This window comes from Pseudomonas sp. TH37 (assembly GCF_016650735.1).
In the GTDB taxonomy this organism is placed as follows: Bacteria; Pseudomonadota; Gammaproteobacteria; order Pseudomonadales; family Pseudomonadaceae; genus Aquipseudomonas; species Aquipseudomonas farris.
Map to the genome: position 1 here is coordinate 288,358 of NZ_JAEKFD010000001.1, position 56,435 is coordinate 344,792.

54 protein-coding genes and 1 riboswitch (1 of these 55 running past the window's edge) are annotated in these 56,435 nt (G+C 59.0%); of the genes, 14 read left to right on the plus strand and 40 right to left on the minus strand.

The features are described from left to right. Window positions 1-345 carry the 3' portion of a TetR/AcrR family transcriptional regulator gene (locus JFU11_RS01370; RefSeq protein WP_123720767.1) on the plus strand. 195 nt of this gene lie to the left of the window's left edge, so 345 of the gene's 540 nt are visible here — the last part of the coding sequence; its start codon lies off the left edge, out of view; the stop codon is at window positions 343-345. Between the two features lie 175 nt (window positions 346-520). Beyond that, window positions 521-3,991 (plus strand): PAS domain-containing hybrid sensor histidine kinase/response regulator, encoded by a 3,471-nt coding sequence (locus tag JFU11_RS01375; RefSeq protein WP_201059468.1) that lies wholly within the window; start codon window positions 521-523, stop codon window positions 3,989-3,991. Window positions 3,992-4,108: 117 nt separating this feature from the next. Here the strand turns inward: JFU11_RS01375 and rmuC are convergent, their stop codons facing one another. Both rmuC and JFU11_RS01385 read right to left on the minus strand, forming a co-directional pair. Then, a complete protein-coding gene (gene rmuC, locus JFU11_RS01380) occupies window positions 4,109-5,473 on the minus strand; it encodes a DNA recombination protein RmuC (protein WP_187326434.1) in 1,365 nt (454 codons plus the stop codon). Window positions 5,474-5,648: 175 nt separating this feature from the next. Continuing rightward, a complete protein-coding gene (locus JFU11_RS01385; RefSeq protein WP_201121214.1) occupies window positions 5,649-5,972 on the minus strand; it encodes a sel1 repeat family protein in 324 nt (107 codons plus the stop codon). A gap of 1,003 nt (window positions 5,973-6,975) precedes the next feature. On the opposite strand from JFU11_RS01385, the gene JFU11_RS01390 reads away from it, so the two are divergent. The 3 genes from JFU11_RS01390 to JFU11_RS01400 all read left to right on the plus strand — a co-directional run bounded on the left by JFU11_RS01390 (window position 6,976) and on the right by JFU11_RS01400 (window position 9,373). Then, window positions 6,976-7,200: a hypothetical protein gene (locus JFU11_RS01390; protein WP_007898912.1), complete on the plus strand. Its 225-nt coding sequence runs from the start codon at window positions 6,976-6,978 to the stop codon at window positions 7,198-7,200. A 275-nt stretch (window positions 7,201-7,475) separates the two neighbouring features. After that, the gene (locus tag JFU11_RS01395) at window positions 7,476-7,958 is read left to right on the plus strand and encodes a hypothetical protein (protein ID WP_038979731.1); all 483 of its coding nucleotides are present in this window, start codon (window positions 7,476-7,478) and stop codon (window positions 7,956-7,958) included. A gap of 146 nt (window positions 7,959-8,104) precedes the next feature. Then, a complete protein-coding gene (locus tag JFU11_RS01400) occupies window positions 8,105-9,373 on the plus strand; it encodes an outer membrane protein transport protein (protein ID WP_201059473.1) in 1,269 nt (422 codons plus the stop codon). 89 nt (window positions 9,374-9,462) lie between these two features. Here JFU11_RS01400 and JFU11_RS01405 read toward each other — a convergent pair whose 3' ends face one another. The 14 genes from JFU11_RS01405 to cobO all read right to left on the minus strand — a co-directional run bounded on the left by JFU11_RS01405 (window position 9,463) and on the right by cobO (window position 20,959). Then, complete coding sequence (locus tag JFU11_RS01405; RefSeq protein ID WP_201087334.1) at window positions 9,463-10,014, minus strand: redoxin domain-containing protein; 552 nt, start codon at window positions 10,012-10,014, stop codon at window positions 9,463-9,465. Between the two features lie 56 nt (window positions 10,015-10,070). After that, complete coding sequence (locus tag JFU11_RS28255) at window positions 10,071-10,193, minus strand: hypothetical protein (RefSeq protein WP_007898919.1); 123 nt, start codon at window positions 10,191-10,193, stop codon at window positions 10,071-10,073. After that, window positions 10,190-11,398 carry an MFS transporter gene (locus JFU11_RS01410; protein ID WP_123720761.1) on the minus strand — a complete coding sequence of 403 codons (1,209 nt, stop codon included), beginning with the start codon at window positions 11,396-11,398 and terminating at the stop codon, window positions 10,190-10,192. Before JFU11_RS01410 ends, JFU11_RS28255 begins: the two co-directional genes overlap by 4 nt. Before the next feature lie 52 nt (window positions 11,399-11,450). Further along, on the minus strand, window positions 11,451-11,855 hold the full coding sequence (locus JFU11_RS01415; protein WP_095051845.1) for a MarR family transcriptional regulator: 405 nt from the start codon (window positions 11,853-11,855) through the stop codon (window positions 11,451-11,453). A 78-nt stretch (window positions 11,856-11,933) separates the two neighbouring features. Beyond that, window positions 11,934-12,668 (minus strand): adenosylcobinamide-GDP ribazoletransferase, encoded by a 735-nt coding sequence (locus JFU11_RS01420; protein ID WP_201059477.1) that lies wholly within the window; start codon window positions 12,666-12,668, stop codon window positions 11,934-11,936. A 1-nt stretch (window position 12,669) separates the two neighbouring features. Next, complete coding sequence (gene cobC, locus JFU11_RS01425) at window positions 12,670-13,245, minus strand: alpha-ribazole phosphatase family protein (protein ID WP_201059479.1); 576 nt, start codon at window positions 13,243-13,245, stop codon at window positions 12,670-12,672. Continuing rightward, a complete protein-coding gene (gene cobT, locus JFU11_RS01430) occupies window positions 13,242-14,297 on the minus strand; it encodes a nicotinate-nucleotide--dimethylbenzimidazole phosphoribosyltransferase (RefSeq protein WP_201059481.1) in 1,056 nt (351 codons plus the stop codon). Before cobT ends, cobC begins: the two co-directional genes overlap by 4 nt. After that, on the minus strand, window positions 14,294-14,815 hold the full coding sequence (cobU, locus tag JFU11_RS01435; protein WP_201059483.1) for a bifunctional adenosylcobinamide kinase/adenosylcobinamide-phosphate guanylyltransferase: 522 nt from the start codon (window positions 14,813-14,815) through the stop codon (window positions 14,294-14,296). The genes cobT and cobU overlap by 4 nt, the downstream gene beginning before the upstream one ends. Before the next feature lie 147 nt (window positions 14,816-14,962). After that, window positions 14,963-16,426 (minus strand): cobyric acid synthase, encoded by a 1,464-nt coding sequence (locus JFU11_RS01440; protein WP_201121230.1) that lies wholly within the window; start codon window positions 16,424-16,426, stop codon window positions 14,963-14,965. A gap of 5 nt (window positions 16,427-16,431) precedes the next feature. Beyond that, on the minus strand, window positions 16,432-17,424 hold the full coding sequence (gene cobD, locus JFU11_RS01445; protein WP_201059487.1) for a threonine-phosphate decarboxylase CobD: 993 nt from the start codon (window positions 17,422-17,424) through the stop codon (window positions 16,432-16,434). Beyond that, the gene (gene cbiB / locus JFU11_RS01450; RefSeq protein ID WP_201059489.1) at window positions 17,417-18,325 is read right to left on the minus strand and encodes an adenosylcobinamide-phosphate synthase CbiB; all 909 of its coding nucleotides are present in this window, start codon (window positions 18,323-18,325) and stop codon (window positions 17,417-17,419) included. The genes cobD and cbiB overlap by 8 nt, the downstream gene beginning before the upstream one ends. Then, the gene (gene bluB / locus JFU11_RS01455; protein ID WP_201059492.1) at window positions 18,322-18,972 is read right to left on the minus strand and encodes a 5,6-dimethylbenzimidazole synthase; all 651 of its coding nucleotides are present in this window, start codon (window positions 18,970-18,972) and stop codon (window positions 18,322-18,324) included. The genes cbiB and bluB overlap by 4 nt, the downstream gene beginning before the upstream one ends. Beyond that, on the minus strand, window positions 18,969-20,351 hold the full coding sequence (locus JFU11_RS01460) for a cobyrinate a,c-diamide synthase (RefSeq protein WP_201059494.1): 1,383 nt from the start codon (window positions 20,349-20,351) through the stop codon (window positions 18,969-18,971). The genes bluB and JFU11_RS01460 overlap by 4 nt, the downstream gene beginning before the upstream one ends. Next, window positions 20,348-20,959, minus strand: coding sequence for a cob(I)yrinic acid a,c-diamide adenosyltransferase (cobO, locus tag JFU11_RS01465; protein ID WP_052967210.1), 612 nt, complete (start codon window positions 20,957-20,959; stop codon window positions 20,348-20,350). The genes JFU11_RS01460 and cobO overlap by 4 nt, the downstream gene beginning before the upstream one ends. An 80-nt stretch (window positions 20,960-21,039) precedes the next feature. Continuing rightward, window positions 21,040-21,284: riboswitch (cobalamin riboswitch) on the minus strand. Window positions 21,285-21,438: 154 nt separating this feature from the next. Here cobO and JFU11_RS01470 point away from each other — a divergent pair. Further along, window positions 21,439-22,035 (plus strand): hypothetical protein, encoded by a 597-nt coding sequence (locus tag JFU11_RS01470; RefSeq protein ID WP_201059496.1) that lies wholly within the window; start codon window positions 21,439-21,441, stop codon window positions 22,033-22,035. 68 nt (window positions 22,036-22,103) lie between these two features. After that, on the plus strand, window positions 22,104-23,417 hold the full coding sequence (locus JFU11_RS01475) for a sorbosone dehydrogenase family protein (RefSeq protein WP_201059498.1): 1,314 nt from the start codon (window positions 22,104-22,106) through the stop codon (window positions 23,415-23,417). Between the two features lie 102 nt (window positions 23,418-23,519). Here the strand turns inward: JFU11_RS01475 and JFU11_RS01480 are convergent, their stop codons facing one another. From JFU11_RS01480 to JFU11_RS01500, 5 genes are all read right to left on the minus strand, one after another. Next, the gene (locus tag JFU11_RS01480; RefSeq protein WP_123720753.1) at window positions 23,520-24,056 is read right to left on the minus strand and encodes a C40 family peptidase; all 537 of its coding nucleotides are present in this window, start codon (window positions 24,054-24,056) and stop codon (window positions 23,520-23,522) included. Window positions 24,057-24,221: 165 nt separating this feature from the next. After that, a complete protein-coding gene (locus JFU11_RS01485) occupies window positions 24,222-24,872 on the minus strand; it encodes a C40 family peptidase (protein ID WP_201121215.1) in 651 nt (216 codons plus the stop codon). Window positions 24,873-25,099: 227 nt separating this feature from the next. Then, window positions 25,100-25,804, minus strand: coding sequence for a DnaA regulatory inactivator Hda (hda, locus tag JFU11_RS01490; protein ID WP_007898944.1), 705 nt, complete (start codon window positions 25,802-25,804; stop codon window positions 25,100-25,102). Window positions 25,805-26,032: 228 nt separating this feature from the next. Further along, window positions 26,033-27,106, minus strand: a complete 1,074-nt coding sequence (locus JFU11_RS01495) for an AI-2E family transporter (protein WP_123720751.1) — start codon at window positions 27,104-27,106, stop codon at window positions 26,033-26,035. A 30-nt stretch (window positions 27,107-27,136) separates the two neighbouring features. Further along, window positions 27,137-28,195 (minus strand): DUF2066 domain-containing protein, encoded by a 1,059-nt coding sequence (locus JFU11_RS01500; protein ID WP_201059502.1) that lies wholly within the window; start codon window positions 28,193-28,195, stop codon window positions 27,137-27,139. A gap of 387 nt (window positions 28,196-28,582) precedes the next feature. On the opposite strand from JFU11_RS01500, the gene purM reads away from it, so the two are divergent. From purM to JFU11_RS01515, 3 genes are read left to right on the plus strand one after another with little or no spacing between them, the layout of a single operon-like run. Continuing rightward, window positions 28,583-29,641, plus strand: a complete 1,059-nt coding sequence (purM, locus tag JFU11_RS01505; RefSeq protein WP_008013877.1) for a phosphoribosylformylglycinamidine cyclo-ligase — start codon at window positions 28,583-28,585, stop codon at window positions 29,639-29,641. Beyond that, window positions 29,641-30,291: a phosphoribosylglycinamide formyltransferase gene (gene purN, locus JFU11_RS01510; RefSeq protein ID WP_018925121.1), complete on the plus strand. Its 651-nt coding sequence runs from the start codon at window positions 29,641-29,643 to the stop codon at window positions 30,289-30,291. The genes purM and purN overlap by 1 nt, the downstream gene beginning before the upstream one ends. A gap of 8 nt (window positions 30,292-30,299) precedes the next feature. After that, a complete protein-coding gene (locus JFU11_RS01515) occupies window positions 30,300-31,013 on the plus strand; it encodes a DUF3108 domain-containing protein (protein ID WP_038979701.1) in 714 nt (237 codons plus the stop codon). A 72-nt stretch (window positions 31,014-31,085) separates the two neighbouring features. On the opposite strand, the gene JFU11_RS01520 is transcribed toward JFU11_RS01515, so the two are convergent. Next, the gene (locus JFU11_RS01520) at window positions 31,086-31,550 is read right to left on the minus strand and encodes a DUF3859 domain-containing protein (protein WP_123720749.1); all 465 of its coding nucleotides are present in this window, start codon (window positions 31,548-31,550) and stop codon (window positions 31,086-31,088) included. 254 nt (window positions 31,551-31,804) lie between these two features. Further along, window positions 31,805-32,815 (minus strand): amidohydrolase family protein, encoded by a 1,011-nt coding sequence (locus JFU11_RS01525; protein WP_201059505.1) that lies wholly within the window; start codon window positions 32,813-32,815, stop codon window positions 31,805-31,807. A gap of 164 nt (window positions 32,816-32,979) precedes the next feature. Between JFU11_RS01525 and JFU11_RS01530 the strand changes: the two genes are divergently transcribed. Together JFU11_RS01530 and JFU11_RS01535 are read left to right on the plus strand one after the other, a co-directional pair. Next, on the plus strand, window positions 32,980-33,396 hold the full coding sequence (locus tag JFU11_RS01530; protein ID WP_123720747.1) for an OsmC family protein: 417 nt from the start codon (window positions 32,980-32,982) through the stop codon (window positions 33,394-33,396). Between the two features lie 61 nt (window positions 33,397-33,457). Next, window positions 33,458-34,345, plus strand: coding sequence for a pirin family protein (locus JFU11_RS01535; protein ID WP_201059507.1), 888 nt, complete (start codon window positions 33,458-33,460; stop codon window positions 34,343-34,345). 143 nt (window positions 34,346-34,488) lie between these two features. Here JFU11_RS01535 and htpG read toward each other — a convergent pair whose 3' ends face one another. From htpG to JFU11_RS01550, 3 genes are all read right to left on the minus strand, one after another. Continuing rightward, complete coding sequence (htpG, locus tag JFU11_RS01540) at window positions 34,489-36,393, minus strand: molecular chaperone HtpG (RefSeq protein ID WP_123721239.1); 1,905 nt, start codon at window positions 36,391-36,393, stop codon at window positions 34,489-34,491. Between the two features lie 80 nt (window positions 36,394-36,473). Next, window positions 36,474-36,926, minus strand: a complete 453-nt coding sequence (locus JFU11_RS01545) for a PaaI family thioesterase (protein ID WP_030131718.1) — start codon at window positions 36,924-36,926, stop codon at window positions 36,474-36,476. After that, window positions 36,923-37,399: a PaaI family thioesterase gene (locus JFU11_RS01550; RefSeq protein WP_201059509.1), complete on the minus strand. Its 477-nt coding sequence runs from the start codon at window positions 37,397-37,399 to the stop codon at window positions 36,923-36,925. Before JFU11_RS01550 ends, JFU11_RS01545 begins: the two co-directional genes overlap by 4 nt. A gap of 157 nt (window positions 37,400-37,556) precedes the next feature. Between JFU11_RS01550 and JFU11_RS01555 the strand changes: the two genes are divergently transcribed. Continuing rightward, on the plus strand, window positions 37,557-37,802 hold the full coding sequence (locus tag JFU11_RS01555) for a hypothetical protein (protein ID WP_123720744.1): 246 nt from the start codon (window positions 37,557-37,559) through the stop codon (window positions 37,800-37,802). Between the two features lie 77 nt (window positions 37,803-37,879). Here the strand turns inward: JFU11_RS01555 and JFU11_RS01560 are convergent, their stop codons facing one another. From JFU11_RS01560 to sdhC, 12 genes are all read right to left on the minus strand, one after another. Beyond that, window positions 37,880-38,281 carry an MAPEG family protein gene (locus JFU11_RS01560; protein ID WP_123360159.1) on the minus strand — a complete coding sequence of 134 codons (402 nt, stop codon included), beginning with the start codon at window positions 38,279-38,281 and terminating at the stop codon, window positions 37,880-37,882. Continuing rightward, a complete protein-coding gene (locus JFU11_RS01565) occupies window positions 38,281-39,018 on the minus strand; it encodes a DUF599 family protein (protein WP_048394339.1) in 738 nt (245 codons plus the stop codon). Before JFU11_RS01565 ends, JFU11_RS01560 begins: the two co-directional genes overlap by 1 nt. 160 nt (window positions 39,019-39,178) lie before the next feature. After that, window positions 39,179-40,492 (minus strand): branched-chain amino acid transport system II carrier protein, encoded by a 1,314-nt coding sequence (gene brnQ, locus JFU11_RS01570; RefSeq protein ID WP_123720742.1) that lies wholly within the window; start codon window positions 40,490-40,492, stop codon window positions 39,179-39,181. Between the two features lie 421 nt (window positions 40,493-40,913). After that, window positions 40,914-41,795, minus strand: a complete 882-nt coding sequence (gene sucD / locus JFU11_RS01575) for a succinate--CoA ligase subunit alpha (protein ID WP_007898976.1) — start codon at window positions 41,793-41,795, stop codon at window positions 40,914-40,916. After that, a complete protein-coding gene (gene sucC, locus JFU11_RS01580) occupies window positions 41,795-42,961 on the minus strand; it encodes an ADP-forming succinate--CoA ligase subunit beta (RefSeq protein ID WP_007898980.1) in 1,167 nt (388 codons plus the stop codon). Before sucC ends, sucD begins: the two co-directional genes overlap by 1 nt. Before the next feature lie 179 nt (window positions 42,962-43,140). After that, the gene (lpdA, locus tag JFU11_RS01585) at window positions 43,141-44,577 is read right to left on the minus strand and encodes a dihydrolipoyl dehydrogenase (protein ID WP_123720741.1); all 1,437 of its coding nucleotides are present in this window, start codon (window positions 44,575-44,577) and stop codon (window positions 43,141-43,143) included. Between the two features lie 110 nt (window positions 44,578-44,687). Further along, window positions 44,688-45,908 (minus strand): 2-oxoglutarate dehydrogenase complex dihydrolipoyllysine-residue succinyltransferase, encoded by a 1,221-nt coding sequence (odhB, locus tag JFU11_RS01590; RefSeq protein WP_010456848.1) that lies wholly within the window; start codon window positions 45,906-45,908, stop codon window positions 44,688-44,690. Between the two features lie 42 nt (window positions 45,909-45,950). Further along, window positions 45,951-48,782 (minus strand): 2-oxoglutarate dehydrogenase E1 component, encoded by a 2,832-nt coding sequence (locus JFU11_RS01595; RefSeq protein WP_007898987.1) that lies wholly within the window; start codon window positions 48,780-48,782, stop codon window positions 45,951-45,953. A 262-nt stretch (window positions 48,783-49,044) separates the two neighbouring features. Beyond that, a complete protein-coding gene (locus tag JFU11_RS01600; protein ID WP_007898989.1) occupies window positions 49,045-49,749 on the minus strand; it encodes a succinate dehydrogenase iron-sulfur subunit in 705 nt (234 codons plus the stop codon). An 11-nt stretch (window positions 49,750-49,760) separates the two neighbouring features. Next, window positions 49,761-51,533 (minus strand): succinate dehydrogenase flavoprotein subunit, encoded by a 1,773-nt coding sequence (gene sdhA, locus JFU11_RS01605; protein ID WP_123720740.1) that lies wholly within the window; start codon window positions 51,531-51,533, stop codon window positions 49,761-49,763. 3 nt (window positions 51,534-51,536) lie between these two features. After that, window positions 51,537-51,905, minus strand: coding sequence for a succinate dehydrogenase, hydrophobic membrane anchor protein (gene sdhD, locus JFU11_RS01610; RefSeq protein ID WP_008071469.1), 369 nt, complete (start codon window positions 51,903-51,905; stop codon window positions 51,537-51,539). Then, entirely contained in the window at window positions 51,899-52,273 is a 375-nt protein-coding gene (gene sdhC, locus JFU11_RS01615) for a succinate dehydrogenase, cytochrome b556 subunit (protein ID WP_015096190.1), read from the minus strand. Before sdhC ends, sdhD begins: the two co-directional genes overlap by 7 nt. A gap of 363 nt (window positions 52,274-52,636) precedes the next feature. Here sdhC and gltA point away from each other — a divergent pair, with 363 nt between their 5' ends. Next, complete coding sequence (gene gltA, locus JFU11_RS01620) at window positions 52,637-53,926, plus strand: citrate synthase (protein ID WP_007898998.1); 1,290 nt, start codon at window positions 52,637-52,639, stop codon at window positions 53,924-53,926. 298 nt (window positions 53,927-54,224) lie between these two features. On the opposite strand, the gene JFU11_RS01625 is transcribed toward gltA, so the two are convergent. Beyond that, window positions 54,225-55,883 carry a cation acetate symporter gene (locus JFU11_RS01625; RefSeq protein ID WP_123720739.1) on the minus strand — a complete coding sequence of 553 codons (1,659 nt, stop codon included), beginning with the start codon at window positions 55,881-55,883 and terminating at the stop codon, window positions 54,225-54,227. Next, on the minus strand, window positions 55,880-56,191 hold the full coding sequence (locus JFU11_RS01630) for a DUF485 domain-containing protein (RefSeq protein ID WP_007894282.1): 312 nt from the start codon (window positions 56,189-56,191) through the stop codon (window positions 55,880-55,882). The genes JFU11_RS01625 and JFU11_RS01630 overlap by 4 nt, the downstream gene beginning before the upstream one ends. Between the last annotated feature and the right edge of the window lie 244 nt (window positions 56,192-56,435).

A 56,435-nucleotide genomic window follows, 5' to 3' on the forward strand; every position in this document is an offset into this window, starting at 1 on the left:
GTCGCCCTCGCCCGCATGCGCCCCGACAGCGAACCGGCCAACACCGGCAGCCTGCGCGGTGACGTGCGGGCCTGGGCGGAGCAGTATCTGGACGAAATGAGTTCCGAGCCCGGGCGCAACATGATGCGCGACGTGCAATCCAGCGCCACGCCGGGTTATTGCGTGGCGATCATTGGCGGGCAGTTGCAGACGATTCTGGATCGCTATCCCGAGCAGCCTAAGCCGAGTGTCGATCGACTGATCAATATGGTGGTGGCACCGACGGTGTTTCGCATCCTGTTTGCGGCGCAGGCGCTGGAGGTTGAAGAGTTGCATCGGCTGATTGATATTGCGTTGAGTCAGTAACCGCCATCGCGAGCAGGCTCGCGATGAAGGCCGCACAGGCACCAGAGATCTGACGGTCTCCCAACCTGCGACACCCCACCACGCCACGACCTTGGTCGACACTGACTAACTCAAGCGGTCATGCGAGACTGTCCTGACCGGGCGGAGTCCCGGATGTCTTTTGTCTGGAGTTCCCATGTCGCTGTCCATCGGGCTGATCGCCACCGTCGCCCTGGCCTATATGGCCATCCTGTTCGCTATCGCCTTTTACGGTGACCGGCGCAGCGCGCCGTTGCCGCCACGGGTGCGCGCCTGGGTGTACAGCCTGTCGCTGGCCGTTTATTGCACCAGTTGGACATTCTTTGGCGCCGTGGGCCAAGCGGCCGAACAACTCTGGTCATTCCTGCCGATCTACCTCGGGCCGATCCTGCTGCTGGTGTGCGCGCCGTGGGTCCTGCAAAAAATGGTGATGATCAGCAAACAAGAGAACATCACCTCCATCGCCGACTTCATCGCCGCCCGCTACGGCAAATCCCAGTCGCTGGCGGTGGTGGTGGCGCTGATCTGCCTGGTCGGCGTGTTGCCCTATATCGCCCTGCAACTCAAGGGCATTGTGCTGGGCGTGAACCTGCTGATCGGCGCCGGCGCTGACGCCATGGGCACACGCGCGCAAGACACGGCGCTGATCGTGTCCTTGGTGCTGGCACTGTTCACCATCGTTTTCGGTACCCGCAACCTCGATGCCACGGAACACCACCGCGGCATGGTGTTGGCGATCGCCTTTGAATCACTGGTCAAACTGTTCGCTTTTCTCGCGGTCGGCGCGTTCGTGACCTACGGCCTGTATGACGGTTTCGACGACCTGTTCGACCAGGCCATGCTCGCCCCGCGCCTCGAAGCGTACTGGAAAGAAACCATCAACTGGCCGTCCATGGTGGTGCAAACCGGCGTGGCGATGATGGCGATCATCTGCCTGCCCCGGCAGTTCCACGTGACCGTGGTGGAAAACATCGACCCTCAGGATCTGCGCCTGGCCAAGTGGGTGTTCCCGGCCTATCTGGCGCTGGCGGCGTTGTTTGTCGTGCCTATCGCGCTGGCCGGTCAGATGTTGCTGCCCAGCTCAGTGCTGCCGGACTCATTCGTCATCAGCCTGCCTCTGGCCGAATCTCACCCTGCCTTGGCGATGCTGGCGTTTATCGGCGGTGCTTCGGCGGCGACCGGTATGGTGATCGTGGCCAGCGTGGCGCTGTCGACCATGCTTTCCAATGACCTGCTGCTGCCGTGGTTGCTGCGGCGCAACAACGCCGAGCGGCCGTTCGAAGTGTTCCGCCAGTGGATGCTTTCGGTGCGGCGGGTGAGCATCGTGGTCATTCTGCTGCTGGCCTACGTCAGTTATCGACTGCTGGGCTCCACCGCGAGCCTGGCAACCATCGGCCAGATCGCCTTCGCTGCCGTCACCCAACTGGCCCCGGCCATGCTCGGCGCGCTGTACTGGAAACAGGCTAACCGTCGCGGCGTGTTCGCAGGGTTGGCCGCAGGCACGTTCCTCTGGTTCTACACGTTGGTGTTGCCGATCGCCGCCAAGAGTCTCGGCTTGCCCCTGAGCAGTTTTCCGGGCCTGGCATGGCTGCAAGGCAACCCGTTGAACCTGCCGATCACGCCACTGACTCAAGGCGTGGTGCTGTCCCTGGCGGGCAACTTCACCTTGTTCACCTGGGTCTCGCTATTGTCACGCACACGGGTTTCGGAGCACTGGCAGGCCGGCCGCTTCATCGGCCAGGAGATCAGCGCCCGACCCAACGCCCGCTCGATGCTGGCGGTACAGATCAACGACTTGCAGCAACTGGCCGCCCGTTTTGTCGGCGAGGAGCGGGCTCGTCAGAGTTTCCTCCGTTTCGCCTACCGTCAGGGCAAAGGCTTCAACCCGACCCAGAACGCCGACGGTGAATGGATCGCCCATACCGAACGCTTGCTGGCCGGTGTACTCGGCGCTTCCTCGACCCGGGCGGTGGTAAAAGCCGCCATCGAAGGTCGGGAAATGCAACTCGAGGACGTCGTGCGGATCGCCGACGAAACCTCGGAAGTGCTGCAGTTCAACCGCGCCCTGCTGCAAGGCGCCATCGAGAACATTACCCAGGGCATCAGCGTGGTCGACCAGTCGCTGAAACTGGTCGCCTGGAACCGGCGCTACCTTGAGTTATTCAACTACCCCGACGGTTTGATCAGCGTTGGCCGGCCGATTGCCGACATCATTCGCTACAACGCCGAGCGCGGTCTGTGCGGGCCCGGCGAAGCGGAAGTGCACGTCGCCCGCCGCTTGCACTGGATGCGCCAGGGCCGCGCCCATACCTCCGAGCGGCTGTTCCCCAATGGTCGAGTGATCGAGCTGATCGGTAACCCGATGCCCGGCGGCGGTTTCGTCATGAGCTTCACCGATATCACCGCGTTCCGCGAGGCCGAACAGGCGCTGACCGAAGCGAACGAAGGTCTCGAGCGACGGGTCACCGAACGGACCCACGAGCTGTCGCAACTCAACGTTGCCCTGACCGAAGCCAAGGGCACCGCCGAATCGGCCAACCAGTCGAAAACCCGTTTCCTGGCTGCCGTCAGCCATGACTTGATGCAACCGCTGAACGCCGCACGACTGTTCTCTGCCGCCCTCTCCCACCAGGAGGAAAACTTATCCAGTGAAGCCCGGAAACTGGTTCATCACCTGGACAGTTCACTGCGCTCGGCCGAGGACCTGATCAGCGACCTGCTGGACATTTCCCGTCTGGAAAACGGCAAGATCAACCCTGACCGCAAGCCCTTCGTGCTCAATGAGTTGTTCCATACATTGGGCGCCGAGTTCCAGGCACTGGCGCAGGAACAGGGGCTGAAATTCCGTGTTCGGGGCAGCGCGTTACGGGTCGACAGTGACATCAAACTGCTGCGAAGGATTTTGCAGAACTTCCTGACCAATGCCTTCCGCTACGCCAAAGGCCCGGTGCTGCTCGGCGTTCGGCGGCGCAACGGTGAGCTGTGTCTGGAGGTCTGGGACCGTGGACCGGGCATTCCGGAAGACAAACTGCAGGTGATTTTCGAAGAGTTCAAACGCCTCGACAGCCACCAGACCCGAGCCGAGAAAGGTCTGGGCTTGGGTCTGGCGATTGCAGATGGGCTGTGTCGCGTGTTGGGTCATACCTTGCGCGTTCGCTCCTGGCCGGGCCGCGGCAGCGTGTTCAGTGTCAGCGTGCCGCTGGCTCGGGTACAAACCGCGACGCCGGCCAAGACCGCCGAACTCAATGGCCATTTGCTCAGCGGCGCGCAGGTGCTGTGTATCGATAACGAAGACAGCATTTTGATCGGCATGAATAGTTTGCTCACGCGCTGGGGTTGCCAGGTCTGGACCGCGCGCAACCGTGAGGAATGCGCGACGCTGCTTGGCGACGGGATGCGTCCGCAATTGGCGCTGGTGGATTATCACCTGGACGATGGCGAGACCGGGACCGAGTTGATGGCGTGGTTGCGCACGCAACTGGGCGAGCCGGTGCCGGGGGTGGTGATCAGTGCCGATGGACGGCCAGAGACGGTGGCCCAGGTGCATGCGGCGGGCCTGGATTACCTGGCCAAACCGGTGAAACCGGCGGCGTTGCGGGCGTTGTTGAGTCGGCATTTGCCGTTGTAGGGTGATGATTGAGGTCTGTGTTGCCTTCGTAAAGATCGCAGCCTTCGGCAGCTCCTACAGGATCGGGTTTCCACGCGGTCAATGTAGGAGCTGCCGAAGGCTGCGATCTTTTGCTCTTTATTCGGGGAGTTCGGCCAAACCATCGACATCCGTCATCGCCCGCTCCAGCAGGTCCGCCGGCAAGCTCTTGCTGGCCCGCGCCCCGAGCAACTTGAGCTGCTCGCTGCGACTGACAAGGTTGCCGCGGCCTTCCGTCAGCTTATTGCGTGCAGAGCTGTAGGCTTTGTCCAGTTGTTGCAGGCGATTACCGACCTCATCCAGATCCTGAATAAACAACACGAACTTGTCGTACAGCCAACCGGCGCGCTCGGCGATTTCCCGGGCGTTCTGGCTCTGGCGCTCCTGCTTCCACAAGCTATCGATGACCCGCAAAGTGGCCAGCAACGTGGTTGGACTGACGATCACGATATTGCGGTCGAATGCCTCCTGAAACAGCGTCGGCTCAGCTTGCAATGCCGCAGAAAACGCCGCTTCGATCGGGACGAAAAGCAAAACGAAATCCAGGCTGTGCAAGCCGTCGAGCCGCTTGTAGTCCTTGCCGGCCAAGCCTTTGACGTGAGTGCGCAGGGACAGCACATGCTGCTTGATGGCGATCTGGCCGATGGCATCGTCCTCGGCCGCTACATATTGCTGATAGGCCGTGAGGCTGACCTTGGAATCGACCACGACCTGCTTGTCGCCGGGCAGGTAAATAATCACATCCGGCTGGAAACGCTCACCGTCCGGCCCCTTGAGATTGACCTGGGTCTGGTACTCACGCCCCTTCTCCAGCCCCGCGTGCTCAAGCACCCGCTCGAGAATCAGTTCGCCCCAGTTGCCTTGGGTTTTCTGTCCTTTCAAGGCGCGCGTCAGGTTGGTGGCTTCGTCGCTCAGGCGCAGGTTCAGTTGTTGCAGCCGTTCCAGTTCCTTGGCCAGGGAAAAGCGCTCGCGGGCTTCAGCCTGATAGCTTTCCTCGACGCGTTTTTCGAACGACTGGATACGTTCCTTCAACGGATCGAGCAACTGCCCCAAACGTTGCTGGCTGGTTTCGGCAAAACGCTGCTCACGCTCGTCGAAGATCTTGCCCGCCAGCTCGGCGAATTGCGCGCGCAGCTCGTCCCGCGAGCCTTGAAGGTCGTTGAGGCGCTGCTGATGGCTTTCCTGCTGCTCACGCAGCTCGGCATTGAGGGAGGCGGCCTGCGCGTCGAGGCGGCGCAACTCAGCCTCTTTGCCGGCGCGTTCGATGTTCCAGGCGTGGGCCGCGTCGCGGGCATCGTCGCGTTCGATCTGGAGCAGTTCGACTTCACGGCGCACGGCGGCCAGATCGGCCTGTTTGGCGGAGTTGGCCTGGCTCAGGTCGGCGATTTCATCACGGCAGGTATCAAGCTGAGCATTCAAGCCGTCCTGCGTCAACTGGGCGATGGCAAGGCGCTCTTCCAGCAGCGCCAGCTCGGCCTGCCCCGCACTCGCTCGACGCTGAAGTTGCCAGGCCAGTACCAGTAACGGCAGCCCAGCGCCCGCCAGCCCCAGCAATGCGCTGGTCAAGTCCATCGCCATAGCCACTCCTGCCGATTAGTTAAAGCGTGAAGGTTAACCAAGGCGTCAGGTCTTGGACAGCTCAGTCTTCGGTCAGGCCCAGTTCCTGTTGCGCGCGTCGGTCGCCCGCACGCGCGGCCTGACGCAACAGTTCCTGGCCAATTCGGCGATCCCGTGCGTTACCGCATTCGCGGCACATCAGCTGGCCGAGACGGCTTTGCGCGGCCACCACGCCGTCCCGGGCAGGCTGCTTGAGCAAGCGTCCGGCGAAGTGTTTGACGTTGGAGTTTTCGCCCAGGCGCGGGCTGTCCAGCAGCCACTCGGCCACCCGCATCGAAAAGCGCTTGGGAGGGGCAACACTAGGGGATGTTGAGGCAGCAGAGATTGATACTGAGCGAAACTTCATAAAGCACTGTGGGGCAGATCGGAAGGCGCGCCACTCTACTCTTTTTTTCGTACAGGTAAAGTCGAAAAAAGCCTGCACGCCCGTCCTAGAGCAAGCGCTTGGGACAATCCACAGAAGCTGTGGATAACTCAGTGGACAACCGTCTTTGAACTCGCGCAAAGCCCTGTGGAATGGGGCTCGCAGTCAAACTGACGATTTTTTCACCAGTAAAAAAAAGCGATGTTTTTCATTGACTTAAATTTTCGTTACAGGCACCCACTCCTGTTGAAGCCAGGATGACAGTGGGATGACAGTCCGCGCAACTTATGTGCACAAGTACCTGCGAGGCGGTTATATCGATGCGCTTTTTCGGCGCGTTTTTCCGTAAAGCCTGGGGATAAACCCGGGCAACCCGCTCTACAGATTGATCCTGGCTCGATCGTCCTCTCGGATCAACGGTCGGGTTCTGGGCTATTACGGGGCGCCGGGTCTGCCGGTGACCCTGTCGGTGGTCTTCGAATCGCTCAGCCGGGACTAGTCGACAGGCACCCCAGCGATCTTTTTTGCGATCCGGCTTCCCTTTGGCAATTCAATCCGTTAGTATCCGCGGCGTTAGTACCAAGCTGAAAGTCAATTCTGGTCGAACAAATCCCCCGGTCAGCCTTCCCTAAGAGAAGCCTCCACCGACAAAACGGGATCGACCACCTCGATGGTTTCCAGGTAAATCTTGCACCAACACAGCCTTTGAATCGAAAGCAAAGGGTGTTGCCAAGCTCACTTACTCTGACCGAACCAGCCTGCAAATTGATCAGGATCTTCACCCCGGGCCCAGAACCTTTGCCCTTGATGTGTTGCCTGCCCTCCTAAGTACCTACCTGCCAGCCCAAGCGCGCCAACTTATCAGCGCTTCAAACTGGCTGCTTTGTTCCAGTCGGGTTCTTCGTTCGACCAATGGTGGTCGTCGTCACTGGAACGTTTTAACTTTGCACGGTTCTTATCCGTGTCGCTTGTAGGAACACCAATTATGTCCACTCAAATCCACACTCAGGATGCCATTCGCACCCTAACCAACGCTTTTGCTCCAATGAACTGCCTGATCATGGCCGCTCGCAAAGGCTGCTTCAGCTTCACTCTGGTCAACGAACACGGCATCGCTCGTCACAGCGAACGCCTGTACCCGGATCAATACTCCAGCGCAGAACCGCTGCAGGCTGTGATCGAGCGTACTCGCCAGGCACTGGTTGCCTGAGACGCCAGAAAGGCTGAAAACCTCAAAAGCCCTGCTGAAAAGCGGGGCTTTTTATTGCCCGATATTTCTCATTTCGTGGCCAACGACTAAGCACCAACCGATATAACGGTTATAACTCGAAGCCGGAAATATTTTAAAAACAGTCCTTTACAGCGAAATAATGACACTACACTTCAACTCAAGCGGCTTGATCCGCTTCCGGCGAGCCTGAATCGATCCACTGCTGCCAAGGCCCCCTTCAGGTATCGCCGACCACTTGATGTTTCGAGGGCTTTATGGGAATCGCTGCCAGCGAACTGTGTCGTTATGTGATCCGTCCGACGTTGATCTACCTCGGACGCCATAGCGCAACTGCCGAATCCCTGCTGCTGGGCATTGCCGCCAGTCAGTCAGCCCTTGGGTCAGCCTTGCACGACCGCCGTGGACACGGCCTGTACCGAATCGCCGAACCCCGCCACCAGGCCCTATGGGATCACTATTTGGCCTTGGACCCGGATCGCGCGAGCCTGGTCCGCGGCCTGGCCAGCCAGCATGCTTTTCTCAGCGGGCCGCATCTGGAATTGACCGTCAACCTGCGTTACGCCACTGCCATCGCCTGGCTGCTGGTAGAAGAACAGAACACTCCCCTCCCCGCCTCCGATGACCTGTTGGGAATGGCCCGAATCTGGCGCCAGACTTTCCAGCCCCAAGGTCGTCTGCGAGATTTCACCTACGCCTGGCAAACCTGTGTTTCATCGTTGAATCAGGTCGCCTGCTGACCCACCCATTTCCGAAGATCGCGTAACTTGTCGCGATTTTGGTCGGATTGTCCTACAAAACCGCTCTAAATCAAGCGATACAGGCTATAGCGCCCGGACGAAAATGTTGGTAATTTTCGCCCCGGTGATCACCAGGAGTTCTAATAATGAAAAAAGTAATGCTCAAAACCACCCTTAGCCTCGCCGTTACGTTGGCATCCACCCAGATCTTCGCAAGTGGCTTTGCCCTCAACGAACAAAGCATCAGCGGGATGGGGACAGGTTTTGCCGGGCGATCTTCAGCTGCCGACGACGCATCCACCGTTTTTGGTAACCCTGCCGGCATGTCTCGCCTCAAGCGCGAACAAGTGACAGGTGGTGTTGCATTTATCGACGCGCACGCTGATATCAGTGATACGAGCTCCAGTCCGAATGGTGGTACCAACAAAGGTGACATGGTCCCTTTCATGGGCGTCCCCATGGGCTATTACGTAAAGCCAATCAATGACCAGTGGGCAGTCGGTTTCGGCGTCTACGCTCCATTCGGCCTGGTGACCGACTACGAGAACGGCTTCGCCGGCAAATACTTCGGCAGCAAGAGCGAAGTAAAAATCGTAACCCTGCAGCCAACCGTCAGCTACGCCTTCAATGACAAGGTGTCGATCGGTTTCGGTCCGACCATCAACCGCATTGACGGCACCCTGGAATCGAATCTGTCGCTGAACCCGCTCGCTGCGGACGGTAACGTCAAGATCAAGGGTGACGACACCGCGCTGGGTTACAACATCGGCATCATGGTTCAAGCCACCGACAGCACTCGCGTCGGCCTGACCTACCACTCGAAAGTAAAGTACAAGCTCGAGGGTGACACCAAGGTCAACTACAACCTCCTGGGGGCCCTTGGTCAGAACCCGAGCCAGAAGTACGACGCGTCGCTGGACATCACCACGCCTGAGTCGGTCGACTTCTCGGTTACTCACCAGCTGGACGACAAATGGACTCTCTACGCAGGCAGCACCTGGACTCGCTGGAGCCGCCTGAAAGAAATCTCCGTTGAGAACAGTGGCGTTCCTGCCGCCCTGAACGGCCGCTTCGGTACCATCACCGAAGAACAGAACTGGCACGACACCTGGGCTCACGCCATCGGTGCTTCGTACCAGCTGAACAAGCAATGGGTCCTGCGCACCGGTCTGTCCGTCGACCAGGCACCAACCAACAACGAAAACCGCTCTCCACGCATTCCGACTGGCGATCGCAAGATTTTCAGTCTTGGTGCTGGCTGGAGCCCGACCGACGATCTGACCATCGACGTTGCGTACTCGTACCTGCGCGAAGAGTCGGTCAAGGTCAACAACAGCAACGGCCGCCAGAATTACAGCGCCGAGTATGAAAACTATGCGAATGGTTTCGGTGTTGGCGCGACCTACCGCTTCTGATGATTCACGACGAGCCTGAACCATTGGCTGCCTGAATTGAAAAAGCCCCGCACTCTTGTACAGAGGCGGGGCTTTTTAGTGGCCGTCGATCAGGGTTTCGAGGCCAGGGCTTTCTCAACCGCCTCGATGAACTCGGGATTGTCAGGTTTGGTCAGGCTGGAGAAATTGGCGATCACCTTGCCCTGGCGATCGACCACGTACTTGTAGAAATTCCACTTCGGCGAACTGCTTTGTTCAGCGAGAACCTTGAACAAATGCGCTGCGTCATCGCCGCGGACTTTCTGTGGTTCGGTCATGGTGAAGGTCACGCCGTAGTTCACGTAACAGACTTTGGCAGTCTCTGCGCCATCTTTGGACTCTTGCTTGAAGTCATTGGAAGGAACACCAATCACCTCAAGCCCTTGATCCTTGTAACGCTGATACAGCGCCTCAAGGCCTTTGAACTGGGGGGCGAAGCCACAGAAGCTCGCGGTATTGACCACCACCAGCGGCTTGCCGGCGAAGCGCTGGCACAGATCAATGGATTCCTTGGCCCGCAGCTTGGGCAATGAGCCTTGTAACAACTCCGGGCATTCTGCCGCCTGGACCAACCCGGCAAAAGCCGTCAGCAACGCGGGGACTGCAAGCCAGCGCATCAGCATGTCGGTGCATCCTTGAACAATCGTCAGAAAACGAAATTACTCGCCTTCGCCGCTCGCTAGCAAGCACCCATGCCCAACTGCATCAATGCCAGGCCACCCTGATGCCAGCCCCACCACGCCAGGGCCAGCAGCAGTACGCCGATGGCGATTACAGCCATCCGCGGCCAGAGACTGTTCATGCTGCACTCATCCGGGTTTGCAGACGCGCCACCGGCTGCTCGCGCACCGGCCAGTTCAGGGCTGCGGCCACCAGACTCAAGAGAATTGCCACCTGCCAGATCAAGTCGTAGCTCCCGGTTCGGTCATACACCACCCCACCCAACCAGCCACCGAGGAACGAGCCGAGCTGGTGGAAGAGGAAAACGATCCCACCGAGCATGGACAAATTCCGTACACCGAACAAGGTGGCCACCGTGCCGTTGGTCAAGGGTACCGTCGACAACCAGAGAAAGCCCATGGCCATGCCGAACAGATAAGCCGTGACCTGGGTGACCGGTGCCCAGAGGAACAGCACAATCACCACCGCCCGCAACAGATACAGACCGGTGAGCAGGCGCGGCTTGGACATCCGCCCGCCGAGCCAGCCTGCTGTGTAGGTGCCGAAAATATTGAACAGCCCGATCAGCGCCAGCACCGTGGTGCCGACGGAGGCTGGCAAGTGCTGGTCCACCAGATAGGCCGGTAAGTGCACGCCAATGAACACCACTTGAAAACCGCAGACAAAAAAACCAAACGCCAGCAGCCAGAACCCTGAATGGGAACAGGCTTCGCGCAGCGCTTCAGAGAGGGTTTGCTCGTGTCCGAGAACCGGCAGCGGTTTGTCTTTGAGCATGCTCACCAGCGGCACGATCAGTGCCACGATCAGGCCCAGCACCAGCAATGCCGCGGACCAGCCAAGCCAGCCGATCAGCCCCAGCGTGCCGGGCAACATGGCGAATTGACCGAAAGAACCGGCGGCGCTGGCGATCCCCATGCCCATGCTGCGTTTTTCCGGCGGCACGGCACGGCCGACCACGCCGAGGATCACCGAGAACGAGGTGCCTGACAGGCCGATACCGATCAACAGGCCGGCGCTCAAGGACAAGGTCACCGCCGAATCGGACAGCCCCATGAACACCAGGCCCAAGGCGTACAAAACACCCCCGATCAACACCACCTTCGCGGCGCCAAAGCGGTCGGCCAGTGCACCGGTGAACGGCTGCGCCAGGCCCCAGATCAGGTTCTGCAAAGCAATGGCGAAGGCAAACACTTCGCGGCCCCAGCCGAATTCGGCGCTCATGGGCGCCAGAAACAGCCCGAAGCCGTGTCGCACACCCAGGGACAACGCCAGAATCAGCGCACTCCCCAACAGAACCCAACCGCATGTACGCCACATTGATGTCATTCTTGTTCTCCAGTAGCGGGTATATACCCGCTTAAGATCGAACAAACTGGCCTCAAGCCAGTTCGTCCAACAGTTTCAGCAAGATTTCGCGCTTCTCGGCACCCAGACGGTCAATCAACCGTTGCTGCGCCGCTTCCCAGGCCGGCAAGGCCGCTGCCAGACGTTCGCGCCCTGTCTCGGTGAGCAGAACGATACGATTGCGCATGTCCTCACCCTCAACCAGCGTCACCAGACCTTCGCCTTCCAGCACTCGCAGATTGCGCCCGAGGGTGCTGCGATCCAGGCCCATGGCTTCGGCCAGCGACGAGATGCTCGGCTGATCCAGACGCTGCAGATTGCACAGCAGAGAATACTGGGCAACGTTGATCCCGAAGCCGTCGAGGGCGCCGTCGTAATGCCTGCTGACGCCACGAGCGGCGCGACGCAGGTTAGTGCACAAACATTGAGAAGGAAGCATAGTGCGTGTATATACCCGCGGTTAAATGAAAGCAAATTTTTTGAAACATATTACCGTAGGAGCGAGCGCCGCTCGCTCCTACAACATCAATGCCAGCCCCACCAGCACCGCCACCTCCAACAATTCCAGCAACGCCCCTGCCGTATCGCCCGTCGTCCCGCCCAATCGTCGCACCATCACTTGCCGCAACCAGACAAACACCGCCGCCGCCAATACAAGCGCCCACACCCCGCTGAGGCCAGCCATCAGCACACAGGCCACGGCACTGATCGCCAACACCTGCTGACCGGCCAAACGCGGCAGATGATCGGCCAACGCCTGCCCCAATCCACCGGGACGTACGTAAGGTGTGGTGAGGAATAACCCCAGTAACGCGCTGCGGCTAATCAATGGAACGATGATCAAGACCACGCTGTGCTGCTGCTCGATCAACGCCAGCAACGCGGCGAACTTGAGCAGCAACACCAAAACCAGTGTCACCACGGCGATCGGCCCGCTGCGCGGGTCTTTCATGATGGTCAGGGTGCGTTCACGGTCGCCGTAACCCCCGAGCCACGCATCGGCGCTATCGGCCAGGCCATCCAGGTGCAACGCACCGCTGAGCACGGCCCAAACGCTCAGCAGCAGTGCGGCATGAAGCAATAATGGCGTGCCCAGCAATAGCCAGTTCAGCCCCCACAGAATCGCGCCGAACAGCAAACCGACCAGCGGATAAAACAGCAACGACCGGCCCAGCTCCTCGGGCGTCGGCATGCCCGGCAGGCGAATCGGCAGGCTGCTCAAAAATTGCAGGGAGATCCAGAACGGCAACATGTCAGATCGCTTCCCTTAACAAGACGCCGGATTCGACCGACAAAGAGAACAATGCGCCATGGCCGACTTCAACGTTGAGCAACTGCTCACGCGGCAATCCACGCGCTTGAGCCAGCAACAAACGCATGACGCCACCATGGCTGACCAGCAGGATTCGCTCACCCGCATAGGCCGCGTGCAACCGCTCGATGGCCGCCAACACCCGCGTAGAAAAGTCCGCAACCGACTCACCCTCGGGCGGCGTGAACGAATAAGGATCAGCCCAGAACAAGCCCAACGCCTCGGCGCTGGTTTCCATCAGTGCCGCCGCGCTCTGCCCTTCCCAGGCACCAAAGTGCAGCTCTTGCAGATCCTTATTCAATTGCACCGGCAAACCCAGTTGCGCCCCAAGCTCTTCAGCAAAACGCGCACAACGCTGCAACGGCGAACTGACCAGTCGATCCCAGGGCCCCTGCTCGATCACCGCGGCGCGCATTTGCTCCCAGCCCCTGCCGGTCAGCGCATCGTCGAGGCTGCCGCGCAAACCGCCGCCGAGTTCAGTTTCGCCATGGCGCAACAGGTCCAGGCGCAAAGTCATGCCGGGCGATCCGCCACTGCGGCTTCGGCGAACGTCGCCATCTGCCCGTGCAGGTCGCAGGCCAGACGCAGCAATGGCACGGCCAATGCCGCACCACTGCCCTCGCCCAGTCGCAGACCGAGGTCCAGCAACGGTTCGGCGTTCAGGGTTTCGAGCACATGGCGATGACCCGGCTCGGCGCCGCGATGACCGAACAGCAACCACTCACGGCAGGCCGGATTCAAACTCACCGCCACCAGCGCGGCGACGCTGCAAATAAACCCGTCAACCAACACCGCGATACCTTCCTGAGCACAGGCCAGGTACGCGCCGACCAGCGCAGCAATTTCAAAACCGCCGAGGTTGAACAAGGTCTGCAGTGCATCACTACGCTGAGCGCCATGCAACGCCAAGGCACGTTCAATGACTTGGGCTTTGTGGCTGACACCCGCCGCGTTCAATCCAGTGCCCGGCCCGGCCAGATACACCACCGGGCAATCGAGTAACGCACAGGCCAACGCACTGGCCGCGGTGGTGTTGCCGATGCCCATTTCGCCACCGATGAACAACTGCGCACCGGCTGCGATGGCGCGCTGCACACTGTCACGACCAGCCTGCAAGGCGAGTTCGCCCTGGGCCTGAGTCATCGCTGGCCCCTGGACGAAATTCGCCGTACCCGGGCCGACGTTCAGGTGACGCACACCCGGCAGACTCAACGACGGCGTGATGGTGCCGAGATCGACCACTTCCAGGGAAGCACCCAACTGCCGCGCCAACACGCTGATCGCCGCGCCACCGCTGACAAAGTTGTGCAGCATCTGCCCGGTGACTTCCTGCGGAAACGCCGACACGCCTTCGGCGACCACACCATGGTCACCGGCAAAAATCGCAATCCACAGCTGATCGAGCGTCGGCTTGACCTGCCCCTGCAACCCTGCCAGTTGCACCGCTACCGATTCGAGCTGGCCGAGCGAGCCGGCAGGCTTGGTCAGTTGCTGTTGACGCGCCTGCGCCTGCTCGACCGCTTGCGCATCGATTGGCTTGCACGGGTTCAGCCACCAGGAGTGAGTCATAACGCAGTTCCTTTCAAAGTCAGGGGCAGGCCGGCGACGGTCAGGACGACTCGCTGACAGCGCTCGGCCAGGGCTTGATGCAGCCAACCGGCTTCATCGACATAGCGGCGAGTCAATTCGCCCAGCGGTACGACACCCATCCCGGTCTCGTTGCTGACAAAAATGATTTCACCCGGCAATGACGCCAGGCAGTCCAGCAAAGCTTTGCGTTCGGCCGATAAGCGCTCGGCGTTGTCGAGCATCAGTAGATTGGTCAGCCACAGCGTCAGGCAATCCACCAGCAAGCAACGATCGGCACTGGCGTTTTCCCGCAGCACACGGGCCAGCTCCAGCGGTTCTTCGATCAACGCCCATTCAGCTGGACGGCGGGCGCGATGATGGGCCACCCGTTCATTCATTTCACCGTCCAAAGGTTGGCTGGTGGCGATGTAGATGACTTGGAGCTGACTGTCTGTCGCCAGTTTTTCAGCCAAGCGACTTTTGCCGGAGCGGGCGCCGCCGAGGATCAGTTGCAGCATGGTTTATTCCTTAAAATCTTCGGTGAGGCGACGGGCCTCATCGCGGGCAAGCCCGCTCCCACAAGGATCGAGGCTGTTCACAGATCTTTGTCCCCCCACGAAACCTGCGGGAGCGGGCTTGCCCGCGAAGGGGCCTGTGCAGCCACCTCAAATCCCACAGAGCTCACGCAGCAACGAAGTATCCAGATGCTTCTCCACCAGATCCGCCAGCCGTTCGATATCGCGCTCACGCAAGGCGTGGTAATCGACTTCCTGCACATCCTGCAACCCGGCCCAGCGCAACAGCGCACTGCACGCTGCCGGAGACTCGAACAGGCCATGCAGATACGTGCCGAAAATCTGCCCATCGACACTTTGCGCGCCATCGCAGCGACCATCGTCGAGCTGCACCGCGGCGTTTTCCAGCGCCGGCCCAGTGGTCACGCCGGCATGAATTTCATAGCCGCTGACCTGCGCATCTTCCAGCACCAGACGCCCACGCACATTGCGCAATTGCTTCTCTTCTTCGAGCCGAGTTTCGAACGCCAGCAAGCCCAAACCGGTACTGGAACCCGGTGCACCTTCGAGGCCCAGCGGATCATGCACCTGCTCGCCGAGCATTTGCAGACCGCCACAGATCCCCAACACTTTTCCACCGTAGCGCAAGTGCCGCGAAATAGCCGTTTCCCAACCGTTAGCCCGCAAGTACGCGAGGTCACTGCGCACGCTTTTCGAGCCGGGAAGAACGATCAGGTCGGCCGGCGGAATCGCCTGACCGGGGCCGATGAATTGCAGATCCACTTGCGGATGCAGGCGCAGCGGATCGAAATCGGTGTGGTTGCTGATACGCGGCAACACCGGCACCACCACGTTGAGCACTTGATCGGCCTTATCGGTCTGCCGCTGATCGAGACCATCCTCGGCCTCAAGATGCAGGTCCATCACATAAGGCAAAACGCCGATCACCGGTTTGCCAGTGCGCTCCTCCAGCCAATCGAGGCCTGGTTGCAGCAAGGCGATGTCACCGCGAAAACGGTTGATGATGAAACCTTTGACTCGCGCCTGTTCGCTGGGCGACAGCAGCTCCAGCGTACCGACCAAATGCGCGAAAACTCCACCGCGATTGATGTCGGCAATCAGCACCACCGGGCAGTCCACCGCCTCGGCAAATCCCATGTTGGCGATGTCGCCGGCGCGCAGGTTGATCTCTGCCGGCGAACCCGCCCCTTCGACCATCACCACCGGATACGCCGCGCTCAAACGTTTATGGGAGGCCAGCACCGCTTGCATGGCGATGGCTTTGTAGTCGTGATAAGCGACGGCATTCATGGTGGTGACCGCTCGCCCATGAATGATCACTTGGGCGCCGGTATCGCTATTGGGCTTGAGCAGCACCGGGTTCATGTCGGTGTGCGGTTCGAGGTTGGCGGCCTGAGCCTGCACCGCTTGAGCGCGGCCAATCTCGCCACCGTCGGCGGTCACCGCGCTGTTGAGGGCCATGTTCTGCGGTTTGAACGGCACGACGCTCACGCCCTGACGCGTCACCCAGCGACACAGCGCCGTCACCAGCGTGCTTTTACCGGCGTCCGATGTAGTGCCCTGCACCATCAAAGTCGCGCCTTGCACCATCAACGTAGTCATTGCGCTTCCTTAACGTAGGCTTCAAGCGCTTGCTCGAAACGCAGCCAATCCGCTTCATCGGCGGGCAAGCCAAACCGCACGCTGCTGTTGTGGGTGAACAACCGCAGCAGAATGCCGCGCCGGGCCATGAATTCATGCAGCGCTTCGGCGCACTCGGTGATCAGCCATTGGAACAATGCGCAGCCACCCTGAGGTTTGAAACCGTACTGTTCAAGCAGCAACGCTAGACGCTCGCCGGCCTCGTCAGTACGAATGCGCTGTCGAGTGTGCCCGTCCGTATCCGTCAGGCACGCCTGACCCAGCACTCGGGTCGGACCGCTGACCGCCCAAGGCCCGACCTGTTCGGCCAGCAGTTTGAGCAACTTGCGCTCGGCCAATACAAAACCCAGCCGCACACCGGCCAGGCCGAAAAATTTGCCAAAGGAGCGCAGCACGATCAAGCAGATCTGATTGGTGAATGGCGCCAGACTCAAATGCGGGGTGTTGTCCATGAACGCCTCGTCCACCACCAGCCAGCCACCGCGCTGGGCCAGCCGCGAATGCCAATCCAGCAGGCGAGCCGGGGTCAGGCTCAACCCCGTGGGATTGTTCGGGTTGACCACCACCAGCACGTCGAGGCTGTCGAGAAAGAAATCGACTTCCGACTCCAGCACTTCACGCACGATGTAACCGTTGCGACGCCAGGCTTCGGCGTGTTCGGCGTAACACGGCGACAGCACGCCGACCTTGCCAGCCCGGCGCAAACGCGGCAGCAGCTGGATCGCCATTTGCGAACCGGCCACCGGCAACACTTGGGCCGCACCGTAATAGTCGCAGGCAGCCTGCTCCAGACCGTCATCGGTTTCCGGCAACCGCGCCCAGGCCCGCAGCGGGATGTCCGGGACCGGGAATGGCCAAGGTGCCAGGCCACTGGACAGGTCGAGCCAATCGGCTTCGGCAATACCGTATTCAAGCGCCGCCTTGCGCAAGCGACCACCGTGCTCAAGCATAGAACTCAGCCCCCACGCAGAGAATCAGCAGCCATAACCATACCCCGCGCTGGACCAATTGCCAGCCACGGTCGATGGAATCGGCATCCGCCGGCACGCCTTCGCCCAATTGCGGACGTTGATGCAGTTCACCGTGATAAATCGCCGCCCCACCCAACTCGACACCCAGCGCACCGGCACCGGCCGCCATCACCGGCCCGGCATTCGGGCTATCCCAGGTCGGGCCCTGGGTACGCCAGCACTTCAGCGCCAGTCGGGTTTTGCCCAGCAACGCGTAGGTCAACGCCACCAGGCGCGCGGGAATGTAGTTCAGAACATCATCGATCTTCGCTGCCGCCCAACCAAAACGTTCGAAGCGTTCGTTGCGATAACCCCACATCGCATCGAGAGTGTTGCTCAGACGATAGAGCACCACGCCGGGCGCACCCGCCACGGCAAACCAGAACAGCGCGGCGAACACTGCATCGCTGCCGTTCTCCAGCACCGACTCGGTGGCGGCGCGGGCAACTTCGGTTTCATCCAGTTCGCTGGTTTGACGGCTGACCAGATAACCAACACGTTTGCGCGCCTCGATCAGATCATCGCTGCGCAGGGCCTTGGCCACCGGCTCGACATGCTCGCCGAGACTGCGCATGCCAAGGGCGCAATAGAGCACGAGAATCTCGACGATCCAGCCAACGTAAGGCGTCCAGGAAAGTGCGGTGGCCAACAAGGTCAGCGGCACGACCGCCATCACCCAGGCCGTAACGCCATGACTGCGCCAGCCGCGGCCACCGTAGTTGAAACGTTGCTCGATGCGATCGGCAAAACGACCGAACGCCACCAGCGGATGCCAGCGTTTGGGTTCACCCAGCAGCGCATCCAGCGCGACCGCGGCGACACTCAACAACGCCACACTCATTGACTCACTCCCCAATAATTTTCATACAGCAACTCGCTGAGTGGACGCGCCTGCGCCCAGCCTTCGAGTACCAACATCGGCGCCGGATAGAATTCCTTGACCGGCCCCAGGCAAAGAACGGCCAAAGGCTTGGCCCCGCTCGGTAAACCCAGCAAGTCCGCCAGCGCTTGCGGCTCGAACAATGACACCCAGCCCATGCCCAAGCCTTCGGCGCGGGACGCGAGCCAAAGGTTCTGGATGGCGCAGGACAACGAGGCCATGTCCATTTCCGGCAATGTACGACGGCCGAAGATATGCCGCTCGCGATCGTCCATCAGCGCGGCGACCAGCACCTCGGCGCAGTCGTTGATGCCTTCGACCTTGAGCTTCATGAATTCGTCGGAGCGTTCGCCGAGGGCTTCGGCGGTGCGGATGCGTTCTTCTTCCACCAGCTGCTGAATCTTGCCGCGCAGTGCCCGGTCGCTGATGCGGATGAAACGCCAAGGCTGCATCAGGCCGACACTTGGCGCCTGATGCGCGGCCTCGAGCAGACGCCTCAGCAACTCAGGCTCGACGGTGCCTCCGCTGAAATGCCGCATGTCGCGGCGTTCGGCGATGGCTCGGTAAACAGCTGCGCGTTCGGCTTCGGAAAATGCGTTGTCCGTCATGGCCTCTTCGCGAGCAAGCCCGCTCCCACATTTGAAATGCGTTCCCCTGTGGGAGCGGGCTTGCTCGCGAAGGCGGCCTCAAGGTCAGGCACAAACAGCGCGGCAATCGCCGATGGATTGGACGGAAAATAAAAATGCACATAAGAGGCTGTCATCCGCCCCTCGCGATAAACCGCCTCCGCCCCTCGCCCGCCATTCGGGCTCAGCCCACGAGCAATTGGCTCAAGTTCAGTGCTGGTCAACGAGTGGTGATAGGTGTGCCCACGCAGCAAACCTTCCGGCAATTCGACCGCCTGCAAGGCCAACGCGGCAAGACGCTTCTGCATCACCGCATCACCGGCCAGCAAACCGACCAGTTCAGCGCGAGTGCCCTCGACATCGGTCAATGAGTCGAGCAAATACAGCATGCCGCCACACTCGGCGAGCAACGGTTTACCCGCCGCGTGATGAGCGCGGATCGCGGTCAGCATCGGCGTGTTTTGTGACAACGCCACATGGTGCAATTCAGGGTAACCGCCCGGCAGATAAAGACTGTCTGCCTCCGGTAACGCGGTGTCGCGGATCGGCGAGAAGAAAGACAATTCGGCGCCCATGGCCCGCAGCAGATCCAGGCTCGCGCCGTAGGTAAACGCAAAAGCTTCGTCCCGGGCTACGGCAATCCGTACACCGGCCAGCAACGGTTCGGCTGCGATCATTTCAGGCGCGGCGAATTCCACGGCCGGCGGTAGAGCCACATCGCAACTGCTGGCCAGTGACTCGGCCGCCGCATCGAGACGCAGGTCGAGATCATTCAGCTCGCTGGCCTGAACCAGACCGAGATGCCGACTCGGCAATTCGATCCCGGTCTCCCGGGACAACGCTCCGTACCAGCGCAAGCCTTCAGTCAGGCTGCCTTCGAGCAACTGCGCATGGCGTACAGTGCCGACCCGGTTGGCCAGTACACCGGCAAACGGCAAGTCCGGCTGATAGCGCGCAAGGCCCAGGGCCAGCGCACCAAACGTCTGCGCCATGGCGGTGCCGTCGATCACGCCGAGCACCGGCACACCGAAGTGCCGCGCCAGATCGGCGCTGGACGGCGTACCGTCGAACAGCCCCATGACGCCTTCGATGAGGATCAGATCGGCTTCGCCAGCGGCCTCCCACAATAGACGCCGACTTTCCTGCTCGCCGACCATCCACATGTCGAGTTGATAGACCGGTGCGCCGCTGGCGCGCTCGAGAATCATCGGGTCGAGAAAGTCCGGGCCGCATTTGAACACGCGAACCTTGCGCCCCTGATTGCGATGCAAACGGGCAAGCGCGGCGGTGACGGTGGTCTTGCCCTGACCGGAGGCCGGCGCGGCGATCAGTACCGCCGGGCAATGACGTGGTTGACTCACAACTCGACGCCTTTTTGCGCTTTGATTCCGGCCTGGAAGGCGTGCTTGATCATGCCCATTTCAGTGACGGTGTCGGCCAGCTCGATCATCTCCGGCTTGGCGCCACGACCGGTGACTACCACATGCTGCATCGGCGGACGGGCCTGCAAGTCGCTGAGCACCTGATCGAGATCGAGGTAGCCGTGCTTGAGGGCGATGTTCAACTCATCGAGCACCACGAGGCCAATGGCCGGATCACGCAGCAATTCGCGGGACACCGCCCAGGCGGCTTCGGCGGCGGCAATGTCACGCTGGCGATCCTGGGTTTCCCAAGTGAAGCCCTCGCCCATCACATGAAAACGCACCTGTTCCGGAAAGCGCCGGAAGAACAGCTCCTCGCCGGTGCTGGTGCGCCCCTTGATGAACTGCACCACGCCGCATTGCATGCCGTGGCCCATGGCCCGCGAAAGCATGCCGAACGCCGAGCTGCTCTTGCCCTTGCCGTTGCCGGAAAGCACCAGCAGCAAACCGCATTCATTCGGGGAGTTGGCGATGCGTTCGTCGATCACCGCTTTTTTGCGCAGCATGCGCGCCAGGTGGCGTTCGTCACGATCGGGGGTATCAGTCATGGGGGAGCTCTCCGTTGAGGCTGGATAACGGCGGGCAGGCACAAGAATAGACGGCAAGAAGCCTGGCATCGCCCACCGTGATGCCGTTGGATGAATCAGGCCGGTCTCCGGGCTCATGAGCGGCTTGCGCCTGACTGCGCGCCTTCCCATGTCGACAGTCGACACAGTGGCTAGGGCCAGGCCCTTGCACAGTCTTCACTCATTTACCGTTGCGGGGGCAGCGCCGGGATCATGACTCTTCGTCGCTTGAAGATAGTCACTCACCGGCTTCCCTGTTTCACTCTGTCGGCCACCGCCACAGAGCACCTGAAACAAGCCGCGAAGGTTAGAGGGTTGGGGGTGGAGCGTCAATTGAAGACAAAGCTCGGGCGAGCGATATACTGCCGCCGATCAAATTTCTGACACCCAACTTGCACCACACTGTCAGCAGTGATATCAAAGCGCCACAACCCAACATCACAATTACAAGGGTGAGCAACATGCAAGGCATGATCATCAGCAATCCGAAGCTGGAATTCCTGCGACCGGTGCTGGAACGCTGGTTTGACTGTATCGACCGCTACAACGCTGTACGCGGCGATAACGACACACCTTATTGGTACGACGAAAAAGCCAACCTCGGCCTGCTCTCCGCCGCAGCCTGGATGGCAGAAATGGTCACCTTGCAACAAACGCCGACGCGCAAGCAGAACGAAGAAGGCGAACGCAACGGCCGCGCCGATCTGTTTATCGCCACTCCCGAAGCCACCGCCGAACAACGCGCCTACCTTCAAGCCACTCAACGCTGGCCGCGGGTCAACAGCCTGAACCTGACTCAGGCGCTGCAGGACATCACCAGCGAGGCCAAGAGGATCAGCTACGCCAGCGACCTGAAACTCGGTTGCCTGTTCGTTGCGCCGCAAAAAGCTCAGCAGAGCGCTACACCGGAAGAACTCCAGGACATGCTCGACGACCTGCAAAAGGAACCCAGCTGCGCCGTGGCCTGGTATTTCCCGTACGCCTATCGCAAGTTGCGCAATGAAGCCGGCAACTACCATCCGGGCATCGCCGTGCTGCTCAAGGAAGCCCGCGGCTGACGGGTTGAACCATCGAACGTCTACGCTTCTCTATGATTACGTCAATGCATTCATAGGGAAGATCAGTAATGCGCAAACCCCAGCTCGTTTTCATCATCGCGCTCGCCGGAGGGCTCGCCGCCTGTGGTGAAACCTCCAGCCTGCAAGTCTCGGACGGCACAGGCCCCTCGCCCAAGCTGCCAGAACCGAATAAAACCCTGATCCCGACAGTGAACATCGCCCCGGCGATCGGCTGGCCTGAAGGCAAGAAACCTGTCGCCGCGACGGGGACTCAAGTGGCGGCGTTTGCCGAAGGCCTCGATCATCCGCGCTGGCTCTATGTGTTGCCCAACGGCGATGTGCTGGTGGCCGAAACCAACGCACCACCCAAACCCGATGATGGATCAGGCATTCGCGGCTGGGTCATGGGCAAAGTCATGGGCCGCGCCGGTGCTGGCGTCCCCAGCCCGAACCGCATCACTCTGCTGCGGGACAAGGACCACGACGGCGTCGCCGAAACCCGCACGGTGTTCCTGGAAAACCTCAACTCGCCCTTCGGCATGACCCTGGTCGGCAATGACCTGTACGTCGCCGACACTGATCGCCTGCTGCGTTTCCACTATGAAAACGGTGAGACGGCGATCAAGTCGCAGCCAATCAAGGTGGTCGATCTGCCGGGCGGCACGCTGAATCACCACTGGACCAAAAATGTCATCGCCAGCAAGGATGGCAGCAAGCTGTACGTCACCGTGGGCTCGAACAGCAACGTCGGTGAAAACGGCATGGATCAGGAGGAAGGCCGCGCGGCAATCTGGGAAGTGGATCGCGCCACCGGCAATCATCGGATCTTCGCCTCGGGGATTCGTAATCCAAACGGCCTGGCCTGGGAGCCTCAGAGCGGCACACTGTGGACCGCCGTCAACGAGCGCGACGAAATCGGCAGCGACTTGGTGCCGGACTACATCACATCCGTGAAGGACGGCGGGTTCTACGGTTGGCCTTACAGCTATTACGGCCAGCACGTCGACATTCGCGTCGAACCGCAAAAACCCGATCTGGTGGCCAAGGCCATTGCACCAGACTACGCGGTGGGGCCACATACCGCGTCACTGGGCCTGACGTTCGCCGAAGGCAGCAAACTGCCCGCGCCGTTCACTCAAGGCGCTTTCATCGGCCAACATGGTTCGTGGAACCGCAAGCCACACAGTGGCTACAAAGTGATTTTCGTGCCGTTCAGCGCCGGCAAACCGACCGGGCAGCCGGTGGATGTGCTCACTGGGTTCCTCAACGACGAGGAAAAAGCCATGGGCCGGCCGGTGGGCGTGGTGATCGATCAGCAGGGTGGCTTGCTGGTGGCGGATGATGTCGGGAACAAGGTGTGGCGCGTTTCCGCAGCTAAGTAAATGTCAAAAGATCGCAGCCTTCGGCAGCTCCTACAGGGTGTACGCCATCCAACGTAGGAGCTGCCGCAGGCTGCGATCTTTTCCGGCAGACGCCTACATCCGCTATGGATTATGTGCCAAGTGCTCGGGCTGCAAGACGCGCTTGGCGCTCAGATAGGCTTTCTGCCAGTAAGCCTTGGACAAGCTGTCCAGCTTGACCGTGCCGCCCGTGGCTGGCGCGTGGACGAAGCGGCCTTCGCCGACGTAGATCCCGGCGTGGCTGACCTGGGAGCCGCCATTGGTGGCGAAGAAAATCAGGTCACCGGTTTGCAGGCCTTCCTTACCGACATTGGGGGCCTGCATGCCGATCATCTCGCGGGTGGAGCGCGGCAAGGAAATGCCTGCGACATCGCGATACACATAACCGATCAGACCACTGCAATCGAATCCGGAATCCGGCGTGTTGCCACCCCAGCGATAAGGCGTTCCCACCAGGCCCAGCGCGCGAAACAGCACGTCTTCTGCCGCAGGAGAAAAGGCTTGGGAAGGACCGAAGACAATCGGAGCGCGGACCACCGGCGCTGGTGGCGGTGGGCGGCTGGCGCAGGCGCTGAGCAGCGCTGCGAAGAACATGAGTGCGAGGCGGGCCGACATCGTCATAAACAGAACATCCTGATCTGGCTGCGGCTTTTTCCACCGAGAAGGCAGAAAAGAAAACCGCCTGCGTAGAACGCAGGCGGTTTGCCATCAATATTAGATCAGGATTCTAGCGGCTACGCGGCAAACTTCAAGTAAGACTTTAAGTTCGCCTTACAAACTGTCCGCTTACTTGCGTGCCGTGACGATAGCCGGGGCCGCTGCCGGCGCCATCGCGAGTGCGCGCTTGGCTTCGATGAAGGTCTTGCTCCAGTAGCTGTCGCCCAGACTATCGATCCGGACACCACCGCTTTTGCGGCTGCTGGAGTGGATAAACTGGTTGTCACCCAGATAGATCCCGGCGTGACTGACACGACCGCGACGACCATTGGTGGCGAAAAACAGCAGGTCACCTGGCTTGAGGGCGCTGCGAGCAACCAAGGGAGCGTCAACGTTGATCATTTCGCGAGTGGAGCGCGGCAGGTTCATGCCGGCCTCTTCACGAAACAGATAACCGATGAAGCCGCTGCAGTCGAAACCAGCCTCGGAGGTGCCGCCGAAACGGTAACGGGTACCGATCAGGGACATGCCACGTTCGAGGATGCTGTCGGCCAGAACCGGAAGCTGGTACGACTTGCCGCCGGCGAAGTCTGCCAGTTCTTTATCGGTGGCTGTCTCTTCCTGGTAAAGAGTTTCCTGGAAAAGAACGGAAGACTGCGCGGTAACTGAATTCTTGACCTGCTGTTGTGGCGCTTGCTGGGACACTGGAGAGTGGGCAGCGCAACCGAACAACAGGGTAACGAGTGCGAGAGGCACGAGGGGTGCGAAGCGATTTAGCATGGGCACGACCGTGGCTGATAGTTTCTAAAGAAGCCGAGACTATGCCCGCTATCAACCTCATTTGCAAATTCAATCGATCTTTATGTGACTTATCGGTTTCTCGTTTACATCTAAGCGCTTAAGCCCATTTTGAACCTTTGCGCAGCCTGCCCTCTTGCAGGAAAGCGGATTTGTTGACGCCTGGAATATACCGAAACCCGTGTAAAACCTGGGCTTGATCAGTTTTTTCACCAACCAAGGGTTTCTTTCAGGAACGGGATTGTCAGCTTGCGCTGAGCTTGAAGGGAGGCCTGATCGAGGCGTTCAAGCAGCTCGAAAAGCGCACTCATGCTGCGGGTACCGCGGGTCAAAATAAAATGCCCGACCTCGTCGGTCAGGTGCAGGCCGCGACGGGATGCGCGTAACTGCAAGGCACGCAATTTGTCTTCGTCAGAGAGTGGGCGCATCTGGAAGATGAGTGCCAGTGTCAGCCGCGACTTGAGATCCGCCAGCTTCACCGGCAGTTCGCGCGGAGATGTCGAGGCGGCGATCAGCAGACGCCGGCCGCTGTCACGCAGACGATTGAACAGATGGAACAATGCCTCTTCCCAATCCGCCTTGCCGGCGACTGCCTGCAAATCGTCCAGGCAGACCAGTTCGTATTGTTCGAGGTTGTCGAGGATTTCGATGCCACGGTCCAACAACTCGGCCAACGGCAGGTACACCGCCGGCTCCCCCAGTTGTTCGAAGCGCAGACACGCCGCCTGCAATAAATGCGTGCGCCCTACCCCGTCCTTGCCCCAGAGGTAAATCAGGCTTTCCGTCCAGCCGGCGTCGGCTTCGCAGAGCCGCTCGACATAGCCGAGTGCAGCGGCATTGGCGCCTGGGTAGTAATTGATAAAGGTAGCGTCATCACGCAGACGCACACCTAGGGGCAGCTGAATCGGTTTCATGCTGACTGAACAGTTCCAAAGGAACCGTTAGTGGCCTCTGTGTAAAGTTTGCGAAGTTTATACCCGTGCGGCTGACCGCACAATGCGACAGACCATAAGCAAAATCAAAGGTTTGCGTTAATGCATTGGTTTTATGACAGATTCTTTGACGGCGCATATGACAGCCACGCGAGCGATACGGGCAAACCTGGCACGAAACCAGACTGCCCGCTACGAGCGATTAAAAACTTACAGCTCGGATTCGTCGACACCGCCGTAGATATCTGAATCCTTATACAAATCGTGTACGTGACGCACCAGGACCATGATCACCGCCGCCACCGGCAATGCCAGCAACACACCGGTAAAACCAAACAGCTCGCCGCCGGCCAGGATCGCGAAGATCACCGCCACCGGGTGCAGGCCGATCCGGTCGCCCACCAGCAATGGTGTCAGGACCATGCCCTCCAGCGCCTGACCGACCATGAACACCGCGACAATACCGATCATGGGATACAAATCGCCACCGAACTGGAACAGACCGGCAATCAATGCCGCACCAATCCCGATGACGAACCCCATGTACGGCACGATCGCCGCCAACCCGGCAATCAGACCGATCAACAGCCCCAGCTCCAGCCCGACGATCATCAAGCCCGCGGCGTAGATCACGCCCAGCGCCAACATCACCAGCAACTGGCCGCGCACGAATGCCCCGAGCACTTCGTGGCATTCTCCCGCCAAGGACATGACGCGCTCTTCACGATCACGGGGCAGCAGGCTGCGGATCTTGGCCATCATCAGGTCCCAGTCGCGCAACAGATAAAAACTCACCACCGGAATCAGCACCAGGTTGGCCAACCAGCCAATCAGTGCAAGACCTGAAGCCGTCGCCTGACTCAGCACCACGCCGACCACATCGGTGGTCTGGCCCATGTGCTCGCTGAACGCCGCCTTGAGCTTGTCGAACTTCCAGAAGCCGTCCGACAACCCGATCTTCGATTGCGCCCACGGCACAGCGGTGTGCTGCAACCAGTCGAGCATTTGCGGCGCCAGTTCATACAAACGGAACAGCTGCTTGGCGAGCATTGGCACCAGCACCAACAGCAACGCGGTGACGATCAATGTGAACAAGGCGAACACCGCCACCACGCCCCAGGTCCGTGACAGACCGTACTTTTCCAGCCGATCCACCAGCGGGTCGAACAGATAAGCCAGCAACAGCGCCACCAGGAACGGCGTCAGGATCGGGTGCAACAGGTAAACAAACGCGCAAAGCAGGACCACCCCACCGAGCCAGAACCAACGCCGTGTATCGGCCATGTACCACTCCTGCTTCTATATAAAGAAAAACTACCAGCGAAAACGTAACTGCGGCGTCGGTGCCGGGGCCGGCGCTGCGACCGGTGTCGAGCCAGCCGCCACGGGCTGAACAGGCGCAGTGGGGGCCGGTGCTTCACCCGCCGGAATTTCCTGCAACCTGGCCAAAGACAACTGCGCCCGCAGCTGATCGGGGCTGCCATTGACCCGATAAAGCACGCGGTCGCCATCGACACTTTGCAGGCGTGCGCCAAAAGGTTCCAGCAAACGCCCGAGCGTCGCATAACGCTCCAGGCTCATCCCCTGCACTTCCAGCAATTGCTCGCTCGACGCACCCGGCTTGGCGACAAAACGCGGCGCCAGGCGCTGGCTGACCGCCAGCATCACCGCATCGGCCAGCGCGGCGGTATCGGCGCCCTGCACGCTTCCGGCTTCTTTCTGATCGCCCAACCACAAACGCCACTTGGCTTGCCATTGGCCACCCTCTTCACGGGCATGCACCGCCAGCAAGGCGTCGGCATTGTAGCGGTCGGATGCGCCCCGCAGCGGCGCCGGGTCTGGACTTTCCAGATTCGGCGCAGTGGCGACAATCTGCTCGTCCAGGTCCGCCAGCGGCAAACGCAGCGGCAGCCCACGATGTTGCGCCGCTCGAAGCAGTGGCGTGGCACTGGCCTGGCCATCACCGACCAGGCTCGAACCTTCAGTGGAATCGTTCAACCACCAACCGAGAATCGACGGCCGGTTGCTACCCCACATGGCCAACCCGGCACGCCGCAAGGCCTGTTCGGTGGTGGCCGGATCGAAATCGACTTTCAGCACTTGCGGCGGCCCGGCCTCATAACCGAACTGACTGATGATCTGCTGAGGGTCTTTGCGCACGGTCGCCAGACCCGGGCTCTGCGCAGCCTTGGGGTCGCCGGTCAGGCGCAACACCAACGTATCCAGCGCCCGCTGAGTCGCCTGATCGCGCTCCTCCGGCGTCTGGCTGCTGACAGGTTCGCGCACTTGATAGAGGCTTTTGACTGTTTCGGCATGCCCAGTCAGGCTGACCATGGATAAACAGCCCACGAACAAGAATTTAAGAAAACGCATAAAAAGATTCCTGACGACAAGAGCGGCTGGAACAGACCGCGTGAAGATGATTGAACCGGGGTCTGTTGACCACACGTTCAAGCAAAACATTCACCCGATCCCGGTAAGTTTTCGCACTGTCATAACGATAGACGGTTAACGTCGATACCTTATACAGCCATCCGGGACACCGCCAACACGGGCAATATCGGTTTTTTTAACGCGATATGCCCCTGCCCGTCGGCACGAGGATGGCCGCTGCCTCTCAAGCCTGATAAAATCGCGCGCCTTCGCAGACCGGCAACAGCCGGGCACCCTGAAATTCGCGGATGGCACTCGCCTTCGTTTGTTTCGGCGGTCCCACTGGACTCGGTCGTTACCCCTGAATCCCCCCTAAAGGCCTGGATCATGAGCAAGCAACCCTCCCTGAGCTACAAGGACGCCGGTGTAGACATCGACGCCGGTGAAGCATTGGTCGAACGCATCAAGAGCGTCGCCAAGCGCACTGCGCGCCCGGAAGTCATGGGCGGCCTGGGCGGTTTCGGCGCCCTCTGCGAAATCCCGGCCGGTTACAAGCAACCGGTACTGGTATCGGGCACTGACGGCGTCGGCACCAAACTGCGCCTGGCGCTGAACCTGAACAAGCACGACAGCATCGGCATCGACCTGGTTGCCATGTGCGTGAACGACCTGGTGGTCTGCGGCGCCGAGCCGCTGTTCTTCCTCGACTACTACGCCACCGGCAAACTGAACGTCGAAACCGCGACCCAGGTCGTGACCGGCATCGGCGCAGGCTGCGAACTCTCCGGCTGCTCTCTGGTCGGCGGCGAAACCGCTGAAATGCCTGGCATGTACGAAGGCGAAGACTACGACCTGGCCGGCTTCTGCGTCGGTGTCGTGGAAAAGTCCGAAATCATCGACGGTTCCAAAGTCGCTGCCGGCGATGCCCTGCTCGCCCTGCCATCTTCCGGCCCGCACTCCAACGGCTACTCGCTGATCCGCAAGATCATCGAAGTGTCCGGTGCAGACATCGAAAACATCCAGCTCGACGGCAAACCGCTGACTGACCTGCTGATGGCCCCGACCCGCATCTACGTGAAGCCGCTGCTCAAGCTGATCAAAGAAACCGGTGCCGTAAAAGCCATGGCCCACATCACCGGTGGTGGCCTGCTGGACAACATCCCGCGCGTTCTGCCAAAAGGCGCACAAGCGGTGGTTGACGTTGCAAGCTGGACTCGCCCTGCCGTGTTCGACTGGCTGCAAGAGAAAGGCAACGTCGACGAAAACGAAATGCACCGCGTGCTGAACTGCGGCGTCGGCATGGTCATCTGCGTTGCTCAAGAGCACGTTGAAACCGCGCTGAACGTACTGCGTGAAGCTGGCGAGCAGCCTTGGGTTATCGGTCAGATCGCCACCGCTGCCGAAGGCGCGGCCCAGGTTGAACTGAAGAACCTCAAGGCTCATTGATGTCCCAGACCTGTGATGTGGTGGTGCTGTTGTCCGGCACCGGCAGTAACTTGCAGGCCTTGATCGACAGCACGCGGACCGGCGACAGCCCGGCCCGCATCGCTGCGGTGATCTCCAACCGCGCCGACGCCTACGGCCTGCAACGCGCCAGGGACGCGGGTATCGACACCCGCACCCTGGATCACAAGGCTTTCGAAGGTCGCGAGGCCTTCGATGCCGCGCTGATCGAACTGATCGACGCCTTCAACCCCAAACTCGTGGTACTGGCCGGCTTCATGCGCATTCTCAGCGCTGACTTCGTGCGCCACTATCAGGGTCGCCTGCTCAATATCCATCCCTCGCTGCTGCCCAAATACAAAGGGTTACACACTCATCAGCGCGCGCTGGAGGCCGGCGACACTGAACACGGCTGTTCCGTGCACTTCGTCACCGAGGAACTCGATGGCGGACCACTGGTCGTACAGGCAGTAATACCGGTAGAGTTGCACGATTCGCCGCAGAGTCTGGCGCAGCGAGTCCACACCCAGGAACACCTGATCTACCCGATGGCCGTACGCTGGTTTGCTGAAGGTCGTTTATCACTCGGTGAACAAGGTGCTTTACTGGACGGACAGTTACTCGCGGCCAGCGGCCACTTGATTCGAACCTAGGAGATTTTATGCGTCGCGCCCTGCTCTTCGCTTGCGCTCTGCTCGCCCTGCCGTTTGCGCAGGCCGCAGACCTTCAGCCCTTCTCCGCCAGCTACACCGCCGACTGGAAACAGCTGCCCATGAGCGGCACCGCCGAACGCAGCCTGACCAAGGGAGCCAACGGCGTCTGGAAACTCAGCTTCAAGGCGTCGATGATGATCGCCAGCCTGACTGAAGAAAGCACCCTGACCCTGGACAAGGACACGCTGCTGCCGCAGTCCTACCACTTCGAACGTGGTGGCCTGGGCAAAGCCAAGAAGGCTGATCTGGATTTCGACTGGACCAATAAGATGGTCACCGGCACCGATCGCGGTGACGCCGTCAAGCTTCCGCTCAACCGCGGCATGGTCGACAAGTCCACCTACCAACTGGCGCTGCAGCATGACGTGGCCGCCGGCAAGAAAAGCATGAGCTATCAGGTCGTTGATGATGGCGAAGTCGATACCTATGACTTCCGCGTGCTGGGTTCGGAGAAAGTCGACACCAAGGCTGGCCAGATCGATGCGATCAAGGTCGAGCGCGTGCGCGACCCGACACAAAGCAAGCGCATCACCGTGCTGTGGTTCGCCAAGGATTGGGATTACCTGCTGGTTCGTTTGCAACAGGTCGAAACCGACGGCAAGGAGTACAACATCATGCTCCTCGACGGCACGGTCAACGGCAAGCCGGTCAAAGGCAGCTGATTCGCAAGGACATGAAAGCCCCGCAAACGCGGGGCTTTTTTTCGTCTGGCATTTGGCTGGGCGAGAGCGCGATCAGCGCACGGTAAAGCGTTGCTGGGCCAGCAGACGGTCGCCCTGGAACACCATGAAACGCCATTCACCGGGAACGACTTCATGACTTTCGGTGAACTCGAAGGCCATCAGGTCCTGCGGAGCACCGGGTACCAGTTTTTGAGTGACTTCCAGTTTGTCGTGACGCACGCCGTCCGGAGTACGAATGCCCGGGGTGAAATAGAGCAAAGTCAGCGGCTGATCTTCGGCGACCTTGCCGGCCAACTGGTAACGCATACCGAATTTGGTGCCTAGTTTGGCGGGGACGATTTCGGTTTGCTGGATCTGTTCATTGCTGCGGCGCAAAACTCGCTCGCCCGATTGCAGTTCGGCTTTCGGGCCAGCGAACACGCCGTATTCCACTGGGCCTTCGACGCGGACTTCGGCACTGGCCAGACCACTGACGAACATCATTGTGGCCAGGGCGGCTAAACGGGTGAGGTGCATGGTGCGCTCCTTGATTGAGATGAGCGCGAGGGTATGACGCAGGGGTGACAGGACGATGACAACCTTGAGTTTGGATATCTGCAGGCTGAAGACTCATTGTGGCGAGGGGGCTTGTCGGAACGCCGCATCGCCCCGTTCGGCGGCGAGCCGTCGTAAAACAGGCATATGCGGTATGTCTGAAAACATGCGATTGCAGGTTTTTAGGGTCGCTTCGCAACCCAACGGGGGCAAGCCCCCTCGCCACAGGATTGCGGTTACTTCACGACAGACCGAGGCAAAATCGCCAAAAAGTTATCCCGCGCAACCTTTCTGGCAACATCCTCCGGCAAGGCATCAAGAAACGGATCGAAGCTGCGCATTTCCTGACCGAGCTTGTTGAAACGTCCCACCACATCGGAACCGAGCATGAAGCGCTCCGGAAAGCGCGCGACCAGCTTCACCCATTCATCCCGAGGCTTGCCCTGCTCGTCCAAGAGGTAAGGCGTCAGCATGCTCCAGGACAGGTCAACGAACAGATTGGGGTAAGCCTCGAGCATTCGCGACAGCGTCGGCAACAGAAAATCCAGCTGAGTCTGGTGCCGATGAATCTCCGCGCTGGTGCCCGCGTGAGCCCAAATGAATCGCGTGTGTGGATGATTGCGCAGCGGCTCTTCGATTTCTGCCAGGTACAGCGGATTTTTCTCACGCTTGGAGGTGATGTTGGAATGCAGCATCACCGGCAAGTCGTTCTCGGCAGCCAGGTGGTAGATGCGGGTCATCGCCTCATTGTTGGCCCGCGGCGTGTCGCCGGACGTCAGCGCAGTCAGATCGTCGTGACGGGTAAAGACTTCGCCAATGCCCTGCCAAAGCCCGGGATTGAGGTCGAGCATGCGCTGGATGTGTGCCGCGGAGTTTTTGTCATTCGGGTTGAAGCCGGACAGGAAAGGGTGAAAACGCTGGCGCTGCTCGGGCGTCAGCTTATTCACCGCCGCCGCGACGATCACATCGGTCGCGCTGTACCAGTAGGCATCGGCGTCATCGCCGGCGTAATAACGTGGACGCTTGGGTTCGTCTTCGTGCCATTTCTTGGCCACCGGAATGCCGGAAATCATCACATGCTCAATGGCATTTTCGTCCATGGCCGTGAGCAATTTCGACATGCCAGCCGTTTCCTGGAAAAAATCGACGTAATGCAGGTGCGCATCGCTGTAAGCGTATTCGCGGGCGTAGGCATCAACGCTGCACAGCGCCAACAGCCAAGCGAGGCTCAAGCGGATCGGGGGCACGGAATTCTCCTGTGATGGGCAACTGCGGTATGAGCACCATAGACCGCCCCGCGCAAACCGGGGTTCAGCCGGTAAGAAAGTGGAACGCGAACTTGAAGGAATGCTCTATAACTTCAGGGTCTTTTTTGATCGAATGACTTTTCATATTGCCCGCGAGGTTTCCCATGACTGTTACCGTCAATACCGTCTCCGCCGAAGGTTTTCGTCACAGCGTCCAGATCGATGACCACGAACTCTTTGCCGATGTGTCGAAAGCCTCCGGTGGCGAAGGCACCGCGCCTGAACCACACGACTACTTCGACGCAGCCCTCGGTGCCTGTAAGGCCCTGACGCTGAAAATGTATGCCAAGAAAAAGGACATCCCGCTGACGGGTGTCGAGGTTGAGGTCACGCGCGACAACAGTGAAGAGCAGAAAGGCAAATACGCCCTGCACGTCGAACTCACGCTCAAGGGTGTGCTCACCGACGCTCAGCGTGACGAACTGCACCGCGTGGCCGACCGCTGCCCGGTACACAAGCTGATGACCACTTCCGAGATCAGCATCGAAACCCATCTGTCCGAAGGTGCCTTCAGCCAATAGCGGCAAGGGCTGCGCAAGCGGGTTATGCTCCCTGCGTCACCCGCTCAGCTTGGAATGCACCATGAACACTCCGCTCGTGATCCGCCCTCGCGCCGAAGATGTCGAAGGCCAGCCGATTCTTCGCCCGTTGCCGTCAGCCAAATGCCGCAACGTCGGGCCTTTCGTGTTTTTCGACCACATGCTCGAAACCCGTTACCCGGCGGGCAAAGGCATGAACATCCGTCAGCATCCGCACATCGGCCTGTCCACTCTCACCTACCTGTTCGAAGGGCAAATCCAGCACAAGGACAGCCTCGGTTCCGATCAGGTGGTGAATGCCGGCGATGTCAGTTGGATGACGGCAGGTAGCGAAATTGCCCACGTCGAACGCACGCCCGAACCATTGAAAGACAGCGGCTTTACGATGCACGGCTTACAGATCTGGCTAGCTTCGCCCAAGGATCGTGAACACGGTCCGGGACACTACAGCCACCATCCGGCTGCCACGCTGCCCGTCAGCGATAACCTTGGCGTGAAGATACGGATGATTGCCGGGACAGGCTTTTGCCTCGAATCGCCGGTCCCAGTGCTTTCTCCTACGCTGTACGCCGAATTGAACCTGCAAACGGCGACCACATTGCTGATTCCCACCGAGCATGAAGAACGGGCACTGTATGTGCTGAGCGGTGAGGTGCAACTGGATGGCGAGCCGCTGGAGCCGCATTCGCTGGTGGTATTGCCGGCCGGGGAAGAGATGACACTGTTTGCCGAGAACGACTGTCATGCCGTGTTGTTTGGCGGCGCGCCGCTGGATGGGCCGCGACGGATCAACTGGAATTTCGTGGCCAGCGATCCGGCGTTGATCGATGAAGCACGTCGGCGTTGGGCAGCCGGGGATTGGCCGACAGTGCCGGGGGAAAGTGAGCGGATCGAACTGCCGAAACACCGAAGCCCGCCAACGCCCCTGTAACTGATCGGCGGATTGTTCTCACGCGCAGCAAAGGAATGCATCGATAGCGACTGAACGAACCATGATTTGGCTCATGAGTAACTCCCGGTAAAAAAGCCCCAGAATGAAAAAACCCGCCGAAGCGGGTTTTTTTTACAACGCGGTTAAACCGACAGCTCAACCAGCAGCTTGTTCAGACGGCGCACATAAGCGGCCGGGTCTTTCAAGCTGTCGCCGGCCGCCAGGGCCGCCTGATCGAACAGAATGTGCGACAGGTCGCCGAAGCGCTCGTCGCTCTGCTCGTTGTCGAGTTTCTCGATCAGCGGGTGAGCCGGGTTGAATTCGAAGATCGGCTTCGAATCCGGAACCTTCTGACCGCTGGCTTCCAGGATCTGACGCATTTGCAGGCCCAAGTCCTGCTCGCCGATGGCCAGAATCGCCGGGGAATCGGTCAGACGGTGAGAAACCCGCACCTCAGCAACGGAGTCGCCCAAAGCGGTCTTGAGACGCTCAACCAGGCCTTCTTTGGACTTGGCGACTTCTTCCGCGGCTTTCTTGTCTTCTTCCGAATCCAGATTGCCGAGGTCCAGGTCACCGCGTGCCACGTCGACAAAGCTCTTGCCGTCGAAGTCGTTGAGGTAGCTCATCAGCCACTCGTCGATGCGGTCGGTCAGCAGCAGCACTTCGATGCCTTTCTTGCGGAAGACTTCCAGGTGCGGGCTGTTTTTGACTTGCGCGTAGGTTTCGCCAGTCAGGTAGTAGATCTTGTCCTGACCCTCCTTGGCGCGAGCCAGGTAGTCGGCCAGACCTACAACCTGCTCGCCGTCGTCGCCCTGAGTGGACGCGAAACGCAGCAGACCAGCAATTTTTTCTTTGTTGGCGAAGTCTTCTGCCGGGCCTTCTTTCATGACCTGACCGAAGTTCTTCCAGAAGCCTTTGTATTGCTCAGGCTCGTTCTTCGCCAGCTTTTCCAGCATGTCCAGAACGCGCTTGGTCAGCGCCGATTTCATGGAATCGATGATCGGGTCTTTCTGCAGGATTTCCCGCGACACGTTCAGCGACAGGTCGTTGGAGTCGACCACGCCTTTGATGAAGCGCAGGTACAGAGGCAGGAACGACTCGGCCTGATCCATGACGAACACACGCTGCACGTAAAGCTTCAGGCCTTTCGGCGCTTCACGCTGGTACAGGTCGAACGGAGCACGGGTCGGTACATAAAGCAGCGAGGTGTACTCGAGCTTGCCTTCGACCTTGTTGTGGCTCCAGCTCAGCGGGTTTTCGAAATCGTGAGCAACGTGTTTGTAGAACTCCTGGTATTCCTCGTCCTTTACTTCAGTGCGAGGGCGAGTCCACAGGGCGCTGGCGCGGTTGACGGTTTCCCACTCAACGGCGGGCTTGTCTTCGCCTTCAACGGCTGCCACTTCTTTCGGCAACTCGATCGGCAAGGCGATGTGGTCGGAGTACTTCTTGATGATGTTACGCAGACGCCAGCCATCGGCGAATTCGTCTTCAGCGGACTTCAGGTGCAGGACGATGCGGGTACCACGGTCGGCTTTCTCGACGGTGGAAATTTCGAACTCGCCTTCGCCCTTGGACGACCAGTGCACGCCTTCGCTGGCAGCGAGGCCCGCACGGCGGCTGAATACATCAACTTTATCGGCGACGATGAAGGCCGAGTAGAAACCGACACCGAATTGACCGATCAGGTGCGAGTCTTTTTTCTGATCGCCAGACAGGTGTTTCATGAAATCGGCAGTGCCGGATTTGGCGATGGTACCCAGATGGGTGACCGCGTCTTCACGGCTCATGCCGATGCCGTTGTCTTCGAGGGTGACGGTTTTAGCGTCTTTGTCGAAGCTCACACGGATTTTCAGTTCAGCGCCACCTTCCAGCAATTCAGGTTTGGCGAGGGCTTCAAAGCGTAATTTGTCGACAGCGTCAGAGGCGTTCGAGATCAATTCGCGAAGGAAAATTTCCTTGTTGGAATACAGCGAATGGATCATGAGGTGCAGCAGTTGCTTCACCTCGGTCTGGAAGCCCAGGGTTTCCTTTTGAGTTTCCACACTCATGGTCATCAAACTCCAATCAGATGGCATAAGCCGCGACCTTGAGGTCGACGGCGGGTTGTCCTCAGAGTTGGGGGCTGAGATCAGGATTTCAAGGGCTCTTCGATTTTGAAGTGAGCGCGGGCCGTGGCAATGGGCTCGGCTTCAGTGCTTTGCCAGGCGGTAATTGCCACATTTGCCACCCGGCGCCCCTGACGGCACACCTGGCATCTGGCCCAGGTATCGCGAAACTGCCCTGCCCGCAGGTAGTCGAGGGAAAAGTCGATAATCTTCGGCACGCCGGGCGAGCCGGTGAAGATCAGCAGGTGCAGTGCCGCCGAGAGTTCCATGAATCCGGCAATCACCCCGCCATGAATGGCCGGCAATAAAGGATTACCAATGTTGTCCTTGTTGGCCGGCAGACGAAACAGCAGCTCATCCCCCACACGCGAGCATTCAACGCCGATCAGTCTGGCGTAGGGAATCAGGTCCAGCAGCGAGGCGTAGTCCCCTTGCGCATGGGCCTGTTGCAGTTGTTCCTTGAACGTGTCGGTCATTTCGCAGCTCCAGCAATGGCACCGGCAAAACCTTTGGAGCCTTTGACGCCCTTGCCCATGCGCATGAAGGTGCCCACCACATGGGCAACGGGCTGTTCGGGGTCGTCCTGATAGGCAAAACCGCGCGCGAAGATCACGTCGGTGGTCACTCGGTAGCATTGGGCGAAGCCGTATACGTCCTTGTGCGGCTCGGCGGCATGCATGTAGTCGATGCGTAAGTCGAGCGTCGGACAGACTTCGAACTCGGGCAACACGCAAAGGGTGGCCATACCGCAGGCAGTGTCCATCAGTGAGGTCAGCGCACCGCCATGAATCACCCCGGTTTGCGGGTTGCCGACGATCTGCGGGCTGTATGGCAGAATCACCGTCAGCCCTTCGCTACTGGCGCTGTGAACACGCAAACCAAGCACCTGACAATGCCGCAATGCCGACAGGAATCGCGTCGCACGCTCAAAAACGGGGTTTTCGGCCATTTGATAAAACTCTTCTTAGTGTCTGGGCAAAGTAGCGGGCTAGAAGGCAAAAGTTCCGCAGCAAAACAAACTTATATATCTGTGCGAATTGAGGAACTTAACCCTATTCGCTGTGCTCGAAAGGCCAGTAGATATTTTCCATAAGGAGAAACACCCCATGCGTAAGACTTTAGCTATTGCCTTGATGTTGACCGCTTCCCTCGGTCTCGCTGCTTGCGATAAAAAATCCGAGGACAAAGCTCAAGATGCTAACCAACATGCCGAGCAAGCTCAGGAAAAAATGAGCGAAGCTCAGGATAAAGTGAACGACGCAGCAAAAGAAAACGCCGAAGCTGCCAAAGCTCAGGCCGAATCGAACGAAGCAGCGACAAAAGAAGCCGCGCCAGAAGCACCTAAAAACTAAAAGCGTTTTTAGTGATAAAAGAAAACCCGCCAAGTGCGGGTTTTCTTTTATCTGCGGCTTTTGTTTGCAATGCAGTATTAGATCAAAATCGTCCTAAAAGTCGGACTAATCATCAGCAACAACGAACACACTAAACCCACGAACCACACCAGACTGCGCTGCCAGGCCAGATCTCCCCAATAGCACAACAAGTAAATGATGCGTGTGATCACGAAGATGATTGCCAGCGTATCGATCAGCCACCCCGCCGTCTGCGTGGTGTGCGCCATCAACACCCCTACCGCAAACAATATGAACGCCTCGAAACTGTTCTGATGGGCCGCCAATGCGCGGGCGCCGAAACCGGTTAGTTGGGCCTGTTGCTGACGCGGCAGGTGATTGTCGTAACCGCCCTGCTCGTTCATGGCTTTGGCCACCGGAATCTTTGCCACGTAAATCAACAATGCGCTGATAAACACACACCAGAACGGAATACTCATCAAGCAGCCTCCTTGTTTGCTTCAGGCAATGGCGCCTCTGTAGGGGTATAGACCATCACATCAAGAACGTCGGAGTGAAACTCGCGGCGATACAACACGAGCACGACACCGGCACTCATCAACATGAACAACCAGGGGCTGACGAACCACGCCAGCATGGTCATGCCGAAGTAATAGGAACGCAGACCGAAGTTAAACTGGTTGGCCGCCATGGAGATGACACGGGCGGCTCGGGAAGCGAAGGCTTTACGCTCTTGCTCGGACACATGGCGCTCGCCGATCATCGGCGCCGAGCCCACGAGAATCGCCGCAAAGTTGTACTGACGCATGCACCAACTGAACGTAAAGAACGCATAGACAAACACCAGCGCCAGGCACAACAACTTGATCTCCGACATCCCTTGGGAGGCCTGTTGCACCATCGGGATATCCGCCAGCAGCGACACGGCTCTGTCGGATGCACCCAACACCGTGAGAATACCGGCCAGGATAATCAGCGTACTGGAGGCGAAGAACGAGGCATTGCGCTCCAGGTTACCGATCACGCTGGCATCGGCAATGCGGTTGTCGCGCAACAGCATGCGGCGCATCCAGTCTTCGCGATACAGGTGCAGCACGCTGGCCAGGCACGCGGTGTCGCGGCCCTTCCACGTTGCGTAACGGGTGTAACCGCCCCAGCAGACGACAAACCAGAGCGCGGCGAGGATGTGGATCAGATTGGCGTGGATGAACGACATGCAGGTCCTTGTGATGTGATTTGGCAATGCTTCGACGTTAGCGCAAGGAAAAAGACACCGCATCCCGCCCATAAAAAATGCCCCGTATCGATTGATACGGGGCATTTCTATTTTTGTGCAGGACAACTCAAGGCCCGCTTGTGGCGGGCCATGAAGCAGCTTAAGCCAACGCTTCGGCGCGCTTGCCCAGCAGACGATCGCAGACCACGGCAACCACCAGGGTCATGAACGACGGCACCAGCCACGCCAGACCTTGCTCGCTCAGCGGCAGATGAGTCAGTTGAGTCGGCATCCAGTCAGCCAGACCAGCACCCTTGAGCGCATCGATCAGGCCGAAGATGAACGACACCAGCATCACAGGACCGACGATGCGGCCCTGCTCATGCCAGAAGTCCTTGCAGAAGCTCAGGGCTACCAGGGCGATGCACGGCGGGTAGATGGCGGTCAGCACCGGGATCGAGAAAGCAATCAGCTTAGTGAGACCCAGGTTGGACACCAACAGGGAGAACGCTGCCAGGATGATCACCAGCGTCTTGTAGGACAGTGGCAGTACACGACTGAAGTATTCGGCACAGGCACACGTCAGACCGACCGCTGTCACCAGGCAGGCCAAGGAGATCAGCACCGCAAGGAAACCGCTGCCGAGCGAACCGAATGTGTGCTGAACATACGCGTGCAATACCGCCGCGCCGTTGGCAGCACCGGCGGCCACTTCATGGCTGCCCGAACCGAGACGAAACAGACTGACGTAAACCAGCGCCAGGCCCACGCCGGCAATCAGACCGGCGATGATCGCGTAACGGGTGATCAACGCTGGCGATTCCACGCCGCGGGAGCGGATCGCATTGACGATGACAATGCCGAATACCAACGCGCCCAGGGTATCCATGGTCAGGTAACCATTGATAAAGCCTTGGGAGAATGGTGCGGCGACATATTCAGGAGTGGCCACGCCGATATCACCGGCCGGCAACGCGAACGCGGCAATGCCGAGAACGGCCAGAGCGATGATCTTCAGCGGTGCAAGGAAACGTCCTACGGTGTCCAGCAGACGGCCCGGATAGAGCGAGATGAAGAACACCAGCAGGAAGTACACCGAGCTATAGAGAAACAGCGCCAGCGGGCTCTCGCCAGTCAGCGGCGCCAGGCCCACTTCAAACGACACGGTCGCAGTGCGCGGCGTCGCGAACAACGGGCCGACAGCGAGGTAGCATGCGGCTGCCAGCAGGCCACCGGCGACTTTACCGATCGGGCTGCTCAAGGCATCCATTGCACCACCGACCTTGGCCAGGGCGACAACGGTGATCACCGGCAGACCGACCGCTGTGATCAGAAAACCCAGCGCCGCCATCCAGACATTAGGCCCGGACTGCAAACCGACGATAGGCGGGAAGATGATATTGCCAGCCCCGACGAACAGGGCAAACGTCATAAAACCCAGTGCCAGGATGTCCTGGCCTTTCAACACTTTCATTAAGGAAATACCACACTACTGAATCGGAATTTAGAGAGGGATTTCCCTTATGGGTGAGGGAAATGCTGTCGGCCCGTATAGGACCAACCCGTTTAGCGCGTCGCTACCTTGTGGGCCGCGGACGCAAAAATGGCTGCTAGCCTAACGAATTTGCACGACAAACGCACTGTTACGGGGCGAACTATCCGATACGCGACACTTCAATGTCGCGTTTACATACCTAATTTTCCTACCTTGGCACAGATCATTCCCACGCTCTGCGTGGAAATGTATCCCGTGACGCTCTGCGTCACATTCAAAGACGGAACGCGGAGCGTCCCTGACGGCATTCCCACGCGGAGCGTGGGAACGATCACCCGGAAACGACAAAGGCCACCCGAAGGTGGCCTTTGTTTGGTGAAGCGTCAGCTAAGCGCGAGGCTTACTTGATCGCCCAACCGGTCAGCTCGGACAAAGCCTTGCCGATGTCTGCCAGCGAACGCACGGTTTTAACGCCTGCGTCTTCCAGGGCAGCAAACTTCTCGTCTGCAGTGCCTTTGCCGCCAGAGATGATTGCGCCAGCATGGCCCATGCGCTTGCCCGCAGGGGCAGTCACACCAGCGATGTAGGACACAACCGGCTTGGTCACGTTTGCCTTGATGTAGGCAGCCGCTTCTTCTTCAGCCGAACCGCCGATCTCACCGATCATTACGATCGCTTCGGTCTTCGGGTCTTCCTGGAACAGCTTCAGGATGTCGATGAAGTTCGAACCCGGGATCGGGTCACCACCGATGCCGACGCAAGTCGACTGACCGAAACCGGCGTCAGTAGTCTGCTTCACAGCTTCGTAGGTCAGGGTGCCGGAACGGGAAACGATACCGACTTTGCCTGGCAAGTGAATGTGACCTGGCATGATGCCGATCTTGCATTCGCCTGGAGTGATCACGCCTGGGCAGTTAGGACCGATCAGGACTACGCCCAGTTCGTCGCACTTGACCTTGGCATCCAGCATGTCCAGGGTAGGAATGCCTTCAGTGATGCAAACGATCAGCTTGATGCCGCCGAATGCTGCTTCCAGGATGGAGTCCTTGCAGAAAGGAGCTGGAACGTAGATCACGCTGGCGGTGGCGCCAGTGGCAGCTACAGCGTCTTTCACGGTGTTGAACACTGGCAGACCCAGGTGCTCGGTGCCGCCTTTGCCAGGAGTTACGCCACCAACCATCTTGGTGCCGTATTCGATGGCTTGCTGGGTGTGGAAACTACCTTGCGAACCGGTAATACCCTGGCAGATAACTTTGGTGTCTTTATTGATCAGGACGCTCATTATTTGCCCTCCGCAGCTTTAACGACTTGTTGAGCAGCGTCGGTCAGGCTGGTAGCAGCGATGATGTTCAAACCGCTTTCTGCCAGTACTTTAGCGCCCAGCTCAGCGTTGTTGCCTTCAAGGCGAACAACAACCGGGATTTTCACGCCGACTTCTTTCACAGCGCCGATGATGCCTTCGGCAATCATGTCGCAACGAACGATGCCGCCGAAGATGTTGACCAATACTGCAGCGACGTTAGTGTCGGACAGGATGATCTTGAACGCTTCGGTAACGCGTTCTTTGGTAGCACCGCCGCCCACGTCGAGGAAGTTGGCTGGTTTGCCGCCATGCAGGTTGACGATGTCCATGGTACCCATGGCCAGGCCAGCACCGTTGACCATGCAACCGATGTTGCCTTCCAGTGCTACGTAGTTCAGTTCGAACTTGGCAGCGTGCGCTTCGCGCGGATCGTCTTGCGACGGATCGTGGAAAGTCTTCAGCTTAGGCTGACGGTACATGGCGTTGGCGTCGATGTTGATCTTGGCGTCGAGGCAATGCAGATCGCCGTCAGCCTTGATCACCAGCGGGTTCACTTCCAGCAGAGCCAGGTCGTGATCCTTGAACAGCTTGGCCAGACCTACGAAGATCTTGGCGAACTGAGCAACTTGCTTGCCTTCCAGACCCAGCTGGAATGCCAGCTCGCGACCCTGGAATGGCTGAGCGCCAACCAGTGGATCGATAGTGGCCTTGAGGATTTTCTCAGGGGTGTCGTGAGCGATTTTCTCGATGTCCACGCCACCTTCGGTGGAAGCCATGAACACGATGCGACGGCTCGAACGGTCAACGACAGCGCCCAGGTACAGCTCTTTAGCGATATCAGTGCACGATTCAACCAGGATCTTGGTGACTGGCTGACCATTGGCATCAGTCTGGTAAGTCACCAGACGCTTGCCCAACCACTGTTGAGCGAATGCTTTGGCGTCTTCTTTGCTGCGAACCAGCTTTACGCCGCCCGCTTTACCGCGACCACCAGCGTGGACCTGGGCTTTGACAACCCACTCGGTGCCGCCGATTTTGTCGCAAGCTTCTGCTGCTGCTTCCGGGGTGTCTACTGCGTAGCCGGTGGAAACTGGCAGGCCGTACTCAGCGAACAGCTGCTTACCCTGATACTCGTGAAGATTCATGCTTATTACCGTCTTCGTTAGGTACTGCGCATTCGGTGCTGCACTAGTTGAAGTGCCGCACCACCTGTGACTGCTGCTTGCGTAGCTGAGCTACGCAAGACTGCGTCCAGCGGACATTCCGCGGTGAGTCTTGCATGCAAGGCTCACGACGGGCCGTACCGCCGTGGTTTCTTATTGTCTTAACGCTTCTTGCGGTTGGCGATGTGGATGGCGCCGCCATTCACAGCCAAAGCTGCTTCGTGCAAGGCTTCAGACAGGGTCGGATGGGAGAAAACCATCATGCCCAGGTCTTCAGCGCTGGTGCCGAATTCCATACCGATCGCGCCCTGCTGAACCAGTTCTGCAGCGCTCGGGCCAATCACGTGGACGCCCAATACGCGGTCAGTCTTGGCATCAGCAATGACTTTCACGAAACCGCCGGTGTCGTTGGCTGCCATGGCACGGCCACTGGCTGCGAACGGGAAGGTGCCAACGTTAACTTCAACGCCTTCAGCCTTCAAGGTCTGCTCGGTTTTGCCGACCCACGCGATTTCCGGGTGAGTATAAATAACTGACGGGATCAAATCATAGTTCATCTGGGCTTTGTGGCCCTTGATGCGCTCAACGACCATGATGCCCTCTTCCGAGGCTTTGTGTGCCAGCATCATGCCGCGAACCACGTCACCGATGGCGTAAACGCCCGGTACGGTGGTGGCGCAGTGATCGTCAACGTGCACGAAACCGCGCTCGTCCAGGGTCACGCCGCAATCGGCAGCCAGCAGATCAGTGGTCACCGGACGGCGACCAACGGCTACGATCAGCTTGTCGAAAGTGATGTTCTGTTCGCCGTTGGCATCGGTGTAGTTCACAACGACTTCGGCGCCGTTCACTTTGGAACCGGTAACGCGAGCGCCCAGCTTGATGTCCAGACCTTGTTTGGTCAGGGTTTTCAGCGCTTCCTTGGAAACGGCAGCGTCAGCGGCCATCAGGAAGGTGTCCAGCGCTTCGAGAACGGTAACTTCTGCGCCCAGACGGGACCAGACCGAACCCAGTTCCAGACCGATCACGCCAGCACCAATCACGCCCAGACGTTTTGGAACCGATTGGAATTCCAGCGCGCCAGTCGAATCGACGATCACATTCTGGTCGACCGGAGCCGGTGGAATGTCGATCGGACGCGAACCTGGAGCCAGAATCACGTTCTCGGCTTCAATGATTTCTACCGAACCGTCAGGCTTGGTGACTTCGACTTTCTTGCCGGCCAGCAGTTTGCCGTGGCCCTGGATCGAGGTCACACCGTTAGCCTTGAACAGGGTGGCAACACCCGAGGTCAGGCCTTTGACGATGTTGGCTTTACGGCCGACCATTGCTGGCACGTCCATGGTCACGCCAGCGTGGTTGATACCGTGGATCGCGAAGCCGTCTTGGGCTTCGTGGAACTTCCAGGAGCTGTCCAGCAGCGCCTTGGATGGAATGCAGCCGACGTTCAGGCAAGTACCGCCCAGGGCCAGTTTGCCTTCCTTGTCGGTGTATTTCTCGATGCAGGCAGTGGAGAGGCCCAGTTGCGCTGCTTTAATGGCAGCCACGTAGCCGCCAGGGCCCGCGCCAATCACTACCACGTCGAATTTCTGAGTCATGTGTCATTCCTTCTCGAATCAAACCGGACGGCCCCTTTTGGGGACCGTCGTGGGACGAAGCTGGTCATTACAGAAGGGCCGCCCATCGCTGAGCGGCCCGTGCAACGAAATCAGATATCCAGCAGCAAACGAGCCGGGTCTTCCAGCAGGTTCTTGATGGTAACCAGGAAGGTCACAGCTTCTTTGCCGTCGATCAAACGGTGATCGTAGGACAGAGCGAGGTACATCATCGGACGGATAACGACTTGACCGTTGATCGCCATAGGACGCTGCAGAATGTTGTGCATGCCCAGGATGGCCGCTTGTGGCGGATTGACGATCGGAGTCGACATCATCGAACCGAAAGTACCACCGTTGGTGATGGTGAACGTACCACCGGTCATTTCGTCCATCGACAGCTTGCCGTCACGAGCCTTCTTGCCGAAGGTGGCGATGCCGCCTTCGATTTCAGCCAGGCTCATCAGTTCGGCGTTACGCAGAACCGGTACAACCAGGCCGCGGTCGCTGGAAACAGCAACACCGACGTCAGCGTAGCCGTGGTAAACGATGTCAGCACCGTCGATCGACGCGTTGACAGCCGGGAAGCGTTTCAGCGCTTCGGTGGCAGCCTTGACGAAGAACGACATGAAGCCCAGGCGCACGCCGTTGTGGGACTTCTCGAACAGGTCCTTGTACTTCGAACGCAGGGCCATGACTTCGGTCATGTCGACTTCGTTGAAAGTGGTCAGCATCGCCATGTTCGATTGAGCTTCAACCAGACGCTTGGCGACGGTGGCCCGCACGCGAGTCATCGGTACGCGCTTCTCGATGCGATCGCCGGCAGCGAAAACCGGAGCAGCAGCGGCAGGCGCAGCAGCCTTGGCAGGCGCGGCAGCCGGAGCGGCTTTCTTGGCAGCTACAGCGGCAACTACGTCTTCCTTGGTCACACGACCGCCTTTGCCAGTGCCGGCAACGGAAGCAATGTTGATGCCGTTTTCTTCAGCCAGCTTGCGAGCAGCCGGTGCAGCAACAGGATCATCTTCGCCTTCAGCGGCTGGAGCAGCAGCTTGTGCAGCGGCCGGAGCAGCGGCAGCAGCTGGAGCAGCAGCAGCGCCGCCCGCTTCGATGGAGCCCAGGACTTCGTCGGACAGAACGGTGTCGCCTTCGTTCTTGACGATAGCGCCCAGCACGCCATCAGCGGTGGCCAACACTTCCAGTACGACTTTGTCAGTTTCGATGTCGACGATCAGGTCATCGCGCTTGACGGCGTCGCCCGGTTTTTTGTGCCAGGTGGCAACGGTGCCATCGGCAACCGATTCCGGGAAAGTGGGGGCTTTGATTTCGATAGCCATTATCTGTGGGTCCTTAAATTCGGTTTCAGGTGCGCGAAGGCGTTAAACAGTAAAGGCGTCTTGCAGCAGTTGTTCCTGCTGCTCAGCGTGCATCGATGCATAACCACAAGCAGGTGCAGCAGAAGCATCACGGCCCGCGTACTCAAGTACGAGAGACTTGTCGTGATTGCCAACGATGCGGCGCATGTGGTGTTGGCTGCAGTACCAGGCACCCTGGTTCATCGGCTCTTCCTGACACCAAACGATATGTTTGAGGTTGGTGTACGGAGCCAGGACTTCGTTCAAGTCGTCCTCAGGGAATGGGTACAGCTGCTCGATACGCACGATGGCGATGTCATCACGACCTTCGGCACGGCGTTTTTCCAGCAGGTCGTAGTAGACCTTGCCGCTACACAGAACAACGCGCTCGACCTTTTTCGGGTCCAGGGCATCGATTTCCGGGATAACGGTCTGGAACGAACCTTCGGCCAGATCTTCCAGGGTCGAGATGGCCAGTTTGTGACGCAGCAGCGACTTCGGAGTCAGAACGATCAACGGCTTGCGCAGCGGGCGAATCACCTGACGACGCAGCAAGTGGTAGATCTGGGCCGGCGTAGTCGGCACGGCTACCTGAATATTGTGCTCGGCGCACAGCTGCAGGTAACGCTCCAGACGAGCCGAAGAGTGCTCCGGACCCTGACCTTCATAACCGTGCGGCAGCAGCATGGTCAGACCGCAGAGACGACCCCACTTGTGCTCGCCACTGGTGATGAACTGGTCGATAACCACCTGGGCACCGTTGGCGAAGTCGCCGAACTGGGCTTCCCAGATCACCAGCGCCTCAGGCGTGGTGGTCGAGTAACCGTATTCGAACGCCAGCACAGCTTCTTCGGACAGGAACGAATCGTACAGGTCGAAACGTGGCTGGCCCTTGTACAGGTTTTGCAGCGGGACGTAGGTACCCGCGTCTTTCTGGTTGTGCAAGACAGCGTGACGGTGCGAGAACGTACCGCGACCGATGTCCTGACCCGTCATGCGAATCGGGTGACCTTCGAACGCCAGGGTCGCGTACGCCATGGTTTCGGCGTAACCCCAGTTGATCGGCAGGCCGCCGGCTTGCATTTTCTGACGGTCTTCGTAGATTTTCGAGACCTGGCGCTGAACCACGAAGCCTTCCGGAATTTCCAGTAGCTTGGCGGACAGTTCCTGCAAGGTTTTCAGATCGAAGCGAGTGTCGTGACGCGCGGTCCAGGCGTGGCCCAGATACGGACGCCAGTCCACGAACAACTCTTTGTTCGGCTCTTTGACCAGGCTTTTTACAACATGCAGACCGTTGTCCAGCGCATTGCGGTATTCGTCGACTTTCGCCTGAACACGCTCTGCGTCCAGCACACCGCCCTGAGTCAGACGATCGGCATACAGCTCACGGGTGGTGCGCTGCTTGGTGATCTGCTGATACATGATTGGCTGGGTGCCGCTAGGCTCGTCGGCCTCGTTGTGGCCGCGACGACGGTAGCAGACCAGGTCGATCACCACGTCACGCTTGAACTGCATGCGGTAGTCGATGGCCAGCTGGGTCACGAACAACACGGCTTCCGGATCATCACCATTCACATGGAGGATCGGCGCCTGGATCATCTTCGCAACGTCGGTCGCGTACTCGGTGGAGCGCGAGTCCAGCGGGTTGCTGATGGTGAAACCAACCTGGTTGTTGATCACGATGTGCACGGTACCGCCGGTCTTGAAACCGCGGGTCTGCGACATCTGGAAGGTTTCCATCACCACACCCTGACCGGCGAATGCCGCGTCACCGTGGATGGAGATCGGCAAAACCTTCTCGCCGGTAGGATCGTTACGACGATCCTGACGGGCGCGAACCGAACCCTCGACCACCGGGGAAACGATTTCCAGGTGGGAAGGGTTGAACGCCATGGCCAGGTGAACTTCACCGCCGGTGGTCATCACGTTGGACGAGAAGCCCTGGTGATATTTAACGTCACCGGACCCCAGCTCGACCTTCTTCTTGCCTTCGAACTCGTCGAACAGCTCGCGCGGGTTCTTGCCGAAGGTGTTGACCAGCACGTTCAGACGACCACGGTGGGCCATGCCGATCACGATTTCCTTGGTGCCGTAGGAGCCGGAACGCTGGATCAGCTCGTCGAGCATCGGAATCAGGCTCTCGCCGCCTTCCAGACCGAAACGCTTGGTACCCGGGTATTTGGTCCCGAGGTATTTTTCCAGGCCTTCGCCGGCGGTGACGCGCTCAAGCAGGTGGCTCTTGATGTCGACGGAGTACGTCGGACGGCCGCGCACGCTTTCCAGACGCTGCTGGAACCACTGGCGCTGCTCGGAATCGGTGATATGCGTAAATTCAGCGCCGATGGTGCGGCAATATGTCTGCTGCAACGCTTCGTGAATTTCGCGTAGGCTCGCCTCCTCTTTGCCGATGAACAGGTCGCCGGCACGGAAGGTCGTATCAAGATCGGCATTGGTCAAGCCGTAATGATTGATTGACAGGTCTGCAGGTGCAGGACGCTGCCACAGCCCCAGCGGGTCAAGCTGGGCTGCCTGGTGGCCACGCATACGGTAGGCCTGGATCAATCGCAGCACTTCAACTTGCTTCTTCTCGTGCTCACTGCTCACGCTGCCGGCGGAAACCGGTTGGGCGCGGCGCTGGTTCTTTGCCAGCAAGACGAAATGATCGCGAATTGTGGAGTGCGAAACATCGGTGGCAGTGTTGCCATCAGCAGGCAACTTCTGGAAGTAGGTGCGCCACTCTTCTGGCACAGCGTTAGGGTCGTGCAGGTAGAGCTCGTAGAGCTCTTCCACATAGGCAGCGTTACTACCGGATAGGTAGGCGCTGTTCCACATGCGCTGCATCACGCTTTCTTGCATGCTTGGTCACCCTCGGTTAGGGGAACACCACCGGCGTCGACACCGAGAAAACTTGCAGAAGTCCGAATGCAGCGACTAAAACAAGCCACTTAGGATCACGCTGATAGTCCGGGTACCAGCCCGGATGCCCCTGCTTGTCTCATTTCTTCAAAATAAGAGCTGCAGCCTTATAAGCTGCTGCTCAGGTTAAAACTACGGCGCCGGTTGAAGCCTGCGCCGTAGCATCTACGGGTATTGCGGTCCTACGGGTACAGCAGCTGAATCACACGCCGCTTTGCAGCAGCATGTTACGAATGTGACCGATGGCCTTAGTCGGGTTCAGGCCTTTCGGACAAACGTTGACGCAGTTCATGATGCCCCGGCAGCGGAATACGCTGAACGGGTCATCCAGCGAAGCCAGACGCTCGGACGTCTTGTTGTCGCGGCTGTCTGCCAGGAAGCGATAAGCTTGCAGCAGAGCAGCCGGACCCAGGAACTTGTCCGGGTTCCACCAGAAGGACGGGCACGAAGTCGAGCAGCAAGCGCACAGGATGCACTCGTACAGACCGTCGAGCTTTTCACGCTCTTCAGGGGACTGCAGACGCTCGATGGCCGGAGCCGGCGTGTCGTTCTGCAGGTATGGCTTAACCTTTTCGTATTGCTTGTAGAAGATGCTCATATCGACGACCAGGTCACGGATAACCGGCAAACCTGGCAGCGGACGGACGATCAGCTTGTTACGTTTTACGACGGCAGACAGCGGCGTGATGCACGCCAGACCGTTCTTGCCGTTGATGTTCATGCCGTCGGAACCGCAAACACCTTCACGGCAAGAGCGACGATAGGAGAAACCTTCGTCCTGCTCTTTGATCAGGGCCAGCACGTCCAGCACCATCAGGTCTTTACCACCGGTATCAACCTGGAATTCCTGCATGAACGGCGCAGCGTCCTGATCAGGGTTGTAACGATAAACACTGACTTGCAACATGGCGGCCACCCTTAATAAGTCCGAATCTTAGGTTCAAAAGTCGGAACAGTCTTCGGCGAGAAGTTCACAGCACGCTTGGTCACGCGCTTGTCACCCGGGAAGTACAGGGTGTGGCACAGCCAGTTTTCGTCGTCACGGTCTTCGAAGTCTTCACGGGCGTGAGCACCGCGGGACTCTTTGCGTACTTCTGCAGCGATGGCAGTGGCTTCGGCCACTTCCAGCAGGTTCTGCAGTTCCAGCGCTTCGATACGCGCGGTGTTGAACGCCTGGCTCTTGTCGTTGATCTTGACGTTGGCGATACGGCCACGCAGATCAGCCAGCTGAGCAATACCCTTCTGCATGTATTCGCCGGTGCGGAACACACCGAAGTAGTTCTGCATGCAGTTTTGCAGTTCGCGACGCAGGGTTGCCACGTCTTCACCTTCGGTACGCTCGTTCAAAGCGGACAGACGTGCCAGGGCCGCGGTGATGTCAGCGTCGGTGGCCTCATCGTATTCGATACCGTCGGTCAGCGCTTTTTCCAGGTGCAGGCCGGCAGCGCGGCCGAATACCACCAGGTCGAGCAGCGAGTTGCCGCCCAGACGGTTGGCGCCGTGAACCGATACGCACGCCACTTCACCCACTGCGAACAGGCCAGGGATGATTTCGTCGACGCCTTCGTCGTTCTGGGTGATTGCCTGACCGTGAATGTTGGTCGGAACGCCGCCCATCATATAGTGGCAGGTCGGAACAACCGGAACCGGAGCAACAACAGGGTCAACGTGTGCGAAAGTCTTGGACAGTTCGCAGATGCCTGGCAGACGGCTGTGCAGCACTTCCTCGCCCAAGTGGTCGAGTTTGAGCATTACGTGGTCGCCATTCGGACCGCAACCGTTACCGGCGATGATTTCTTTAACCATCGAACGGGCAACAACGTCACGACCGGCAAGGTCTTTGGCGTTCGGAGCATAACGCTCCATGAAACGCTCGCCGTGCTTGTTGATCAGGTAACCACCTTCACCACGGCAACCTTCGGTGACCAGTACACCGGCGCCGGCGATGCCGGTCGGGTGGAACTGCCACATTTCGATGTCTTGTACCGGTACGCCGGCACGCAGCGCCATACCAACGCCGTCACCGGTGTTGATCAGGGCGTTGGTGGTCGAAGCGTAGATACGACCTGCACCGCCGGTGGCCAGTACGGTGGCCTTGGCACGGATGTAGGTGGTTTCACCGGTTTCGATGCAGATGGCAATCACGCCGACGAATGCGCCTTCCTGGTTTTTCACCAGATCAACAGCGTAGTACTCGTTCAGGAACGTGGTGCCAGCTTTCAGGTTGCCCTGATAAAGGGTGTGCAGCAGCGCGTGACCGGTACGGTCGGAAGCGGCGCAGGTACGGGCGGCCTGGCCACCTTTACCGTAATCCTTCGACTGACCGCCGAATGGACGCTGGTAGATACGACCCTGTTCGGTACGCGAGAACGGCATACCCATGTGGTCCAACTCGTATACGGCGGCAGGACCTTCCTGACACATGTATTCGATAGCGTCCTGGTCACCGATATAGTCGGAACCCTTGACGGTATCGTACATGTGCCAGCGCCAGTCATCGTTCGGATCGGCAGACGCAATGGCGCAAGTGATGCCGCCCTGGGCCGACACGGTGTGCGAACGAGTCGGGAAAACCTTGGTGATCACGGCAGTCTTGTGACCGCCCTGTGCCAGTTGCAGCGCAGCGCGCATGCCGGCACCGCCACCACCAATGATGATGGCGTCGAAAGAAATCGTTGGAATGTTAGCCATGAATCAGATACCCCAGAGAATCTGCACACCCCAGACGAAGTAAGCGAACATCGCAACGCCGCATACTGCCTGGAAAAGGAAACGTACTGCAGTCGCGGACTTGCCCAGCGCCATCGGCGTCAGGTAGTCGGTCGCGATGGTCCACATGCCGACCCAGGCGTGAGCGCCCAGGGCTACAAGGGCCAGCAGACTGAAGATACGCATCCCGTTGTGGGCGAACAGGGCATGCCACTGGTCATAGCCAATGCCTGGATTCGCAACGAGGTATCCGATCAGGAAGATGAAATAAGCCGCGAGAACAACCGCAGACACACGTTGCGCCATCCAGTCATAGAGGCCCGAACGCGAAAGGTTCGTAACGCTGGTTACCATATCCAAACTCCTGCCAGAACGATCAACACCACGGAAACGGCGATGATAATTTTCGAGCCCAGGCGGCCGCCTTCAAGCGTCTCGCCGATGCCCATATCCATGATCAAGTGGCGCACACCGGCTACCAGGTGATACAGAAGAGCGGACAGGAGGCCCCATGCTACGAACTTGGCCAGCGGACTGGTCAAGCATGCCTTCACCTCGGCAAAACCTTCCTCGGAACCCAGAGACTTGCCCAATGCATACAGCATGAAGCCAAGGCCCAGGAAGAGGATGATGCCGGAAACACGGTGAAGAAACGACGTAACGCCGGTGATGGGGAGTTTGATGGTCCTTAGGTCTAGGTTTACAGGTCGTTGGCTTTTCACGGCTTTTTTTTCACACTGAAGAGCCCCTAACAATCAGGGCAAAGTTGTTGGGGAGTGCACTGGTCAGGTAACCACCACCCAGGGATGCGACCCCCAATAAAGCAGGCCCAAAAGCCCCTGGCGGTCGGTGGCCGAGTATAGACAGTTAGGCTACTAATGACAACGCGTTCACCTTCCCCTAATAGCTGATTGCACAAGTGAGATAAAAGGCGTAAATGGCAGTCAATTTCGAGGAAAAAGTCCGGTTAAAGCCTTCTGGAGCAAGACTTTAGGCAAATTGACATTCGAATTTATCTCACTATAGTGGTGCGGGCCCTGCGTGGGGGGTCTGTCTGATGATTTCAAGCATAAATAGGAGGCCACATGGCTGACAAAAAAGCGCAGTTGATCATCGAGGGCGCAGCCCCCGTCGAGCTGCCCATTTTAACCGGCACCGTTGGTCCCGATGTTATCGACGTTCGGGGCCTGACGGCCACGGGCCGTTTCACCTTTGACCCTGGTTTCATGTCGACTGCCTCCTGCGAGTCGAAGATCACCTATATCGACGGCGACAACGGCATTCTGCTGCACCGCGGCTACCCGATCGAACAGCTGGCTGAAAAGTCGGACTACCTGGAAACCTGCTATCTGCTGCTCAACGGCGAATTGCCGACCGCAGAGCAGAAGGCCCAGTTCGTAGGCACCGTGAAGAACCACACCATGGTTCACGAGCAATTGAAGACCTTCTTCAACGGCTTCCGTCGCGACGCCCACCCGATGGCCGTCATGTGCGGCGTAGTTGGCGCCCTCTCGGCCTTCTACCACGACTCCCTCGACATCAATAACCCGCAGCATCGCGAAATCTCCGCGATCCGCCTGGTTGCCAAGATGCCGACCTTGGCCGCAATGGTTTACAAGTACTCCATGGGCCAACCCATGATGTACCCGCGCAACGACCTGTCGTACGCGGAAAACTTCCTGCACATGATGTTCAACACCCCGTGCGAGATCAAACCGATCAGCCCGGTACTCGCCAAGGCCATGGACCGGATCTTCATCCTCCATGCCGACCACGAGCAAAACGCATCGACTTCTACCGTACGTCTGGCCGGTTCGTCGGGTGCCAACCCGTTCGCCTGTATCGCCGCCGGTATCGCTGCACTGTGGGGCCCTGCCCACGGCGGTGCGAACGAAGCCGTTCTGACCATGCTTGACGAGATTGGCGATGTTTCGAACATCGACAAGTACATCGCCAAGGCCAAGGACAAGAACGATCCGTTCAAATTGATGGGCTTCGGTCACCGGGTTTACAAGAACCGCGACCCACGCGCCACCGTCATGAAGCAAACCTGCGACGAAGTACTGAAAGAGCTGGGCATCACCAACGATCCGCAGCTCGAACTGGCCATGCGCCTGGAAGAGATCGCGCTGACCGATCCGTACTTCATCGAACGCTCGCTGTACCCGAACGTCGACTTCTACTCGGGGATCATCCTCAAGGCGATCGGCATTCCAACCAGCATGTTCACCGTGATCTTCGCCCTGGCGCGGACTGTCGGCTGGATCTCCCACTGGAAAGAAATGCTCTCCAGCCCGTACAAGATCGGCCGCCCGCGCCAGTTGTACACCGGCTACGAGTCGCGTGACATCACCAAGCTGGAAGACCGCGAATAAGACCTGTCTTGCGATAATGTCTTGAGCTGTACCGGGAACGGCCTCTATTTAGATAGGGGCCGTTTTTGTTTGTGCCTGACGTTATATATGCAGCGGCCTGAGGGCCGGCTGGCTCTTTGGTTGTGTACATATCCGTTACCGCAGAAACGGATATGTACACCATCAAAAATCCCGTTCGGCTATCAGTCTGCCTTCGCGGGCAAGCCTCGCTCCTACAAGGGGCGATAACCGCCCAATAAAAAATGCCCCAGTCTCTCAACCGGGGCATTCGTTTTAGCGCAGCTTATATATAGAAGCCTTAGTGCGAAACCGCCCCACTCGCCCCCAACCCGGTCTGCGAACGAACAAACTGCGGGAAGAACAACGCACGTTCGTTCACACCCTCGGCCGACTTGTCAGTGACCGAGAAGAACCAGATCCCGACAAACGCAATGGCCATGGAGAACAGCGCCGGGTATTCATACGGGAAGATCGCCTTCTCGTGACCCAGGATCTGCACCCAAATGGTTGGCCCCAACACCATCAAGCCAACAGCACTGATCAGACCCAGCCAGCCGCCGATCATCGCACCGCGAGTCGTCAGCTTCTTCCAGTACATCGAAAGCAGCAGCACCGGGAAGTTACAGCTCGCCGCGATGGAGAACGCCAGGCCCACCATGAACGCGATGTTCTGCTTCTCGAACAGAATACCCAGGCCGATCGCCAGCACCGCCAAAGCAATGGTGGTGATTTTCGAGACACGGATCTCGTCCTTCTCGTTGGCCTTGCCCTTCTTGATCACACTGGCATACAGGTCATGGGACACCGCCGAAGCACCGGCCAGGGTCAGACCAGCTACCACCGCCAGGATGGTTGCGAACGCCACCGCCGAGATGAAGCCCAGGAAGATACTGCCACCCACCGCGTTGGCCAAATGCACCGCCGCCATGTTGTTGCCGCCCATCAGCGCGCCAGCCGCATCTTTGAAGGCCGGGTTGGTGCTGACCAGCAGGATCGCGCCGAAGCCGATAATGAAGGTCAGGATGTAGAAGTAGCCAATGAAGCCGGTTGCATACAGCACGCTTTTACGTGCTTCTTTAGCGTCGCTCACGGTGAAGAAGCGCATCAGAATGTGCGGCAGGCCAGCGGTACCGAACATCAGCGCCAGGCCGAGGGAGAACGCCGAGATCGGATCTTTCACCAGGCCGCCCGGGCTCATGATCGCTTCACCTTTAGGGTGAACCTTGATCGCCTCGGAGAACAGCGCGTTGAAGTCGAAGTTGACGTGCTTCATCACCATCAGCGCCATGAACGAGGCACCGGACAGCAACAGCACCGCCTTGATGATCTGCACCCAAGTGGTCGCCAGCATGCCGCCGAACAGCACGTACATGCACATCAGGATACCGACCAGGATCACCGCAACGTGATAGTCGAGACCGAACAGCAGCTGAATCAGCTTGCCGGCACCAACCATTTGCGCGATCAGGTAGAACGCCACCACCACCAGCGAACCACACGCCGACAGCGATCGGATCTGTGTTTGCCCGAGGCGATAGGACGCCACGTCGGCAAAGGTGTACTTGCCCAGGTTGCGCAGGCGCTCGGCGATCAGGAACAGAATGATCGGCCAGCCCACCAGGAAGCCGATCGAGTAGATCAGGCCATCGTAGCCAGAGGTGAACACCAGGGCGGAAATACCCAGGAAGGACGCCGCGGACATGTAGTCACCGGCAATCGCCAAGCCGTTCTGGAAACCGGTGATCTTGCCGCCCGCCGCATAGTAGTCGGCGGCCGAGTTGTTTTTCTTGGAAGCCCAGTAAGTGATGCACAGGGTCGCACCCACGAATGCCACGAACATCAGGATCGCGGAAACGTTGAGCGGTTGTTTCTGCACTGCACCCGTCAGGGCTTCAGCCGCCCAGGCGCCAGGTGCAAAAGCTGCGATGCTCAATAGAGCCATAAGACGCCGGATCATTGCTGAGCCTCCTTGAGAATCGCATTGTTCAAGTCGTCGAATTCGCCATTGGCGCGTCGCACGTAGATGCCCGTCAGGATGAAGGCCGAAACAATCAGCCCGACACCAATCGGAATGCCCCAGGTAATCGATGACTCAGGGCTGATTTTCGCGCCCAGAATATGCGGCCCGTAAGCAATTAAAAGGATGAATCCGGAGTACAGCCCAAGCATGATCGCTGAAAGAATCCAGGCGAATCGTTCTCTCTTGCTGACCAGCTCTTTGAAGCGCGAGCTGTTTTGAATCGAGAGGTAAATGCTGTCGTTCATTGTTTTTATCCTCGCAGCACAGATTTAGTTGGAACGGTATCCACTCTATGCGGCTGCCGGACAGGTTCCAGACGACCTTAGTATTAGAACGACATGACAGAGCCGCCATTATTCAGCATGCATTAAACAATATAGGAGCGGGCTTGCTCGCGAAGGAGGAGTGTCAGCCAACATCGATGCTGAATGACACACCGCTTTCGCGAGCAAGCCCGCTCCCACATAAAAAAACAAAAGGCCCCTTGGC

What these genes read in the sequence shown, in the direction of transcription:
- JFU11_RS01375 (WP_201059468.1), top strand. Translation starts at nt 521, where the DNA reads ATGTCGCTGTCCATCGGGCTGATCGCCACCGTCGCCCTGGCCTATATG.
- JFU11_RS01385 (WP_201121214.1), bottom strand. Translation starts at nt 5,972, where the DNA reads ATGAAGTTTCGCTCAGTATCAATCTCTGCTGCCTCAACATCCCCTAGT.
- JFU11_RS01390 (WP_007898912.1), top strand. Translation starts at nt 6,976, where the DNA reads ATGTCCACTCAAATCCACACTCAGGATGCCATTCGCACCCTAACCAAC.
- JFU11_RS01395 (WP_038979731.1), top strand. Translation starts at nt 7,476, where the DNA reads ATGGGAATCGCTGCCAGCGAACTGTGTCGTTATGTGATCCGTCCGACG.
- JFU11_RS01400 (WP_201059473.1), top strand. Translation starts at nt 8,105, where the DNA reads ATGAAAAAAGTAATGCTCAAAACCACCCTTAGCCTCGCCGTTACGTTG.
- JFU11_RS01405 (WP_201087334.1), bottom strand. Translation starts at nt 10,014, where the DNA reads ATGCTGATGCGCTGGCTTGCAGTCCCCGCGTTGCTGACGGCTTTTGCC.
- JFU11_RS28255 (WP_007898919.1), bottom strand. Translation starts at nt 10,193, where the DNA reads ATGAACAGTCTCTGGCCGCGGATGGCTGTAATCGCCATCGGCGTACTG.
- JFU11_RS01410 (WP_123720761.1), bottom strand. Translation starts at nt 11,398, where the DNA reads ATGACATCAATGTGGCGTACATGCGGTTGGGTTCTGTTGGGGAGTGCG.
- JFU11_RS01415 (WP_095051845.1), bottom strand. Translation starts at nt 11,855, where the DNA reads ATGCTTCCTTCTCAATGTTTGTGCACTAACCTGCGTCGCGCCGCTCGT.
- JFU11_RS01420 (WP_201059477.1), bottom strand. Translation starts at nt 12,668, where the DNA reads ATGTTGCCGTTCTGGATCTCCCTGCAATTTTTGAGCAGCCTGCCGATT.
- cobC (WP_201059479.1), bottom strand. Translation starts at nt 13,245, where the DNA reads ATGACTTTGCGCCTGGACCTGTTGCGCCATGGCGAAACTGAACTCGGC.
- cobT (WP_201059481.1), bottom strand. Translation starts at nt 14,297, where the DNA reads ATGACTCACTCCTGGTGGCTGAACCCGTGCAAGCCAATCGATGCGCAA.
- cobU (WP_201059483.1), bottom strand. Translation starts at nt 14,815, where the DNA reads ATGCTGCAACTGATCCTCGGCGGCGCCCGCTCCGGCAAAAGTCGCTTG.
- cobD (WP_201059487.1), bottom strand. Translation starts at nt 17,424, where the DNA reads ATGCTTGAGCACGGTGGTCGCTTGCGCAAGGCGGCGCTTGAATACGGT.
- cbiB (WP_201059489.1), bottom strand. Translation starts at nt 18,325, where the DNA reads ATGAGTGTGGCGTTGTTGAGTGTCGCCGCGGTCGCGCTGGATGCGCTG.
- bluB (WP_201059492.1), bottom strand. Translation starts at nt 18,972, where the DNA reads ATGACGGACAACGCATTTTCCGAAGCCGAACGCGCAGCTGTTTACCGA.
- cobO (WP_052967210.1), bottom strand. Translation starts at nt 20,959, where the DNA reads ATGACTGATACCCCCGATCGTGACGAACGCCACCTGGCGCGCATGCTG.
- JFU11_RS01470 (WP_201059496.1), top strand. Translation starts at nt 21,439, where the DNA reads ATGCAAGGCATGATCATCAGCAATCCGAAGCTGGAATTCCTGCGACCG.
- JFU11_RS01475 (WP_201059498.1), top strand. Translation starts at nt 22,104, where the DNA reads ATGCGCAAACCCCAGCTCGTTTTCATCATCGCGCTCGCCGGAGGGCTC.
- JFU11_RS01480 (WP_123720753.1), bottom strand. Translation starts at nt 24,056, where the DNA reads ATGACGATGTCGGCCCGCCTCGCACTCATGTTCTTCGCAGCGCTGCTC.
- JFU11_RS01485 (WP_201121215.1), bottom strand. Translation starts at nt 24,872, where the DNA reads ATGCTAAATCGCTTCGCACCCCTCGTGCCTCTCGCACTCGTTACCCTG.
- hda (WP_007898944.1), bottom strand. Translation starts at nt 25,804, where the DNA reads ATGAAACCGATTCAGCTGCCCCTAGGTGTGCGTCTGCGTGATGACGCT.
- JFU11_RS01495 (WP_123720751.1), bottom strand. Translation starts at nt 27,106, where the DNA reads ATGGCCGATACACGGCGTTGGTTCTGGCTCGGTGGGGTGGTCCTGCTT.
- JFU11_RS01500 (WP_201059502.1), bottom strand. Translation starts at nt 28,195, where the DNA reads ATGCGTTTTCTTAAATTCTTGTTCGTGGGCTGTTTATCCATGGTCAGC.
- purM (WP_008013877.1), top strand. Translation starts at nt 28,583, where the DNA reads ATGAGCAAGCAACCCTCCCTGAGCTACAAGGACGCCGGTGTAGACATC.
- purN (WP_018925121.1), top strand. Translation starts at nt 29,641, where the DNA reads ATGTCCCAGACCTGTGATGTGGTGGTGCTGTTGTCCGGCACCGGCAGT.
- JFU11_RS01515 (WP_038979701.1), top strand. Translation starts at nt 30,300, where the DNA reads ATGCGTCGCGCCCTGCTCTTCGCTTGCGCTCTGCTCGCCCTGCCGTTT.
- JFU11_RS01520 (WP_123720749.1), bottom strand. Translation starts at nt 31,550, where the DNA reads ATGCACCTCACCCGTTTAGCCGCCCTGGCCACAATGATGTTCGTCAGT.
- JFU11_RS01530 (WP_123720747.1), top strand. Translation starts at nt 32,980, where the DNA reads ATGACTGTTACCGTCAATACCGTCTCCGCCGAAGGTTTTCGTCACAGC.
- JFU11_RS01535 (WP_201059507.1), top strand. Translation starts at nt 33,458, where the DNA reads ATGAACACTCCGCTCGTGATCCGCCCTCGCGCCGAAGATGTCGAAGGC.
- htpG (WP_123721239.1), bottom strand. Translation starts at nt 36,393, where the DNA reads ATGAGTGTGGAAACTCAAAAGGAAACCCTGGGCTTCCAGACCGAGGTG.
- JFU11_RS01545 (WP_030131718.1), bottom strand. Translation starts at nt 36,926, where the DNA reads ATGACCGACACGTTCAAGGAACAACTGCAACAGGCCCATGCGCAAGGG.
- JFU11_RS01550 (WP_201059509.1), bottom strand. Translation starts at nt 37,399, where the DNA reads ATGGCCGAAAACCCCGTTTTTGAGCGTGCGACGCGATTCCTGTCGGCA.
- JFU11_RS01555 (WP_123720744.1), top strand. Translation starts at nt 37,557, where the DNA reads ATGCGTAAGACTTTAGCTATTGCCTTGATGTTGACCGCTTCCCTCGGT.
- JFU11_RS01560 (WP_123360159.1), bottom strand. Translation starts at nt 38,281, where the DNA reads ATGAGTATTCCGTTCTGGTGTGTGTTTATCAGCGCATTGTTGATTTAC.
- JFU11_RS01565 (WP_048394339.1), bottom strand. Translation starts at nt 39,018, where the DNA reads ATGTCGTTCATCCACGCCAATCTGATCCACATCCTCGCCGCGCTCTGG.
- brnQ (WP_123720742.1), bottom strand. Translation starts at nt 40,492, where the DNA reads ATGAAAGTGTTGAAAGGCCAGGACATCCTGGCACTGGGTTTTATGACG.
- sucD (WP_007898976.1), bottom strand. Translation starts at nt 41,795, where the DNA reads ATGAGCGTCCTGATCAATAAAGACACCAAAGTTATCTGCCAGGGTATT.
- sucC (WP_007898980.1), bottom strand. Translation starts at nt 42,961, where the DNA reads ATGAATCTTCACGAGTATCAGGGTAAGCAGCTGTTCGCTGAGTACGGC.
- lpdA (WP_123720741.1), bottom strand. Translation starts at nt 44,577, where the DNA reads ATGACTCAGAAATTCGACGTGGTAGTGATTGGCGCGGGCCCTGGCGGC.
- odhB (WP_010456848.1), bottom strand. Translation starts at nt 45,908, where the DNA reads ATGGCTATCGAAATCAAAGCCCCCACTTTCCCGGAATCGGTTGCCGAT.
- JFU11_RS01595 (WP_007898987.1), bottom strand. Translation starts at nt 48,782, where the DNA reads ATGCAAGAAAGCGTGATGCAGCGCATGTGGAACAGCGCCTACCTATCC.
- JFU11_RS01600 (WP_007898989.1), bottom strand. Translation starts at nt 49,749, where the DNA reads ATGTTGCAAGTCAGTGTTTATCGTTACAACCCTGATCAGGACGCTGCG.
- sdhA (WP_123720740.1), bottom strand. Translation starts at nt 51,533, where the DNA reads ATGGCTAACATTCCAACGATTTCTTTCGACGCCATCATCATTGGTGGT.
- sdhD (WP_008071469.1), bottom strand. Translation starts at nt 51,905, where the DNA reads ATGGTAACCAGCGTTACGAACCTTTCGCGTTCGGGCCTCTATGACTGG.
- gltA (WP_007898998.1), top strand. Translation starts at nt 52,637, where the DNA reads ATGGCTGACAAAAAAGCGCAGTTGATCATCGAGGGCGCAGCCCCCGTC.
- JFU11_RS01625 (WP_123720739.1), bottom strand. Translation starts at nt 55,883, where the DNA reads ATGATCCGGCGTCTTATGGCTCTATTGAGCATCGCAGCTTTTGCACCT.
- JFU11_RS01630 (WP_007894282.1), bottom strand. Translation starts at nt 56,191, where the DNA reads ATGAACGACAGCATTTACCTCTCGATTCAAAACAGCTCGCGCTTCAAA.